The 57,281-nt window shown below is 60.1% G+C and carries 51 protein-coding genes and 1 pseudogene (2 of these 52 running past the window's edge); 30 read left to right on the top strand and 22 right to left on the bottom strand.

Features of this window, described 5'->3' with window-relative positions; all coding sequences use genetic code 11:
* Positions 1 to 651, bottom strand: partial view of a Wzz/FepE/Etk N-terminal domain-containing protein gene (locus tag FW800_RS08445; protein ID WP_103735219.1) — the start only. The gene continues 687 nt to the left of window position 1, outside the view; 651 of the gene's 1,338 nt are visible here — the first part of the coding sequence; it begins with the start codon at positions 649 to 651; the stop codon falls past the left edge of the window.
* A 338-nt stretch (positions 652 to 989) separates the two neighbouring features.
* Between FW800_RS08445 and FW800_RS08440 the strand changes: the two genes are divergently transcribed.
* Complete coding sequence (locus tag FW800_RS08440; RefSeq protein WP_032875090.1) at positions 990 to 1,376, top strand: TIGR03067 domain-containing protein; 387 nt, start codon at positions 990 to 992, stop codon at positions 1,374 to 1,376.
* A 139-nt stretch (positions 1,377 to 1,515) separates the two neighbouring features.
* On the opposite strand, the gene FW800_RS08435 is transcribed toward FW800_RS08440, so the two are convergent.
* Complete coding sequence (locus tag FW800_RS08435) at positions 1,516 to 2,328, bottom strand: class I SAM-dependent methyltransferase (RefSeq protein WP_446437413.1); 813 nt, start codon at positions 2,326 to 2,328, stop codon at positions 1,516 to 1,518.
* A gap of 154 nt (positions 2,329 to 2,482) precedes the next feature.
* Between FW800_RS08435 and FW800_RS08430 the strand changes: the two genes are divergently transcribed.
* Positions 2,483 to 3,718, top strand: a complete 1,236-nt coding sequence (locus FW800_RS08430; RefSeq protein ID WP_446437412.1) for an MFS transporter — start codon at positions 2,483 to 2,485, stop codon at positions 3,716 to 3,718.
* A gap of 44 nt (positions 3,719 to 3,762) precedes the next feature.
* Here the strand turns inward: FW800_RS08430 and FW800_RS08425 are convergent, their stop codons facing one another.
* On the bottom strand, positions 3,763 to 5,472 hold the full coding sequence (locus tag FW800_RS08425) for a polyurethane esterase (protein WP_446437411.1): 1,710 nt from the start codon (positions 5,470 to 5,472) through the stop codon (positions 3,763 to 3,765).
* A 341-nt stretch (positions 5,473 to 5,813) separates the two neighbouring features.
* On the opposite strand from FW800_RS08425, the gene FW800_RS08420 reads away from it, so the two are divergent.
* Together FW800_RS08420 and FW800_RS08415 are read left to right on the top strand one after the other, a co-directional pair.
* Positions 5,814 to 7,400: an ABC-F family ATPase gene (locus FW800_RS08420; protein ID WP_003191057.1), complete on the top strand. Its 1,587-nt coding sequence runs from the start codon at positions 5,814 to 5,816 to the stop codon at positions 7,398 to 7,400.
* Between the two features lie 178 nt (positions 7,401 to 7,578).
* Complete coding sequence (locus FW800_RS08415) at positions 7,579 to 8,751, top strand: MFS transporter (protein ID WP_446437410.1); 1,173 nt, start codon at positions 7,579 to 7,581, stop codon at positions 8,749 to 8,751.
* On the opposite strand, the gene FW800_RS08410 is transcribed toward FW800_RS08415, so the two are convergent.
* Both FW800_RS08410 and FW800_RS08405 read right to left on the bottom strand, forming a co-directional pair.
* On the bottom strand, positions 8,745 to 9,782 hold the full coding sequence (locus tag FW800_RS08410; protein ID WP_078821435.1) for an alpha/beta hydrolase family protein: 1,038 nt from the start codon (positions 9,780 to 9,782) through the stop codon (positions 8,745 to 8,747). The genes FW800_RS08415 and FW800_RS08410 overlap by 7 nt on opposite strands.
* 201 nt (positions 9,783 to 9,983) lie before the next feature.
* Positions 9,984 to 10,595 (bottom strand): FMN-dependent NADH-azoreductase, encoded by a 612-nt coding sequence (locus FW800_RS08405; RefSeq protein ID WP_194438360.1) that lies wholly within the window; start codon positions 10,593 to 10,595, stop codon positions 9,984 to 9,986.
* Between the two features lie 125 nt (positions 10,596 to 10,720).
* On the opposite strand from FW800_RS08405, the gene FW800_RS08400 reads away from it, so the two are divergent.
* Both FW800_RS08400 and FW800_RS08395 read left to right on the top strand, forming a co-directional pair.
* The gene (locus FW800_RS08400; RefSeq protein ID WP_032875659.1) at positions 10,721 to 11,629 is read left to right on the top strand and encodes a LysR substrate-binding domain-containing protein; all 909 of its coding nucleotides are present in this window, start codon (positions 10,721 to 10,723) and stop codon (positions 11,627 to 11,629) included.
* The gene (locus FW800_RS08395; protein ID WP_194438362.1) at positions 11,626 to 11,982 is read left to right on the top strand and encodes an MmcQ/YjbR family DNA-binding protein; all 357 of its coding nucleotides are present in this window, start codon (positions 11,626 to 11,628) and stop codon (positions 11,980 to 11,982) included. Before FW800_RS08400 ends, FW800_RS08395 begins: the two co-directional genes overlap by 4 nt.
* Here the strand turns inward: FW800_RS08395 and FW800_RS08390 are convergent.
* Positions 11,971 to 12,354: a DUF1294 domain-containing protein gene (locus FW800_RS08390; protein WP_103734265.1), complete on the bottom strand. Its 384-nt coding sequence runs from the start codon at positions 12,352 to 12,354 to the stop codon at positions 11,971 to 11,973. The genes FW800_RS08395 and FW800_RS08390 overlap by 12 nt on opposite strands.
* Positions 12,351 to 13,181, bottom strand: a complete 831-nt coding sequence (locus FW800_RS08385) for an undecaprenyl-diphosphate phosphatase (RefSeq protein ID WP_005788518.1) — start codon at positions 13,179 to 13,181, stop codon at positions 12,351 to 12,353. Before FW800_RS08385 ends, FW800_RS08390 begins: the two co-directional genes overlap by 4 nt.
* 227 nt (positions 13,182 to 13,408) lie before the next feature.
* Between FW800_RS08385 and FW800_RS08380 the strand changes: the two genes are divergently transcribed.
* From FW800_RS08380 to FW800_RS08370, 3 genes are all read left to right on the top strand, one after another.
* On the top strand, positions 13,409 to 15,043 hold the full coding sequence (locus FW800_RS08380; RefSeq protein WP_446437409.1) for a methyl-accepting chemotaxis protein: 1,635 nt from the start codon (positions 13,409 to 13,411) through the stop codon (positions 15,041 to 15,043).
* Between the two features lie 224 nt (positions 15,044 to 15,267).
* Positions 15,268 to 15,831 carry a nicotinamide riboside transporter PnuC gene (gene pnuC, locus FW800_RS08375; protein ID WP_005788520.1) on the top strand — a complete coding sequence of 188 codons (564 nt, stop codon included), beginning with the start codon at positions 15,268 to 15,270 and terminating at the stop codon, positions 15,829 to 15,831.
* On the top strand, positions 15,828 to 16,352 hold the full coding sequence (locus FW800_RS08370; protein WP_446437429.1) for an AAA family ATPase: 525 nt from the start codon (positions 15,828 to 15,830) through the stop codon (positions 16,350 to 16,352). Before pnuC ends, FW800_RS08370 begins: the two co-directional genes overlap by 4 nt.
* A gap of 120 nt (positions 16,353 to 16,472) precedes the next feature.
* Here the strand turns inward: FW800_RS08370 and ggt are convergent, their stop codons facing one another.
* Complete coding sequence (gene ggt, locus FW800_RS08365; protein WP_446437408.1) at positions 16,473 to 18,197, bottom strand: gamma-glutamyltransferase; 1,725 nt, start codon at positions 18,195 to 18,197, stop codon at positions 16,473 to 16,475.
* Positions 18,198 to 18,424: 227 nt separating this feature from the next.
* On the opposite strand from ggt, the gene FW800_RS08360 reads away from it, so the two are divergent.
* Positions 18,425 to 19,570 carry a MalY/PatB family protein gene (locus FW800_RS08360; RefSeq protein WP_446437407.1) on the top strand — a complete coding sequence of 382 codons (1,146 nt, stop codon included), beginning with the start codon at positions 18,425 to 18,427 and terminating at the stop codon, positions 19,568 to 19,570.
* A gap of 56 nt (positions 19,571 to 19,626) precedes the next feature.
* On the opposite strand, the gene FW800_RS08355 is transcribed toward FW800_RS08360, so the two are convergent.
* Positions 19,627 to 19,842, bottom strand: coding sequence for a TOBE domain-containing protein (locus tag FW800_RS08355; RefSeq protein WP_003173733.1), 216 nt, complete (start codon positions 19,840 to 19,842; stop codon positions 19,627 to 19,629).
* A 376-nt stretch (positions 19,843 to 20,218) separates the two neighbouring features.
* Here FW800_RS08355 and FW800_RS08350 point away from each other — a divergent pair, with 376 nt between their 5' ends.
* The gene (locus FW800_RS08350) at positions 20,219 to 21,469 is read left to right on the top strand and encodes a ribonucleotide-diphosphate reductase subunit beta (protein WP_216091303.1); all 1,251 of its coding nucleotides are present in this window, start codon (positions 20,219 to 20,221) and stop codon (positions 21,467 to 21,469) included.
* Positions 21,470 to 21,515: 46 nt separating this feature from the next.
* On the opposite strand, the gene FW800_RS08345 is transcribed toward FW800_RS08350, so the two are convergent.
* Positions 21,516 to 21,815 carry a putative quinol monooxygenase gene (locus tag FW800_RS08345; protein ID WP_032875681.1) on the bottom strand — a complete coding sequence of 100 codons (300 nt, stop codon included), beginning with the start codon at positions 21,813 to 21,815 and terminating at the stop codon, positions 21,516 to 21,518.
* Positions 21,816 to 22,000: 185 nt separating this feature from the next.
* On the opposite strand from FW800_RS08345, the gene FW800_RS08340 reads away from it, so the two are divergent.
* Complete coding sequence (locus FW800_RS08340) at positions 22,001 to 22,486, top strand: DUF1289 domain-containing protein (RefSeq protein ID WP_005788526.1); 486 nt, start codon at positions 22,001 to 22,003, stop codon at positions 22,484 to 22,486.
* A gap of 108 nt (positions 22,487 to 22,594) precedes the next feature.
* Here the strand turns inward: FW800_RS08340 and mdeB are convergent, their stop codons facing one another.
* Complete coding sequence (gene mdeB / locus FW800_RS08335; RefSeq protein WP_446437406.1) at positions 22,595 to 25,282, bottom strand: alpha-ketoglutarate dehydrogenase; 2,688 nt, start codon at positions 25,280 to 25,282, stop codon at positions 22,595 to 22,597.
* Positions 25,283 to 25,472: 190 nt separating this feature from the next.
* Between mdeB and FW800_RS08330 the strand changes: the two genes are divergently transcribed.
* From FW800_RS08330 to FW800_RS08320, 3 genes are all read left to right on the top strand, one after another.
* Entirely contained in the window at positions 25,473 to 26,393 is a 921-nt protein-coding gene (locus FW800_RS08330) for a class I SAM-dependent methyltransferase (RefSeq protein WP_446437405.1), read from the top strand.
* 148 nt (positions 26,394 to 26,541) lie between these two features.
* Positions 26,542 to 27,258 carry a phosphatidylcholine synthase gene (gene pcsA / locus FW800_RS08325; protein WP_005788529.1) on the top strand — a complete coding sequence of 239 codons (717 nt, stop codon included), beginning with the start codon at positions 26,542 to 26,544 and terminating at the stop codon, positions 27,256 to 27,258.
* Positions 27,259 to 27,375: 117 nt separating this feature from the next.
* Complete coding sequence (locus tag FW800_RS08320) at positions 27,376 to 28,155, top strand: TSUP family transporter (RefSeq protein ID WP_005788530.1); 780 nt, start codon at positions 27,376 to 27,378, stop codon at positions 28,153 to 28,155.
* On the opposite strand, the gene nudC is transcribed toward FW800_RS08320, so the two are convergent.
* Positions 28,123 to 28,956 (bottom strand): NAD(+) diphosphatase, encoded by an 834-nt coding sequence (gene nudC, locus FW800_RS08315; RefSeq protein ID WP_005788532.1) that lies wholly within the window; start codon positions 28,954 to 28,956, stop codon positions 28,123 to 28,125. The two genes, FW800_RS08320 and nudC, sit on opposite strands and share 33 nt — an antisense overlap.
* Before the next feature lie 5 nt (positions 28,957 to 28,961).
* On the bottom strand, positions 28,962 to 29,774 hold the full coding sequence (locus tag FW800_RS08310) for a crotonase/enoyl-CoA hydratase family protein (RefSeq protein ID WP_032875698.1): 813 nt from the start codon (positions 29,772 to 29,774) through the stop codon (positions 28,962 to 28,964).
* A 185-nt stretch (positions 29,775 to 29,959) separates the two neighbouring features.
* Between FW800_RS08310 and FW800_RS08305 the strand changes: the two genes are divergently transcribed.
* The 3 genes from FW800_RS08305 (at position 29,960) to FW800_RS08295 (ending at position 32,355) form a co-directional block, all read left to right on the top strand.
* Entirely contained in the window at positions 29,960 to 30,514 is a 555-nt protein-coding gene (locus tag FW800_RS08305; protein WP_446437404.1) for a UPF0149 family protein, read from the top strand.
* A 161-nt stretch (positions 30,515 to 30,675) separates the two neighbouring features.
* Complete coding sequence (locus FW800_RS08300; RefSeq protein WP_194438370.1) at positions 30,676 to 31,932, top strand: 3-phosphoshikimate 1-carboxyvinyltransferase; 1,257 nt, start codon at positions 30,676 to 30,678, stop codon at positions 31,930 to 31,932.
* Between the two features lie 33 nt (positions 31,933 to 31,965).
* Positions 31,966 to 32,355, top strand: coding sequence for a hypothetical protein (locus FW800_RS08295; RefSeq protein ID WP_005788540.1), 390 nt, complete (start codon positions 31,966 to 31,968; stop codon positions 32,353 to 32,355).
* Position 32,356: 1 nt separating this feature from the next.
* Here FW800_RS08295 and FW800_RS08290 read toward each other — a convergent pair whose 3' ends face one another.
* On the bottom strand, positions 32,357 to 32,956 hold the full coding sequence (locus FW800_RS08290; RefSeq protein ID WP_005788541.1) for an NAD(P)H-dependent oxidoreductase: 600 nt from the start codon (positions 32,954 to 32,956) through the stop codon (positions 32,357 to 32,359).
* Positions 32,957 to 33,028: 72 nt separating this feature from the next.
* Here FW800_RS08290 and FW800_RS08285 point away from each other — a divergent pair, with 72 nt between their 5' ends.
* On the top strand, positions 33,029 to 33,631 hold the full coding sequence (locus FW800_RS08285; protein WP_446437403.1) for a TetR/AcrR family transcriptional regulator: 603 nt from the start codon (positions 33,029 to 33,031) through the stop codon (positions 33,629 to 33,631).
* Here the strand turns inward: FW800_RS08285 and FW800_RS08280 are convergent.
* Positions 33,621 to 34,298, bottom strand: coding sequence for a GNAT family N-acetyltransferase (locus tag FW800_RS08280; RefSeq protein ID WP_446437402.1), 678 nt, complete (start codon positions 34,296 to 34,298; stop codon positions 33,621 to 33,623). The two genes, FW800_RS08285 and FW800_RS08280, sit on opposite strands and share 11 nt — an antisense overlap.
* A gap of 188 nt (positions 34,299 to 34,486) precedes the next feature.
* Here FW800_RS08280 and FW800_RS08275 point away from each other — a divergent pair, with 188 nt between their 5' ends.
* The 5 genes from FW800_RS08275 to FW800_RS08255 all read left to right on the top strand — a co-directional run bounded on the left by FW800_RS08275 (position 34,487) and on the right by FW800_RS08255 (position 41,120).
* Positions 34,487 to 35,197, top strand: a complete 711-nt coding sequence (locus tag FW800_RS08275) for a FadR/GntR family transcriptional regulator (protein WP_078821451.1) — start codon at positions 34,487 to 34,489, stop codon at positions 35,195 to 35,197.
* A 106-nt stretch (positions 35,198 to 35,303) separates the two neighbouring features.
* The gene (gene lhgO, locus FW800_RS08270; protein ID WP_446437401.1) at positions 35,304 to 36,497 is read left to right on the top strand and encodes an L-2-hydroxyglutarate oxidase; all 1,194 of its coding nucleotides are present in this window, start codon (positions 35,304 to 35,306) and stop codon (positions 36,495 to 36,497) included.
* A 56-nt stretch (positions 36,498 to 36,553) separates the two neighbouring features.
* Positions 36,554 to 37,879, top strand: a complete 1,326-nt coding sequence (locus FW800_RS08265; protein ID WP_032875721.1) for an MFS transporter — start codon at positions 36,554 to 36,556, stop codon at positions 37,877 to 37,879.
* 81 nt (positions 37,880 to 37,960) lie between these two features.
* Complete coding sequence (locus FW800_RS08260) at positions 37,961 to 38,812, top strand: CAP domain-containing protein (protein ID WP_005788547.1); 852 nt, start codon at positions 37,961 to 37,963, stop codon at positions 38,810 to 38,812.
* A gap of 103 nt (positions 38,813 to 38,915) precedes the next feature.
* The gene (locus tag FW800_RS08255; protein ID WP_446437400.1) at positions 38,916 to 41,120 is read left to right on the top strand and encodes a GAF domain-containing protein; all 2,205 of its coding nucleotides are present in this window, start codon (positions 38,916 to 38,918) and stop codon (positions 41,118 to 41,120) included.
* Between the two features lie 36 nt (positions 41,121 to 41,156).
* Here the strand turns inward: FW800_RS08255 and FW800_RS08250 are convergent.
* The 4 genes and pseudogenes from FW800_RS08250 to FW800_RS08235 all read right to left on the bottom strand — a co-directional run.
* A pseudogene (locus FW800_RS08250) lies at positions 41,157 to 41,864 on the bottom strand (GGDEF domain-containing protein); the annotation flags it as partial.
* A gap of 51 nt (positions 41,865 to 41,915) precedes the next feature.
* Positions 41,916 to 44,153, bottom strand: a complete 2,238-nt coding sequence (glgB, locus tag FW800_RS08245) for a 1,4-alpha-glucan branching protein GlgB (protein ID WP_446437399.1) — start codon at positions 44,151 to 44,153, stop codon at positions 41,916 to 41,918.
* On the bottom strand, positions 44,150 to 47,497 hold the full coding sequence (gene treS / locus FW800_RS08240) for a maltose alpha-D-glucosyltransferase (RefSeq protein ID WP_446437398.1): 3,348 nt from the start codon (positions 47,495 to 47,497) through the stop codon (positions 44,150 to 44,152). Before treS ends, glgB begins: the two co-directional genes overlap by 4 nt.
* Positions 47,498 to 47,646: 149 nt before the next feature.
* On the bottom strand, positions 47,647 to 49,635 hold the full coding sequence (locus FW800_RS08235; RefSeq protein WP_446437397.1) for an alpha-1,4-glucan--maltose-1-phosphate maltosyltransferase: 1,989 nt from the start codon (positions 49,633 to 49,635) through the stop codon (positions 47,647 to 47,649).
* Positions 49,636 to 49,839: 204 nt separating this feature from the next.
* On the opposite strand from FW800_RS08235, the gene FW800_RS08230 reads away from it, so the two are divergent.
* On the top strand, positions 49,840 to 49,998 hold the full coding sequence (locus tag FW800_RS08230) for a hypothetical protein (RefSeq protein WP_164699486.1): 159 nt from the start codon (positions 49,840 to 49,842) through the stop codon (positions 49,996 to 49,998).
* A 189-nt stretch (positions 49,999 to 50,187) separates the two neighbouring features.
* Complete coding sequence (locus FW800_RS08225) at positions 50,188 to 51,195, top strand: M10 family metallopeptidase C-terminal domain-containing protein (protein ID WP_446437396.1); 1,008 nt, start codon at positions 50,188 to 50,190, stop codon at positions 51,193 to 51,195.
* A 10-nt stretch (positions 51,196 to 51,205) separates the two neighbouring features.
* On the opposite strand, the gene FW800_RS08220 is transcribed toward FW800_RS08225, so the two are convergent.
* Complete coding sequence (locus tag FW800_RS08220) at positions 51,206 to 51,697, bottom strand: MgtC/SapB family protein (protein ID WP_005788557.1); 492 nt, start codon at positions 51,695 to 51,697, stop codon at positions 51,206 to 51,208.
* Between the two features lie 118 nt (positions 51,698 to 51,815).
* On the opposite strand from FW800_RS08220, the gene FW800_RS08215 reads away from it, so the two are divergent.
* From FW800_RS08215 to FW800_RS08200, 4 genes are all read left to right on the top strand, one after another.
* Positions 51,816 to 52,055, top strand: a complete 240-nt coding sequence (locus FW800_RS08215) for a DUF3203 family protein (RefSeq protein ID WP_005788559.1) — start codon at positions 51,816 to 51,818, stop codon at positions 52,053 to 52,055.
* A gap of 184 nt (positions 52,056 to 52,239) precedes the next feature.
* The gene (gene ccoG, locus FW800_RS08210; RefSeq protein WP_446437395.1) at positions 52,240 to 53,649 is read left to right on the top strand and encodes a cytochrome c oxidase accessory protein CcoG; all 1,410 of its coding nucleotides are present in this window, start codon (positions 52,240 to 52,242) and stop codon (positions 53,647 to 53,649) included.
* 533 nt (positions 53,650 to 54,182) lie between these two features.
* On the top strand, positions 54,183 to 55,592 hold the full coding sequence (gene mapR / locus FW800_RS08205; protein WP_005788562.1) for a GntR family transcriptional regulator MpaR: 1,410 nt from the start codon (positions 54,183 to 54,185) through the stop codon (positions 55,590 to 55,592).
* 77 nt (positions 55,593 to 55,669) lie between these two features.
* Positions 55,670 to 56,125: a hypothetical protein gene (locus tag FW800_RS08200; protein WP_032875740.1), complete on the top strand. Its 456-nt coding sequence runs from the start codon at positions 55,670 to 55,672 to the stop codon at positions 56,123 to 56,125.
* Between the two features lie 8 nt (positions 56,126 to 56,133).
* On the opposite strand, the gene FW800_RS08195 is transcribed toward FW800_RS08200, so the two are convergent.
* Together FW800_RS08195 and FW800_RS08190 are read right to left on the bottom strand one after the other, a co-directional pair.
* On the bottom strand, positions 56,134 to 56,880 hold the full coding sequence (locus tag FW800_RS08195; RefSeq protein ID WP_032875743.1) for an SDR family oxidoreductase: 747 nt from the start codon (positions 56,878 to 56,880) through the stop codon (positions 56,134 to 56,136).
* Positions 56,881 to 56,935: 55 nt separating this feature from the next.
* Positions 56,936 to 57,281: the end of a putative bifunctional diguanylate cyclase/phosphodiesterase gene (locus FW800_RS08190; protein WP_446437394.1), read on the bottom strand. It continues 1,751 nt past the right edge of the window; the window shows 346 of its 2,097 coding nt (coding positions 1,752–2,097); its start codon lies beyond the right edge, outside the window; it ends in the stop codon at positions 56,936 to 56,938.

The following is a 57,281-nucleotide window of genomic DNA, read 5'->3' as shown; positions in this document are numbered from 1 at the left end:
GAGCAACTTGGCGATCTTGGATTCCTTTTCCGTATCGTAGTTGTCACGGGCGGCGTCGATCTTGCCTTTGAGTTCGCTCAAGCGGTTATTGACGATCACCTTGAGGTCGGCGCCAACCTGCTGACGCTCGGCGGCGATGGCGTAGTCTACAAAGCCGTTGAGGATCGCGACACCATCAACGTCTGTCGGGTATTGCAGTTCCAAGCGAATATAGCTGCTCAGCGAGTCTGATTTCTTCGGGTCCGGCAAGATCAGGTTGACAGAGTTTCGATTGAACGCCTCAAAGCTTTGCTCAAGGCTCTGCCCCGGCTTCTTGAACGCCTTGAACAATTCCTCGTGTTCCTTGAAAAATCCCAAGCGCGCCTCGTAAGAGTCTAACTGTGCTCCCACTTTCATCAGGGCGTCAGCGGGAGGCAACTTATAGACTTCCGAACGGTTCAACGCATCCAGTTCATTGATTGCCGCAGGCCGCAGCACACTGCTGACTTCATAAGTCTTGGGTGCCAGGAACGCGTACCCTGCCCCTAATACGCCCACCAGAAGCGTACATCCGACTACCAGCTTTTTTTGTCGCCAGATGGCGTGAAACAATTCAAACAAGTCAATTTCATCAGACGCTACGGAGGGCGGGAGCGGGGAAGTGCGATTCAAAATAAGAACACCTTAAAATAATACTAAAAGGCCATCATTCTCAGAAGCCTGAATGGCTTCAAAAATCAGGGACAACGCCCTGGATACGCCGGACCGGTGGCGATGTGACCACTTAGCCAGCCGAAATATCCCACATTTCCAAGGATTATTTCGGTTTTATATCGAGGAGTAGTACAAATGGCGCAGCATTGTCGGACTTGCGCGCTTGCAAGCATAGTCAATAGAACATCAAAATGCTGTCAAATAGCTGTCTTCTAAAGAAAAAACTTATCCGCCTACATCGTGGTTGCGTACCTGATGCAACGGGGCGCTTCCCTGATCAGCAATAAGGAATTTGCATGCTGTCTGTTTCAACTCTCGATTTACGCGGCTTACAAGGCACCTGGGAGCAGACTGCCCTTGAAGACAGTGGCATCCTCAACCCCGCCGACGCCCACAGTGCGCCAGGGGCTATTACCACCATCACGGGCGATTGCTTCGAAGTGACCACCGTCAATGGTGATCAACTGCTGGCGGGCCGTTTTTTCCTGGATGCCAGTACCACGCCCAAAAGCATTACCTGGATTGACGCTATCGGCGATGACGCGGGCAAGCAGCTTCCCGCCAGTTACCGGCTCGACGGCGATGATTTCGTATTTATCGCAGCGGATGAAGGCATGCCCAGGCCCACCGTATTCAGCACCGGCCCTGGGCAAACCATGCGCACCTTCGTGCGGCGCTCGTGATCGGTGCGTTTATCCGATTTGATCACGGCATTTTCACACGTTCTTCACTTTCCGGCAGATAGGGTTACATATACCTACTCCAGTGAATCCCTTGGCCCGCCTCTCCTCGCGGGCTTTTTTTTGTGCGCTGTGAACTTGATCAGTCGTTACGTTTGGTCGCCGTCAGGGTAAAGCACAGGGGTAACTGCGCGACCTGATGCTCATATTGATCGTAAAGTTCTTCCCGGTTGGAATGCGGGTATTCCTGCAAGTGATCGATCTGAAGGTGTGCCGTGATTGCCCCGCTGACGACACTGCCCAGGGTGTGTACATACCAATAGGACGTCGGCCCGGCCTGCTCGCCCTGCCCTTCATAGACAATGGCCTCTTGCAAGACAAACGGCTCGCGCTGAAAGTAAGAACTGTCAGGCAACAGCGGGTTGGCGGCACGGGGGTCGAAAACCTCCAGGAATGGATGGGTTTCGTACACCACCAAAGTACCGCCTGGCTTCAGCACACTGGCAACATGCTTCATGAACAGCGCCACATCAGGCATCCAGCCCAGCACACCAATGGTCACCAAGGCGACATCGAACCGAGCATGTAACCGCTCGGGTAAATGGTGGATATCGGTCAATATGAATTCAGGGTTATGGGACGAGACTGCCGCCAGTTCCAGAGCCTGCTCGATAAACGCCCGGGATTGATCGACCCCCACCACCGAGCGCGCGCCCAAGCCATACAATGACAGGGACTCGCGCCCGTTGTTGCAGCACAACTGCACGACGTCTTTGCCCGCCACACCTACCTCATGCAGCAACGCGGTGATAGTGGGGTCAAGGCAGGAAAAGTCAGGTTCGGCCACCGAGGCCAGTAGCTCCCTCCAGGCCGCCGTGTCTTTGTGCAACCGGGCCGATTCGTCCCAAGCGTTTTTATTGCTGGCAATCGCCTCTTGCGCTGAGGGCATGTCCATTGCGTCTCCAGAAAGTCAATACAGCGGGCTTAGGAACATAAGCCAAATATCTGCCAGATAAAACCCGCAGCCCCAGCGAAACTTATGGCCAAGCCTACCGGTCATTAAGCCATCGCGTGTTCAGCCCTTGAACGCCGCTCTTGAAGGTCGCACTGTGGCCCATCATTCAGATCTGCGTACCACCCTTTCCCTGGACAGCCTGAACTTCTTCCTCGCGGATGTTCGCGACGGTCTCGGGCCGTACCTGGCGATCTACCTGCTGGCGGTCCATAAATGGGACCCGGCCAGTATCGGCGTAGTCATGACCCTGGCCGGTATCGCCGCCTTGATCACCCAGGGCCCGGCGGGTGCGCTGATCGACCGAACCCGCAGCAAGCGTGCAGTCATCGCGATTGCCGCGCTGCTGGTCACCGGCAGTTGCCTGATACTGCCCTTCGTCAGTTCATTTGGCTGGGTGGCGCTGACCCAGGCCGCCAGCGCCGTTGCCGCATCGGTATTCGCCCCGGCCATTTCTGCCATCTCCCTTGGTATTACCGGCCCCCGAGCTTTCACTCGGCGTACCGGGCGCAACGAAACCTTCAACCACGCCGGCAACGCCGTGGCCGCACTGCTGGCCGGGGGCCTGGCGTATCTGTATGGGCCTGTGGTGGTGTTTTACCTGATGGCGTTTATGGCAGTCGCCAGTGTCATTGCGGTCAGTTGTGTTTCTGGCAAGGCGATTGATCATGAGGTGGCCCGTGGCTTCGATCCCGCCCATCACAGCGACCATGAGCAGCCATCGGGCCTGACCGTCTTGCTGGCTAACCGCCCGTTGCTGCTGTTCGCCGTCTGCTGCGCGCTGTTTCACCTGGCCAATGCCGCGATGCTTCCACTGGTCAGCCAGAAGCTGGCGCAGATCAACCTGCAGATGGCCACGCCCCTGACCTCAGCCTGCATTGTCGCCGCACAGTTGGTCATGGTCCCGATCGCCTGGCTGGTCGGGCTCAAGGCAGATATCTGGGGGCGCAAGCCGCTGTTGCTGGCCGGCTTTCTGATCCTGCCGCTGCGTGGCGTGCTGTATACCCTGTCCAGCGATCCGTATTGGCTGGTGGCGGTGCAGATGCTTGACGGTATCGGCGCGGGTATTTTCGGCGCGTTGTTCCCGGTCATCGTCAAAGACCTGACCCAAGGCACCGGGCGTTTCAATGTAAGTCTGGGTGCCCTTTCCACTGTGTTCGGCCTCGGCGCGGCGCTAAGCAGCAGCCTGGCCGGCTTCGTGGTGCAACAGGCCGGCTATAACGCAGCCTTTCTGACCTTGGCGGGCGTGGCGGGCGTGGCGTTGCTGCTGTTGTGGCTGGCGATGCCGGAAACCCTGGCAAAACCCAGCCTGCAGGTGCCGGTAATGGGCTGAAGCAGAACACCCCAGTCATCCAAGGTGCTCTGCCCCGCCTGCGTTCAGGAAATAAAGATGCCTGCGCCATTCAACTGAGTCATGTTCACACCCATTAACATCACCGAGTTGTCACCAAAGGCCAGCACGGTGTTGTCCTCGAACGTCGAGGCATAAGAGCGGTAATCGTAATCCTGGCCCAGGCCAGCCATACCCATGAACACCAGCTTATCGCTGGCCTGGTAACCCTGGATCCGGTCGTTGCCGAAGATGCCGTCGAACAGGAAGGTATTACTGCCACCGCCTGCAACCATCAGGTCATTGCCGGTGCCGCCGACAAATACGTCATTACCCGGGCCTCCGATCAGGTGATCGTCGCCGCCCAAGCCGAACAGCCAATCACCCGTAGCATGAGCGGTGAGGACATTGTCATGCGCATCTCCGTTGGTAGAGGCCGCGTAGTGCGTCAGGTCGTTACCGGCCAGCAGGCCATCGCCGGTCACCTTATAAGTGATGTCATTGGAGCCCCAAGGGATTGAAGTCCACGGTATATAGGCCGTTTCTTTGCTGACCAATGCGCCGATATCCCGGGTCATACTGATACCGCCATAGGCGTCGTTGACATACAACGTGCCATCGCCGTCATTGGCAAAGCTGAAGGCGCCCAGTGGCTTTTGCAGTTCGAAGACGTTATTGCCCTGCCCCCCCAGCAGGATGTTGTAGCCGCCGTCATCGCGGAAACGATCATCACCTGCGCCCCCCTCCAGGAAGTCATTGCCCGCTCCGCCTTTGAGTAGGTCGTTGCCCTCGGTACCGAAGATGAAGGTATTGCCGGTGTGTTTTTCGGCGTAGCGGTTCAGGTCTTGCACCCAGGTGGTTTCACGCGTGGCCTCGCTGAGGCTGGAGACTACGATGGTCGAATCTTTGCTGGTCAGGTCGTAGAAATCCGAGGAGGCGATACGTTTCATGCCTTGGATGTAACCGTCCAGGGAGTGAGCCTTGGCGCCTTCCCAGTTGAGGGCATTGGGTAAATGCGCCCAGACCGAGGCGTAGTTATCGGTAAAGCTGACCAGGTTATTGGCCGCCGAATCCCAAACGCTATCGTTACCCCAGCGCAATGCCGACGTATTGATGCCTTCGCCATCAATGGCCTTGAACACCAGGTCATTCTCATAGCCGATATTCAAGATCCGAGTGTCACCCGAACGCTGTGTGGGGGAGGCAAAGGTGACATAGTTGGCATCCTCGAAGAAGCCGCCCCAATGATCATGGCTCAAGGTCGCCAAGCTGTTGGCCCCGAGTGCGCCGAGGCTATGGCCGGTGACCAGGATATCCTTGCCGGTCAAGCCCTGGCTCCTGGCGTAGCTGGCGACGTTCTCCAATAAACCACTGAACGCGAACTGAGCATAATGGGCGGCGTATCCGGGTACGGCGGCAGCAGCCAGATCGCTGGCGACGTCGCCCAATCCATCCCAGGACAAGCCAAAGGACGTCCCACGAAAGGCAACCCCCATGGCGATCAGCTTACCCACGCCATCGTACTGCCCCACAATCTTGACGTTGGCGGAGGGAGCCAATACCGTCTCGCCCCAAAAGGTGCCGTACTCGTCGACTTTCTGCGTCACCCCCAGTGCTTGCGCACCGATAGGCGCCCAACCGCCAGCGGTCAGCAGTTGGCCGCTGGCGTCATAAGCGTAATCGGACAAGGCCAAAGCGTCGTTCAACAGCGCCTTGGCCTTCTGGCCCTTCATGCTCTTGTAATCGAAAACCCCCATACCCATTGCCCCTTTTCAGATGACTTTTGATGTGGCCTCAGTGCCCATGGCCGGGACAGATTGGTGATGGACGGGAAAAGACTGTCAATCGTTACCTAAAAAATGAATACCTGCCCGCCGGCCCGAGCTTTGGTTTCAGCGCTTCGAATCACGCAAGGCGCGGAACATCGTCGTCGACTGCCATACAACTGTCGCCTCACATATGCGACAATGCGCGCCAAATTCCAACACACATCCCAAATTTTCCGCTCAGCGACCGGGTTTCGCGCCTTGATGTCGCTGTTGACGCATGCCTGAAGGCACCTGCCGTCACGCTCGCAACCCATTGATAGGTAAAGTAATTGATCTCCACAGCTAACATCACCATGCAGTTCGGCGCCAAGCCGCTCTTCGAGAACGTCTCGGTCAAGTTCGGCGCCGGCAACCGCTATGGTTTGATCGGGGCCAACGGTTGCGGCAAGTCGACCTTCATGAAAATCCTCGGTGGCGACCTCGACCCGTCCGGCGGCCAGGTCATGCTGGAGCCGAATGTGCGCCTGGGTAAACTGCGCCAGGACCAGTTCGCCTACGAAGAATTCACCGTGCTCGACACCGTGATCATGGGCCACGAGGAGCTGTGGAAGGTCAAGGCCGAGCGCGACCGTATCTACTCGCTGCCGGAAATGAGCGAAGAAGACGGCATGGCCGTGGCCGAGCTGGAAACCGAGTTCGCCGAAATGGACGGCTACACCGCCGAATCCCGCGCCGGTGAGTTGTTGCTGGGCCTGGGGATTCCCCTGGAGCAGCATTTCGGCCCGATGAGCGAAGTGTCCCCAGGCTGGAAACTGCGTGTATTGCTGGCTCAGGCGCTGTTCTCGGACCCTGAAGTGCTGTTGCTCGACGAACCGACCAACCACCTGGACATCAATACCATCCGCTGGCTGGAAAACATCCTCACCCAGCGCTCCAGCCTGATGATCATCATCTCTCACGACCGTCACTTCCTGAACAGCGTGTGCACCCACATGGCTGACCTGGACTACGGCGAGCTGCGCCTGTTCCCGGGCAACTACGACGAGTACATGACCGTGGCGACGCAGTCCCGCGAGCAGTTGCTGTCGGACAACGCCAAGAAGAAAGCGCAGATCTCCGAACTGCAATCCTTCGTCAGCCGCTTCTCGGCCAACGCCTCCAAAGCCAAGCAGGCCACGTCCCGTGCCAAGGCGATCGACAAGATCCAACTGGCCGAAGTCAAGCCGTCGAGTCGTGTGAGCCCGTTCATCCGTTTCGAGCAAAACAAAAAGCTGCACCGCCAGGCGGTCATGGTCGAAAAGATGGCCAAAGGCTTTGACGGCAAGCCGCTGTTCAAGGACTTCAGCTTCCAGGTTGAAGCTGGCGAGCGCGTGGCAATCATCGGCCCTAACGGTATCGGCAAGACCACCCTGCTGCGCACCCTGGTCAACGAACTGACCCCGGATGCCGGCAGCATCAAGTGGACCGACGCCGCCGAACTGGGCTACTACGCCCAGGACCACGCCCACGACTTCGAAGACGACGTGAGCCTGTTCGACTGGATGGGCCAGTGGACCCAAGGCGAACAAATGATCCGTGGCACTCTGGGCCGCATGTTGTTCTCCAACGACGAAATCCAGAAGTCGGTCAAAGTGATCTCCGGTGGTGAGCAAGGCCGCATGTTGTTCGGCAAGCTGATCCTGCAAAAGCCGAACGTGCTGATCATGGACGAACCGACCAACCACTTGGACATGGAATCCATCGAGGCGCTGAACCTGGCACTGGAAAACTACCCGGGCACGCTGATCTTCGTCAGCCACGACCGCGAGTTCGTATCGTCTTTGGCCACCCGCATCATCGAGTTGAGCCCAAGCGGCGTGATCGACTTCAGCGGCACCTATGACGACTACCTGCGTAGCCAGGGTGTGGTGTTCTAAGAACGCCCTCAGCTTCCAGGGCAGTCAGATCCAAATGTGGGAGGGGGCTTGCTCCCGATAGCAGTGTTTCAGTCAATAGATCTGTTGGCTGACACTCCGCTATCGGGAGCAAGCCCCCTCCCACATTGGTTAGAGCAGTGGCATCATGGCCGTACCGCCCGCCAGCGATCGAGTACCCATGCCTGCCGCCCCCTCCTCCCTGTCGATCACCCTGCAGATCGTCTCCATCGTGTTCTACACCTTCATAGCCTTTATCTGCATCGGCCTGCCGATTGCGGTGATTCCAGGCTATGTGCACGAACAACTGGGTTTCAGCGCAGTTATCGCCGGGGTCACCATCGGTTCGCAATACCTGGCCACGTTACTCAGCCGCCCAATGGCCGGGCGGATGTCGGACAACGTCGGCACCAAGCGTGCGATCGTGCTGGGCCTGGCCGGCATCCTGATCAGCGGCGTGCTGACCTTTATCGCCACCCTGGTGGACAGCCTGCCAGCCTTGAGCCTGGGCATTCTGATCGTCGGTCGCCTGTTGCTGGGCGTGGCCCAGGGCCTGATTGGCGTGGGCACCATCAGTTGGTGCATGGGCGCGGTGGGGACTGAACACACGGCCCGCTCGATCTCCTGGAATGGCATCGCCTCCTACGGTGCCATTGCCGTTGGTGCGCCGGTCGGCGTGGTGATGGTGGCGGAATATGGCTATACCAGCCTGGGAATTGCCCTGTCGGTGCTGGCGGGGTTGGGGCTGGTGCTGATCCGCAATAAACCGTCGGTGCCGGTGGTGCGCGGTGAGCGGCTGCCGTTCTGGGCAGTGTTCGGGCGAATCGCACCGTTCGGCACCAGCCTGTGCCTGGCGTCGATTGGCTACGGCACGCTGACGACCTTCATTACCCTGTACTACCTCAATCGTGGCTGGAGCGGCGCGGCGTATTGCCTGACGGTATTTGGCGCGTGTTTTATTCTCTCGCGCCTGATGTTCATTTCTGCCATCAGCCGGTTTGGCGGGTTTACCGCCGCCATCGCCTGCATGAGCATCGAAATCCTGGGCCTGACGCTGCTGTGGCTGGCGCCGTCCACCGGCGTCGCCTTGATCGGTGCCGGGCTGACCGGCTTTGGCCTGTCGCTGGTGTACCCGGCGCTGGGGGTTGAAGCCATCAAGCAAGTGCCGGACAGCAGCCGAGGTGCGGGGCTGAGTGCCTATGCGGTGTTTTTCGACCTGGCGCTGGCGATTGCCGGGCCGTTGATGGGGGCCGTGGCGTTGAACCTCGGCTACGGCTGGATCTTCTTCTGTGCCGCGTTGCTGTCGGTCAGCGCACTCGCCCTGACCGTACTGCTCAGGCGCCGCGCCTACTGATCAGCGGTCTGCAGGCCGGCACGCGTCGCCTCACCGAGGGTCCGGCTGAAAAAGCGCCCGGCCTCGGAGACCATATCGCGGTGAATACCTTCGCGGTCGACGCCATCGGCATCGGTGCAGATGCCTGGCATTGTCGCCAGTTGATCGCTGTCGCATGGCGCCATGAATACAAAGTGCCCTGCTCCGGCCAACAGCTTGAAGTCCGGTGGCTCTGGGAGCTTACGCGCCAGGGCGGCAGCGTTTTTGTCCACCGCCACCAACTGGTCGCCGTCGCCACTGTAGAGCAACACCGGCACGTGCACATCGGCCAGAGTGTGGCGGCCGAACATCAGGCTCAGTGGCGCCATCAGCATCAAGGCATGGATGCGTGGGTCGGCTTGGGGCTGCAAGTCGTCGCGGTCGACCACCAACTCGCCCTTGGTGGTGCAGGCATCACGGTCCTCGGGGCGTTGTTGGCAGTAACGGCGCAGGCGCTCGAAATCCGGCTTGGCGCCCGCCAGGATCAGCGCGGTTTCGCCACCGGCTGAATAACCGATGACACCAATCTGATCGACATCCACAAAGGGCGACAGCATGGGATCAGCCAGGGTCGCGGTGATCGCCTGGGAGATCTGGATCGGCCGGCCATACAGATTACTCACAGTGCCCAGGCGGCTGTGGTCCTTATAGTTGTCGCCGGGGTGCAGGACCGCCACCACCACAAATCCCTTGCGCGCCAGTGACGTGGCCAGATCATGCAAGGCCAGGGGCGTGCCGGTATTGCCATGGGACAGCATCAGCATGGGAAAACGGCCGATGGCAACCTTGGCGTCTTCACCGGCCGCGACCTGATAGGCGCCCAGTGGCGTGGTGCGTTCGGTGTCAGTGGAAGGGTAAAACGCAATGGCCTTCATCGGCTGCGAATCCAGCGGGTCGAGCACGCTCATGCGATGAAACCCCACACTCCAATGCGGGTGCGGTGCCGGTGCAGCGTGCACTGAAAGCAGGCCGCCAAACAGGGACAGAATCAAAACAGCACCAAGACGCATCATGGGGATGTCCACCTTTGCTGCGTAAGAACCGGCATGTCGAATAAAAGTCCAGGTATCGGATCCCTATCTGCATAACCTCTGCATAACCTGGGCCACAAACGAAAAAACTCCGTACTCCGCTCGCGTTCAGGCGATCAGAATACAGAGTTTAGGCGCCCGGCTTCAGAATGAAACCGGGCAACGGCTTAATTTACACAAGCCTTACGCCGCGGCGAACAACTGCTGGTTGATCCGCACGTTGGCGTCGCTCAACGCTTTGCTGCGCGCTTCATCACCGTAGGCCAGCCCTTCAGCGCGGACGATTTCAATATTGGTGATGCCGAGAAAACCGAACAGCAGTTTCAAGTAGCCTTCATGGGCAGCGCCAGATGCCTGATCCGCGTGCAAGCCACCGGCCGTGGACACGATAATCACCTTCTTGTTACCGCACAGGCCTTCAGGGCCGGCTTCGGTGTAGCGGAAGGTCTGGCCGGCAACCGCGATGCGATCAATCCAGGCTTTCAACTGGGTGGGAATAGTGAAGTTGTACATCGGTGCGCCTACCACTATGGCATCGGCGGCGAGGAATTCAGCCAGCGACGATGCACTCAGTTCCGCCTCGTGCTTTTGCGCGGCATCGCGCAGTTCGGCCGCAGTGCCCAGTGCACCCAGGGTAGCGCCGGAGAAGTGGTTGATGCCTTCGCTGGCCAGGTCACGGTAAGTCACTTGCACACCCGGTTCAGCCGCTTGCCATGCCTTGACCACACCGGCACTGAGTTGGCGGGAAGCCGAGTTGTCGCCGAGGATGCTGGAATCGATATGCAATAGTTTCATGGTGGATCTCCGAGGTGGGATCGACAGGGGCGATCAGATGGTGGTGATGCTACGCATGAAACCAATAGTCGATAAGCCATCTGAAATGCGATAGTTTGTCCTACTGACAGGACAATAGGCCGACCATGCAAGACCTCAACGATCTCTACTATTTCGCCAAAGTCGTCGAAGCCGGCGGTTTCGCCGCGGCGGGCCGGCTGCTGGGGATTCCCAAGTCCAGGCTGTCACGGCGCATTGCCGAGCTTGAAGAGCGCCTGGGAGCGCGCCTGCTGCAACGCACTACCCGACAACTGACCCTGACTGCCGTGGGCGAACGTTACCTGCGCCATTGCCAGGCCATGTTGCTGGAAGCGGAGATGGCCGACGAGGCGGTGGCCAGCATGTCCAGCGAGCCGCGTGGACGCCTGCGGGTCACGTGCCCGGTGGGTCTGGCCCAGCAGATCCTGCCGGAACTGGTGGCTGGCTTTCTTGCGGCGCACCCGTTGGTGCAACTGGACATGACCCTGGTCAATCGCCGCGTCGATCTGGTCGCCGAAGGCATTGATGTGGCCCTGCGTGTGCGCGAACTGGGTGATGAAGACCCGCTGCTGGTGACCAAGCGCCTGCGCCAGGCCCAGACAGTGCTGGTCGCCAGCCCGGCATTGATGCGCGAGCGGCAGGTCCTCGCCCTTGAAGACCTCAAGCAACTGCCCATACTCGGCGCACTAGAAGCCGACCGCATGGTGCACCAGCGGATTATCGACCCCCAGGGCAACCTTCACGATCTGGTGATGGAGGCCCGCCTGGGCATCGATGACTTCATCGTGCGCAAGGCCAGCGCCATCATGGGCCTGGGCTTTACGGTGCTGCCGATGATGTATTGCGAAGAGGAACTGGCCAGCGGCCGCCTGGTGCAATTGCTGCCGCAATGGTCATTGCCGGGCGGCTGGTTGCAAGCCGTATACCCGCATCGGCGTGGCGTGCTGCCGGCGATCCGCGCGTGGATCGACTACCTGGAAGAAGGCTTCAAAGGCTGTGGAGATCGATTGCTATGAGCATGACCGAAGCACAAGTGGCCGCGTTCTGCCTGACCCTGCCCGGTGCGCGGGAAGATTATAAATGGGGCGGCGTGCGGGTGTTCTCGATTGCCGGCAACAAGATGTTCGCCCTGCAGAACCTGCGCGGCGACTCGCTGGCGTTCAAGGTCGACAAGGAACTGTTCCTGGGCCACGTCGACCGCCCCGGCATCCACCCCGCACCGTATCTGGCGCGGGCGCAGTGGATCATCATGAATACGCCCTACCCGCTGGGCGCCGATGAGCTGCGTGGCTTGTTGCAGCGCTCTCACCAACTGGTGGTCAGCAAACTGCCCAAGCGCACGCAGATCGGCTTGTTGCTAGAGGATTGAAAGCAGCGTACCGCCCAGGAACAGCTGGTCCAGCCAAAACACCTGATGCAGCAACACAATCACCCAGAACAGCACCTGGTAAGACACCTTGCGCGTCTTGTGCCGGAACACCTGCTGGGCAATCAGCGCACCCGGCCAACCGCCTGCCAGCTCGACAGCGTGCAGAATGTTTTCCGGGATGCGCCGGCCCTCGGTCTGCGCCTTGCGCTTGTCGCTCCAGTACAGGAAGAACGCCACCACACTGACCACGCCATACGCCGCCAGCGGGATCACCGTCTCGCCGCGATACCACAGCACCGCTGAACCCAACAGTGGCGCGGCGCATAACAACACAAAGATCAGCGCCTTCAGGCGTGGATGCTGGATGCTCATGGCTTGACCGCAGTCCAGTCGATCCAGCCGAATTGCCAGGTCGCCAGGATGACCAGGCCGAAGGCAATCCGGTACCAGGCAAAGACCGCGTAGCTGTGGCTGGCGATGAACTTGAGCAAGCCCTTGACCGCGATCATGGCGAAAATGAACGAGGTGACAAAACCTATGGCGAATACCGGGAAGTCCGCCGGCTGGAACAGGTCGCGGTACTTGTAGCCCGAGTAAACCGCTGCCCCGACCATGGTCGGCATGGCTAGGAAGAACGAAAACTCGGTGGCCGTCTTGCGCGACAGGCCGAACAACAGGCCGCCGATGATCGTCGCACCGGAACGCGAAGTGCCCGGAATCATTGCCAGGCACTGGGCCAGGCCGACCTTGAGGGCGTCTTTCCAGGTAATGTCATCCACCGTTTCAGCACGCACCGCATGTTGGCGCTGTTCGGCCCACAACATGATCACCCCACCGACCACCAGGGCACTGGCGACGGTGATCGGGTTGAACAGGTAATGCTTGATCAGGTCGGCAAAAATCACCCCGAGTACCACCGCCGGCAATACGGCGATGATCAGGTTGACCGTGAAACGCCGGGCCTTGGGCTGGGTCGGCAGGCCGATGACCACATCGAGGATCTTGCGGCGAAACTCCCAGACCACCGCCAGGATCGCGCCCAGCTGGATAATGATATTGAAAGCTTCGAAACGCTCGCCGCCGAAATTGATCAGGTCGGCGACGATGATCTGGTGCCCGGTGCTGGAGATCGGCAGGAACTCCGTCAGCCCCTCGACGATGCCGAGAATCAATGCCTGTATGGCGGTCCAAAAATCCATGCTCTCTCCAAAGGTCATGCGCGTGGCATGCCTCTTAGTCTTTTTTAAAGTTCACTGACGACGAGCGCACTCAAGCGCCCGCGGTTGATTCTCAACGCCGGTCTGCAAAAATTCCGTGAAAAATCAGGCAGTACTCAGGTTTTTCGATTCCGGGCCGAAAGCCTATCAGACACGCCGGAAATCTCGAAGCAGCACCACAATTATAAAGAGCATGGAGTGACAGGACGATGAACAGTTTGCGCAGCATGTCGATCAGCCGCCGCCTTTGGCTGATCCTGATAGTCGCCGTGTTGATGCTGCTGGCCTTGGGGCTGCTGATGCTGAACCAGATCCACGGCGACCTCTACCAGGCCAAGCGCCAGCAGACCCAGCACGTGGTGCAAACCGCTAGCGGCGTGCTCGGGTATTACCAGAACCTGGAGAAAACCGGGGTACTGACCCGTGACGCCGCGCAGCAGCAAGCCCTGAGCGCGGTGCGTGGCCTGCGCTACGACCACGATGACTACTTCTGGATCAACGACCTCACCCCCGTGATGATCATGCACGCGGCCAACCCCAAGCTCGATGGCCAGAACCTCTCGGCGATTCGTGACCCGGATGGTTTCGCCGTGTTCAATGAGTTCGTGATTATGGCCAAGGCCAAGGGCGCCGGGATCGTCAACTATCGCTGGCCGAAACCGGGCGCCGACGCACCGGTGGAGAAAACCTCCTATATCCAGCTGTTCGAACCCTGGGGCTGGATTATCGGCTCCGGCGTGTACGTCGATGATGTGCAGGCCGAGTTCAAGACCCAGGTATGGAAAGCCTCGGCAATCGGCCTGGGCATTGCGCTGATGATGGCCGTGCTGGTGGTGCTGATCGCCCGCAGTATCGTGCAGCCATTGCAGGCGGCAGTGAACGCGATGGGCAATATTGCCAGCGGTGAAAGCGACCTGACCCGCAGTCTCGACACCCATGGCAGCGACGAGCTTACCCAGCTGGCCCGCCACTTCAATGGCTTCACCGCCAAGTTGCGCCAGGTGGTCGGCCAATTGCAGGTATGCGCGAACGCTTTGGGCCAGTCATCCACCGAGTTGGGCCACAACGCCAGCCAGGCCCACGACCGCAGCCAGCAGCAGTCGCAGCAGATGGAACTGGTGGCCACCGCCATCAACGAAGTCACTTACGGCGTGCAGGACGTGGCCAAGAATGCCGAGCACGCGGCCAGCGAAATGCGCGATGCCCAAGCCCAGGCGCAACAGGGCCAAGTGAATATCGACGGCAGCTTGCAGCAGATCGATCAGCTCTCCTCCACCATCAACCAGGCTGTGGAGGTGATCCGCACGCTCTCCAGCGAAAGCACGCAGATCGGCGGAGTACTGGAAGTGATCCGTTCCATTGCCGATCAGACCAACTTGCTCGCCCTCAACGCCGCCATCGAAGCTGCCCGCGCCGGGGAGCAAGGCCGTGGCTTTGCGGTGGTTGCCGATGAAGTGCGCTTGCTGGCCCAGCGCACGCAGAAATCCACCGCCGAAATCCAGGTGATGATCGAGCGCCTGCAGGGCCACTCGGAAGCGGCGGTCAAGGTCATCAGCGACAGCCACAGTGCCTCGCAACTGACCATCGAACAGGCCGGCCAGGCCGGAGCCAGCCTCACCGCCATCGGCCAGGCACTGCACAACCTCAACGGGTTGAATGCTTCGATTGCCAGCGCCACCCTGCAACAAGCCCATGTGGTGGAAGACATCAACCAGAACGTCACCCAGGCGGCCGGGCTGTCCCACAGCACGGCGCTGGCGGCGGAACAATCGAGCGTGGCGAGTGCGCAATTGCGGGGCTTGAGTGAACAGCTTGATGGGTTGCTGCGCCAATTCCGAATCTAGCGCCGGGTAAATTGTGGGAGGGGCGGTGCGACGATTCGACTTGCTCCCGATTACGGTGGGTCAGGTGCAAATGAGCTGACTGATCCACCTATATCGGGAGCAAGTCGAATCGTCGCACCGCCCCTCCCACATTTTTGTACGATGTATGCCCATTGCACGCAAGTTTGAAGATCGCTGACCTCTGGGTACAATCACCGCCCTCTCCCACTTCCCAAGGATCCGCCATGTCCGGGCTTGAACTGTTCGCCGCCGCCCTGGGGGTGATCGCTGTCTGGCTGACGGTCAAACAAAACCCTTGGTGCTGGCCCATCGGCCTGGTGATGGTGCTGCTCTACACCTGGGTGTTTTTCGAGGTCAAGCTCTACTCCGACATGCTGCTGCAAGTGGTCTACGCCGCGTTGCAGGTGTATGGCTGGTGGCAATGGACCCGTGCCGGCGAAGTCAAACAGGGCCGTCAGGTCACCAGCCTGCGAGCGCCTGCGATCATGGTCAGCCTGGCCGTAGGCGCCGTCGGCAGCCTGTTGCTCGGCGCCGCCATGGCCCACTGGACCGACGCCGCCCAACCCTGGCTCGACGCCGCCCTCACCGGTTTCAGCCTGGTGGCGCAGATGTGGATGGCGCAAAAGCGCGTGCAGTGCTGGGCGCTGTGGATTGTCGTTGACGTGATTTTTGTCGGCCTGTTTCTCTACAAAGGCCTCTATCTCACTGCGGCGCTCTATGCACTGTTTACCGTGATTGCCGTACAAGGCTGGCGCGAATGGCGCGCCGACCCGGCGTTGCACTCATGAAGGTGGTGGTATTGGCAGGCCCCGAATCCAGCGGCAAAAGCTGGTTGGCGGCGCAACTGCACGCGCACTTCGGCGGGGTGATGGTGGGTGAATACGTGCGGCATTTCATCGATCACCATCAGCGTGACACGACCCTGGCGGATATCCCCGCCATCGCCCATGGCCAATTAGCCTGGGAAGACAGCGCCCGCGCCCGGCACCCTGCGCTGTTGATCCTCGACACCCACCTGCTGACCAACAGGCTATGGAGCCAGACCCTGTTTGGCGATTACCCCGGTTGGCTTGATGACGAACTGCTGGCCCGGCAGTACGACCTGCACCTGCTGCTCTCCCCCGAGGACGTGGAATGGAGCGCCGATGGCCAGCGCTGCCAGCCGGAACTGGCCGACCGCCGGGCGTTTTTCCAGGCCAGCCTGGAGTGGATGCAACAGCATCAACAGCCGGTGGTGGTGATTCGTGGGGATTGGGAGCAGCGTCGCCAGGCGGCATTTTCCGCAGTAGAGCAGTTGCTCAAGCGCTGACACACTTCCCCTGTGGGAGCGGGCTTGCCCGCGAATGCTATGTATCAGCTAGCACATGCATAGACTGACCCACCGCTTTCGCGGGCAAGCCCGCTCCCACATTTTTTACCGTACCAGGCTTTAGTAACCCAACGACAAGCCCGTGTTGCGCCGCGGATCGTTCGCCCCATAGAAACGATTGTTACCCACTGGCTTGCCACCCAGGGAAGGCGCGCCTACCAGGATCGCCGCCAAGTGGTTGGCATCTTGAGGGCCTGCAAACTTATGGCCCCAGCTTTCGAGGATCTTCTGGGTATCCGGGCTGACCGCAAAGGTCTCAAGGTTAGTGGTCTCGGGCATCCATTGCTGATGGAAGCGTGGTGCGTCGACCGCTTCCTGGATATTCATCTTGTAGTCGATCACATTCAGGATGGTCAGCAAGGTGGCGGTGATGATGCGGCTGCCACCTGGCGTGCCGACCACCATGACCGCCTTGCCGTCCTTGGTGACGATGGTCGGGCTCATCGACGACAGCGGCGCCTTGCCCGGTGCAATAGCGTTGGCCTCGCCCTGCACCAGCCCGTACATGTTCGGCACGCCGACCTTGACGGTGAAGTCGTCCATTTCATCGTTGAGGATCACCCCGGTCTTGCTCGCCATCACCCCGGCACCAAACCAATCGTTGAGGGTGTAGGTCACCGAGACCGCGTTGCCCCATTTGTCGACGATCGAATAGTGAGTGGTGTTGTTGCCTTCGTGGGGTGACACACCTGGCTTGATCGCCTGGGAATCACCGGCCTTTTGCGGCTCGATGGCGGCGCGCAGCTTGGTGGCGTAGTTCTTGTCCAGCAGATGCTCGATCGGGTTCTTCACGAAGTCCGGATCGCCGAGGTAGCTGTTGCGGTCCACGTAGGCATGGCGCATCGCTTCGATCTGGTAGTGCAGGCCCTGGGCCGAGTGATAACCGAGGTCGGCCATCGGGTAGCCTTCGAGGATGTTCATGATCTGGCAGATCACCACGCCGCCCGAACTGGGTGGCGGCGCCGAGACCACATGATAACCACGGTAATCGCACTCGATGGGCGCCAGTTCGCGGGTCTTGTACTTGTCGAGGTCGGCCTGGGTGATGATGCCCTTGCCGGTCTGGCTGGAATCCACCAAGGCCTTGGCCACCCAACCTTTATAGAAACCGTCGGTGCCCTTGGCGGAGATTTCCTTGAGGGTTCTGGCCAGGTCTTTTTGCACCAATTTCTGGCCCACCTGCAGCGGTTGGCCGTTGTGCAGGAAGATCCCGCGCAAATCCTGATCTTTCTCGAATTCGCCAGTGGCGGTGTGCAACAGGTCGATATCGCCCTGCTCCAGCTCAAAGCCGTTTTCCGCCAGTTTGATCGCCGGGGCAATCACTTGGGCGCGCTTGAGAGTGCCGTATTTGCTCAGGGCCAGTTCCATGCCGGAAACGGTACCCGGTACGCCGACCGCCAAATGGCCTTTGGCGCTGAGGCCCTCGACCACGTTGCCGGCCTTGTCCAGATACATGTCGGCGGTGGCCGCCAACGGGGCCTTTTCGCGGAAGTCGAGGAAGGTCTTGCGTCCGTCCGCCAGTTGCACGGTCATGAAACCGCCGCCACCGAGGTTACCCGCCGCCGGGTACACCACCGCCAGCGCGTAGCCCACGGCAACGGCTGCATCCACTGCGTTGCCGCCGGCCTTGAGCACATCCACGCCAACATGGGTGGCCAGGTGCTGGGCCGTCACCACCATGCCATTTTCACCGGCTACCGGGGCCTGGGAAGCGGCGTGAACACCGCTGACTGTCAACACGAGCGCAGTGGCGATCAAAGTGCGGTGCAAAGGTTGGTATTTCATCCATGGCTACTCTATTTATTGAGATGCGCCAAAATAGCCGCTCCCAAATCTAATCCCCAGTGCAATGGCGTTTTTATTACAGAACTTGTCGGTCATGGAACGGACGCGTAACGAAACAGCGAATAAACCGAATGTGGGAGGGGGCTAGCTCTCTCCCACATTTGTACCGTCAATGGCGCTAGAATCAGCGCCACTTTTTCGCCGCCGCTTTGATACGAGCCTTTTTCATGAGCTTTGATTTCGACACGCTCCACCCACGCCACGGTACCGGCAGTACCAAGTGGAGCCGTTACCCGCAAGACGTTCTGCCGATGTGGATCGCCGATATGGACATCGCCGCGCCGCCCGCTGTATTGCAAGCCCTGCACACGCGCCTCGACCAACAGATTCTTGGCTACAGCATGGCCGGCCCGGATGTGCGCGAGGCCATCATCGCGGACCTGTGGGCCAAGTACGCCTGGCGCGTACAACCTGAAGAACTGCTATTTCTGCCTGGCGTCGAGCCTGGTTTCAACATGGCCTTGCACGCCTTCGTCAAACCCGGCCAAGCGGTAGTGCTGCAAACCCCCAACTACCGGCCGATTCGCCTGGCACCCGGCAACTGGAACCTGCCGCGCATCGAAATGCCGTTCGAGTTGATCAACGGCGAATACGTCACGCCAATGCCTGCGATGCGCCAGGCATTAAGCGGTGCCGGTGCGCTGCTGCTGAGTAACCCGCACAATCCCATCGGCAAAGTATTCCCCCGCGAAGAACTGCAGGCTGTGGCCGACGCCTGCCTTGACAGCGGCGCGCTGATCATCAGCGACGAGATTCATGCCGAGTTGTGCTTCGATGGTCGCCGGCATATCCCCACTGCCAGCCTCAGCCCCGAGATTGCCCAGCGCACCATCACCCTGATGTCGGCGAGCAAGGCGTATAACGTGGCGGGTTTGAAGACCTGCTTCGCCGTGGTGCAAAACGCCGAGCTGCGCGAGCGCTTCAATAACGCACGCTGCGGCATGGTCGACAGCATCAGCCCCCTGGGCCTGGAAGCCACTCGCGCGGCCTACAGCCAATGCGGCGACTGGCTCGCTGCGCTGTTGCAGTACCTGCAGGCCAACCGTGATTACCTGCTCGATGCGCTAAAGACCCGCCTGCCCGGTGTAGTGATGCACGCACCACAAGGTACCTTCCTGGCGTGGCTCGATTGCAGCGCATTGGGCCTGGAAGACCCGCAACGGTTCTTTCTGGAACAGGCCAGGGTCGGCCTGAGTGCCGGGATTGAATTTGGCGATGACAGCCAACAGTTCGTGCGCCTGAACTTCGGTTGCCCACGGGCGATGCTCGAGGAAGGTATACAGCGCATGGAACGTGCCTTGCGCCAGCGCTGACTTGCCCAGCGAAACATTCGTGGGAGGGGTAAGCAATCCCCACCCACGTTATCCATTCACAACTTGGCGATGGACACTTCCGTCGACTTCACAAAGGCAATCACTTCGCTGCCCACCTTCAATTCCAGGTCACGTACCGAGCGCGTGGTAATCACCGAAGTAACAATGCCGGACGCCGTCTGCACGTCGATTTCCGACACGACTTCCCCCAGCAGAATTTCCTTGATTACGCCTTTGAACTGGTTGCGCACGTTGATCGCTTTGATGGTCATGTCGGCTTTCCTTTTGGCTGTTGGGTCAATCCGCACGAATGCGCAGGCCCCCAAAATGCGCCTCACGAGAAAACATTAAAAGGAATAAATAACTATTTATCCATTCCATAATGATATATGAGAGAAATATCCTTCGGCGCCCATCTGCCCGGCGCCGCACGCTCGACAGCGACGTATGACCGCATATCTTGTGCGTTGACCAACCTTGTTACACACCATATAGTGTGCCCACAAACAGAACAGACCACTACATAGTGTGCAGAATCGGTATTCACCGACCACACTCAGCGCAGTATTTCAATGCCTGGTAGCCTGCAAATCGCACATTTTTGGACGGGTTGAACACCGTCAGAACGGATCAGAAGGGAGTATTTCAATGCTGAGTTGGGATGAAGTCGACAACGAAGACACCGGTGCAGCGGTGATCAAAGGCGCCAACGCCGGCCACGCCACCGAAGCCAACATGGACCGCCTCGACGGTGCCGGCGCCGCTGCCGCCATCGAAGCCCGCGCCGTCACCGCCAGTGATTCGGCCGCCATCGTACGCGCCAAGGCCGCCCTGGACAAACTCGACGTCGCCGAAGGCCTCGCCGAGCTGGAAGGCTCCGCCGCCCGCGTCGCCGTTGACGAAAAACGCATGATCAACTGCCGCGCCGACCTCAACCAACTCGTGCCCTTCAAGTACGACTGGGCCTGGCAGAAATACCTCGACGGCTGCGCCAACCACTGGATGCCGCAAGAGGTCAACATGACCGCCGACATCGCCCTGTGGAAAAACCCCGAAGGCCTGACCGACGACGAACGCCGCATCGTCATGCGCAACCTCGGATTCTTCTCCACCGCCGACTCCCTGGTTGCCAACAACCTGGTGCTGGCCGTGTACCGCCTGATCACCAACCCGGAGTGCCGCCAGTACATCCTGCGCCAGGCCTTCGAAGAAGCGATCCACACCCACGCCTACCAGTACTGCATCGAATCGCTGGCCATGGATGAAGGCGAGATCTTCAACATGTACCACGAGATTCCATCGGTCGCCAAAAAGGCAGCCTGGGGCCTCAAGTACACCCGTTCGATCTCCGATCCGAAGTTCGAAACCGGCACCGTCGAAACCGACAAAGAACTGCTGCGCAACCTGGTCGCCTACTACTGCGTACTGGAAGGCATCTTCTTCTACTGCGGTTTCACCCAGATTCTGTCCATGGGCCGCCGCAACAAAATGACCGGCGTGGCCGAACAGTTCCAGTACATCCTGCGCGATGAGTCGATGCACCTGAACTTCGGTATCGATGTGATCAACCAGATCAAAATCGAAAACCCGCACTTGTGGGATGCCGAGATGAAGGAAGAAGCGACCCAGATGATTCTGCAAGGGACCCAGCTGGAGATCGAGTACGCTCGCGACACCATGCCTCGCGGCGTGCTGGGCATGAACGCGGCGATGATGGAGGATTACCTCAAGTTCATCGCCAACCGTCGCCTGTCGCAGATTGGCTTGAAGGAAGAGTACCCAGGCACCACCAACCCGTTCCCTTGGATGAGCGAGATCATGGACTTGAAGAAAGAGAAAAACTTCTTCGAAACCCGTGTGATCGAGTATCAAACAGGTGGTGCGCTGAGCTGGGACTGACGTAACCCTGTAGGAGCGAGCAAGCTCGCTCCTACAGTCAACGGCTTCAGTTAGACACCTGCTCCAGGAAAATCAACTGCAACGGCTCGCTGAGCAAAGCATCCGCCGTGGCGGCAAAGTGCTGGAAGTACGGCGTGGCAAAATGCTCATCCAGTGCTGCCTGGCTCTTGAACGCCTCGCGCATATAGAACGTGCCGGGTTCATCGCGTCGCTCGAACAACACGTAATCCAGATTGCCAGGTTCGGCCCGCGTCGGTTCGATCAGGCTCAGCAAGCCAGTCTTGAGCGCGTGTTCTTGGCCAGGTTTGGCCTTGAGTACGGCGAGGGATACCAGAGGTTTGGGCATGGCGATGTCTCTTTGAGTGGGTGGGTTGGAACAGCCGGCAACAGCGGTGAACATCACGGCATACAGCCAGGGTTTGATCGATGTTCTCATGGGTGTCGCTCGCAATGGATTGAAGCCATCGTTGCCCATTTGGCGACGCAGAAACACCGACTAAACACGCTTACACTTTCTTCAAAGGCTTGAAAATGCCGCACTCCATCAAGACCCCTTGCGTCGGCCTGTGCTCCACCGTCTACGGTGACCTGGTCTGTCGGGGCTGCAAGCGCTATCACCACGAGGTGATCCAGTGGAATGGCTATAACGCCGAGGAAAAACAGGCGGTATGGCTGCGTCTGGAACAGCTACTGGTGCAGGTGATGGCCAGCAAGCTGGAAGTGTTCGACCCACACTGCCTGCGACAGCAGTTGGAGGCCCGCAAGATTCGCTTTATGCCGCACCAGTCGCCGTATTGCTGGGCATACCAGCTGATCGCGCGGGGTGCACGGGTGATTTCCAGGCTGGATGCCTATGGGTTGGCATTGCTGCCGGAGTTTCGCGAGCGCCACCTGGCGGATTTGCGCGATGCGATAGATCGGGAATTCTTTCTGCTTTCAGAGGCGCATTACGAGCGCTATATCGCCCCTGGATTCCTCAAGGATGCCTTCGGGCCAGCCCTGATCGCCACACTCTAAGCAACACCAGCAATCAACTGTGGGAGGGGGCTTGCTCCCGATGGCGGTGTATCAGTCAGCTCAATCAGCTACTGACACACCGCTATCGGGAGCAAGCCCCTCCCACAATCAGCAGGTCCAGGGCGCATCCCGTTCTGGCTGCAACCCGTAGAGATGAATCGCCCGCTGACACACAGCCGGCGCCAAACTCCCCTGCTCCACCAAGGCCGTCAACGCTGCCAGCACAATATGGTGCCGATCCACCTCAAAGAAATCACGCAACGCCGCCCGTGTATCACTGCGCCCAAACCCATCAGTGCCGAGCACGGTGTAGCCCGAATCCACGTACGAGCCAATCATCTGCGGCACTGCCCGCACATAGTCGGACATGGCAATCACCGGCGCGCCTTTGGGCAAACAGTCATCCAAATGACTGACACGCTTGATGCCCTGCGGATGCAGGCGATTCCAGCGCTCCACCTCTCTCGCTTCCCGCGCCAGTTCACTGAAGCTGGTGACGCTGTACACCGCGCTTTGCACCTGCCAGTCATCCATCAGCAACTGCGCCGCCGCCAGGGCCTCACGCACCAGCGTGCCGGAGCCGAGCAGGCGCACCTGCGCGTCCTGCGCGTCCTGCGTACCCTGCAAGCGATACATGCCCTTGATGATCGCGCCTTCCACGCCTTCCGGCAGGCTGGGTTGCGCGTAGTTTTCGTTCATCAGCGTCACGTAGTAGAACTCGTCGACATCCTGCTCCAGCATCCGACGCATACCGTGGTCGAGGATCACCGCAAACTCACCGGCGAACGCCGGATCGTAGGCGCGGCAATTGGGCACGGCGGCGGCAGCAAGGTGGCTGCTGCCGTCCTGATGCTGCAAACCTTCGCCGCCCAGGGTGGTGCGGCCGGCCGTGGCGCCGAGCAGGAAGCCCCGGGCACGCTGGTCGGCAGCCGCCCAGATCAGGTCGCCCACGCGCTGAAAACCGAACATCGAGTAATAGATATAGAAGGGCAACATGCGCAGGCCATGCACCGAGTAACTGGTCGCGGCGGCCACCCAGGAACTGATGGCGCTGGCTTCGCTGATGCCTTCTTCCAGGATCTGCCCGTCGGTGGCTTCGCGGTAACTGAGGATCGAGCCGATGTCTTCCGGCTCATAGTGCTGGCCGACACTGGAGTAGATGCCAATCTGCTTGAACAGGTTGGCCATGCCGAACGTACGCGCCTCGTCGGCAACGATGGGTACGATGCGCGGCCCCAATTGTCCGTCTTTGAGCAAGTGGGTGAGCATACGGACGAAGGCCATGGTGGTAGACATTTCCTTGCCTTCAGCGGCCGTGGCGAAACCCGCATAACCGCTCATGGACGGCACGCTGACCCGCGCTGCGAGCTGGCTGCGGCTGGGCACGTAACCGCCCAGGGCCTTGCGGCGCTGGTGCAGGTAGCGTAACTCCAGGCTGTCATCGGCCGGCTTGAAAAAACTCAAGGACTCGACCTGCTCATCCGACAGCGGCAATTGGAAGCGATTGCGAAAGGCAATCAGCGCCTGGCGATCAAGCTTCTTCTGTTGGTGAGTGGTCATCTTGCCCTGCCCGGCTTCGCCCATGCCAAAGCCCTTTTTGGTCTGGGCCAGGATCACCGTGGGTTTGCCCTTGGTCCGACGGGCAGCGTGGTAAGCGGCGTGGATCTTGACCATGTCATGGCCGCCACGCTTGAGGCGGTCGATCTGCTCATCGCTCAGGCTCTCGACCAGCTTGGCCAGGGCTTCACTCTGGCCAAAAAAATGCTCGCGGTTATAGGCGCCATCCTTGGCGGCGAAGGTCTGGAACTGGCCATCCACGGTCTGCGAAAGGGTTCGGACCAATGAGCCGTCGGCGTCCTTGGCGAGCAACGCATCCCAGTCCGAGCCCCACACCAGTTTGATCACATTCCAACCGGCGCCGCTGAACAATGCCTCCAACTCGTCGATGATGCGTCCATTACCGCGTACCGGGCCGTCGAGGCGTTGCAGGTTGCAGTTGACGACCCAGGTCAGGTTATCCAGGCCCTCGCGGGCGGCCAGGGTCAGGGCTGACATGCTTTCCGGTTCGTCCATTTCGCCGTCGCCGAACACGCCCCACACATGGCGGTCCGAGGTGTCCTGCAAGCTGCGGTGCTGCAGGTAACGCATAAAGCGCGCCTGGAAAATCGAGCTGATGGGGCCAATGCCCATGGAACCGGTGGGGAACTGCCAGAAGTCGGGCATCAACCATGGATGGGGATAGCTGAACAGCCCGCGAGCGCCCTCCTTCGGCCCACCGATTTCTTGGCGGTAGTGGGCCAGATCCTGTTCTGTCAGGCGCCCTTCAAGGTAGGCACGGGCATAAATACCGGGCGCCGAATGGGGCTGGTAGAACACCAGGTCACCGCCGGATTGCTCGCTGCGGGCGCGGAAAAAGTGGTTGAAGCCCACTTCGAACAAATCCGCGGCGCTGGCGTAACTGGCGATATGCCCGCCCAATTCGCCATACGCCTGATTGGCGCGCACCACCATGGCCAGGGCATTCCAGCGCACCAGCGAGGCGAGGCGCTCTTCGGTGGCCAGGTCGCCGGGAAAAGCCGGCTGCTGCTCGACGCTGATGCTGTTGATATACGGTGTGCCGTGGCGGGGTTTCCAGTCGATGCCCGGCGCACCGCCTTCGCGGGCCAGCAGGTCGAGAATTTCGCGGGCCCGGGCGGGGCCGGCATTGGCCACCAGCGAGGCCAGGGCATCACGCCACTCATCCAGCTCCTGCTGATCCTGCGCCGTGTGATTGACTGCGTGGGCGAAACCGTTCATGGGCACCTCCGGACTTTTTTCCAGTTTATGTCGGTGCTGAAGGATTTTTTGCCTGTTATGAGGCGCGCCCAACAGAATTTTGAGCATGAATCACTGTAGATCGGCTTTATTCCAGCACGTTGTGCTCATGCACCCGCAAACCCGGCAATTGTGTTTAAAATGCCGCCCGCCCGATGACTGACGCACAACGATGAACCCAGACGCACTCGCTACCCTTCACGCCCACTTGCTGACCGCCCTGGCTGACGCACCGGTGGAAACCCGGCGCCTGTTCCATGGCCGTGGCCGTTGCTGGCCGGGCCTGGAACAACTGACGGTGGACTGGCTGCAAGGGGTGGTGCTGGTGGCGCTGTTCAAGGAAACCGAGCACCTGCAAGCCCTCAAGCAGACGCTGCTGAACATCGACTGGGCGAGCTTTGGCGCGCGCACAGTGGCGCTGCAACACCGCTACCTGCCGCAAAGCACCACCGAGTGGTTAGTGGGTGAGGCCATCGATGAGCTGACCATCACCGAGGGCGGCCTGCGGTACCTGATCGACCTGGGTAAAAAGCAGAACAGCGGGCTATTTCTCGACATGCGCTACGGGCGCAACTGGGTGCGCGAACAGGCCCAAGGCCAGCGCGTGCTGAATTTGTTTGCCTATACCTGCGGTTTTTCGGTGGCCGCCATCGAAGGCGGCGCCGACCATGTGGTGAACCTGGACATGGCCCGTGGCGCCCTCAGTCGTGGCCGCGACAACCATCGCCTGAACGGGCATGACCTGGGCAAAGTCACCTTCCTGGGCCACGACTTGTTCAAGTCCTGGGCCAAGGTCACCCACAGCGGCCCTTACGATCTGGTGATCATCGACCCGCCGTCATTCCAGAAAGGCAGCTTCCTGCTGACCAAGGACTACCAGCGCGTGCTGCGCCGCCTGCCGGACTTGCTCACCGCCCAAGGTACGGTGCTGGCGTGCATGAATGACCCGGCCTTCGGCGAAGATTTCCTGATCGACGGTGTAACCCGCGAAGCACCGGGCCTGCGCTTTGTGCAGCGCCTGGACAACCCGCCGGAATTCCCCGACGTCGATCCGCAAAGTGGGCTGAAGGCCCTGGTGTTCCGTCAGGGTTGATGCCGAATCGTCCTACGCTTGCTACGCTTACGCAGACACCGGGCGGTGAACCTTATCCCCCTCTTCCCGGTCGATACCTGCATTCCCCGGCCAGACTCGACGGCGCTACGTTGTCGGCTGCCCCGTTTGACCTTTTGGAGAACCGCCCGTGATATCGACCCTGCATGTAGCCAGACTCAAAGCCTGGGGCGCCCACGGCTTTACTGCCACCGGAGTGGTACTGGCCTTCCTGGCCACCCTGGCGCTGCTGGAAAACTCCCCCAAGGCGTGCCTGCTGTGGCTGGGCCTGGCGCTGGTGGTGGATGGCGTCGATGGCTCGCTGGCACGACGGGTGAATGTCAGCACGGTATTGCCCAGCTTTGACGGCTCGGTCCTGGACCTGGTGATCGATTACCTCACCTATGTGTTCATCCCCGCACTGTTTATCTACCGCTATATCGACCTGCCGGAATTTACCCACCTGTTTACGGTGTCGGTGATTCTGGTGTCTTCGCTGTTCTGCTTTTGCAATGTGAACATGAAGAGCAAGGACAACTACTTCGTCGGCTTCCCCGCCGCCTGGAACGTGGTCGCCCTGTGCGTGTACATCATCCAGCCTGACGCCTGGGTCACCTTGCTGACCGTGATCGGCCTGGCCCTGCTGACCGTGACACCGATGAAGTTTTTGCACCCATTCCGGGTCAAGCGCTTCATGCCGATCAATATTGCGGTGACTACGATCTGGTTACTGTGCAGCTTTTTGATGGTGGTGGACTATCCCAACACCAACCCGTGGACGTTCGGATTGTGGTCGCTGATGTCGGCGTATTTCCTGGGCATTTGCATCTGGCGTACGGCGCTGGAGTGGCTGGGAACCCACAAATAGCCAAGCAGACGGATTTAAAAATGTGGGAGGGGCTTGCTCCCACATTTGGTTCTGCGTGCATTCGGCAGGTAAGATGGCGGCCTTCGCATAGCGCACCTCCAACAATAAGCCCTGCCCATGCCCTTCGAACTCAGCGTTGACCTCACCACCCTGGCCATCCTGGCCGTCGTTGCCTTTATCGCCGGTTTTATCGACGCCATCGCCGGCGGCGGCGGGCTGCTGACCACACCGGCCCTGCTCACAGCCGGTATGCCGCCTCACCTGGTACTGGGCACCAACAAACTCAGCTCCACCTTCGGCTCGGCCACCGCCAGTTTCACCTTTTACCGGCGCAAGCTGTTCCACCCGCGCCAATGGGTGCACGCCATCGTCGGTACATTGATCGGCGCGCTGACCGGTGCGGTGGTCGCCCACTACCTGCCCGCCGAAACCCTGAACAAGATGCTGCCGGTGATCGTCTTTGCCTGCGGGGTGTACCTGTTGTTCGGCGGTACGCCAAAGGCGCCGGTGGATGCCGAAGCACCGATCAAGAAGAAATGGCAGGCCACCCAGGGCTTTGGCCTGGGCTTCTACGACGGCGTGGCCGGGCCTGGCACCGGTGCATTCTGGACCGTCAGCACGATGCTGCTGCACCCCATCGACCTGGTGAAGGCCAGCGGCGTCGCGCGCAGCATGAACTTCGTCAGCAACGCGGCGGCGCTGACGGTGTTTATCATCAATGGCTCGGTAGACTGGATCGTCGGGCTGGCGATGGGCGTGTCAGTGATGTGTGGCGCGTTCTTTGGCGCACGCAGCGCAATCAGCGGCGGCGCCAAATTCATTCGCCCGGTGTTTATCACCGTGGTGCTGGGCCTGACCGTACGCCTAGCCTGGCAGCACTGGTTCAGCGTGGCCTAAGCGGCGGGCCACGTAGAGGTCGATCAGGTAACGCGCAATCGAACGTGACGCCGGCAACGGCGGCAGTTCGTGGATGTTGAACCACTGCGCATCCTCGATCTCGTCGGCCTGGGGCACGATGTCGCCACCGGCGTACTCGGCGTGGAAACCCAGCATCATCGAATGGGGGAACGGCCAGCACTGGCTGCCCATGTACTGGATATTCTTCACTTCTATCTGCACTTCCTCGCGCACTTCGCGGATCAGGCAGTCTTCGGCCGATTCGCCGGGTTCGGCAAAGCCGGCCAAGGTGCTGTAGACCCCTGTGACGAAACGTGGCGAGCGCGCCAGCAGGATCTCGTCGCCACGGGTCACCAGCACGATCATGCTCGGCGAAATCCGTGGGTAGCTGCGCAGGTCGCAAGGCGCGCAGTACATCGCCCGCTCCCGCGGGACCTGAACCATGGCCTGGCCGCAACTGCCGCAGAAACGATGCTCCCGCGCCCAGGTGCCGATCTGGGCGGCGTAGCCCAGCACTCTGTAGAGAGTGTGATCGCCCTGTAGCATGAAACCGCGCAGCCCCTGCCAACTGCACCCTGGCACATCGGCAGCACTGTCGAGTTCCAGCAAGTACACCGGTTCACCATCGAGGTGGCCGATGCCGTGTTCAGCGAACACCGGCAGGTCCTGACGCTTAAGCCACTCCCGAGGGAACAGAGGGCCATTGGCGTCATGCAAAAAGCCCTCACGGCTGCGGGCGACGGCCCAGCCGCCGACGGCGTCGTTATCCAGCAGCGTTGTGGTAATCCAGCCTGGGGTCATATCAGTCAATCCACGAATTCGGGTTTCTGCTTGCTCATATGGGCCGCAATGGCCACGCGCAAGTCGTTGGATTGCAACATAGCCGAGTTCCAGGTGGCAACGTATTCCAGGCCGTCATTGACTGTGTGGTCACGCATGTAGCTGATCATGGCTTTGGTGCCGGTCACGGCGATTGGCGACTTGGCGGCGATTTCATGGGCGATTTCCATAACGCCGGCCAGCAGGCTGTCCTGATCGGCATACACGCGATTGACCAGGCCGATGCTGCGCGCTTCTTCAGCACCGAACTGGCGACCGGTGTAAGCCAACTCACGCAACATGCCGTCGCCGATGATGCGCGGCAGGCGTTGCAAAGTGCCTACGTCAGCGGCCATGCCAATGTCGATTTCCTTGATCGAGAACTGCGCGCCCTCGGCCGCGTAGCGCATGTCGCAGGCGCTGATCAGGTCAATGGCCCCGCCAATGCAGTAGCCCTGGATCGCGGCGAGTACCGGCTTGCGGCAATGGTCGACCGCATTGAACGAGGCTTGCAGCTCGAGGATCTTGCGCCGTAACAGGCGCGCATTACGCCCCACGTCCTTGCTGAACTCATTGGCTATCGAGGCCAGCATCATCAGGTCGATACCCGAAGAGAAATGCTTGCCCGCACCACTGAGCACCACGGCGCGCACGGCATCGGTGTCGTCGATCCATTGGAAGATGTCGATGATTTCGGTCCAGAACGCCGCATTCATGGCGTTGATCTTTTCCGGGCGATTGATCTGCACATGGGCAACGTTGCCGCTCAGTTCGACGACGAAGGCTTGGTATTCGGACATGGCAGTGATCCCTGACTGGCGATTGAGAAAGGCCAGACTATATCAAGGGTGCGCCACGGCGCATCGGCCAAAAGCGGGACTGGCCACGGTGAGGGAAAAGACGCTGGATAAAACCCGGTGCACACGCCATCCTTTGCGCTTTAAGCCGCCCCTGTCAGCGGCGCTCGACGTTTTAAGGATATGCCATGCACGCCCAACCCCTCGCTCCCGCCGATTTCGACTTCATTGACGCCACCTTGCTCAAATACGGTGAAGAGCACTCGGTGCTGAACATGGCCGAACTCGACGGTTATTTCACCGCCCTGGTTTCCAGCCCGGCCAAGGTGGACGTGGCCGAGTGGTTCCCGGCGATCTGGGGTGGGCAAAACCCTGAATGGGACAACATGGACGAGGCCCAGGATTTTCTCGAACTGTGTGTACGCCATATGAATACCCTGGCTGCTCGATTGGCCACCGACTCCCAGGCATTCAAAGCCCGTTTCGATGAAACCGAACATCAAGACCAGGCAGTGACGCTGGCTGAAGAATGGTGTTTTGGTTATGTGCGGGGTGTGACGATCGGCAACTGGCCGCCATTGCCCGCCGAACAAGCCGGGCAACTGGAAAAAATCACCGCGTGCGCCGAGCAGGACAATTTCGAACTTCCGGCGGACCTGGATATAAACGCCCATCAACAGCAGGTCAGCGAAATCGAACCGGCTGCGCGGGTGCTGCATGACTTCTGGTTGAGCCAGCGTTAAGCCGGGCTTGCTGGCCCCGTCCCACATTTGAATCGGAGCACATTCCAGAAAATTCACGCAGATCACTTGCTCACTCGACAAGCATGGCGTGTTTGCCTGATTATTCGGGTCCGCACGTCGGCCACTCCACGCCACCTCGCCTTGACCAGGAGCCTTGTACCTTGAGTTCGCAAAAAACCGTGACCGTTACACCGCCCAACTTTCCTCTCAATGGCAAGGTCGCGCCCCCCGGCTCCAAATCCATCACCAACCGCGCCCTGTTGCTGGCGGCATTGGCCAAGGGCACCAGCCGTTTGAGCGGTGCGTTGAAAAGCGATGACACTCGCCACATGTCGGTCGCCCTGCGTCAGATGGGTGTGAGTATCGATGAGCCAGACGACACCACGTTTGTCGTCACCAGCCAAGGCTCGCTGCAATTGCCTGCCCAACCACTGTTCCTCGGTAACGCCGGGACTGCCATGCGCTTTCTCACCGCCGCCGTGGCCACCGTGCAAGGCAGCGTGGTGCTGGACGGCGATGAATACATGCAAAAGCGCCCGATTGGCCCGCTGCTGACCGCCCTCGGCCAAAACGGAATTCAGGTCGACAGCCCCACTGGCTGCCCGCCCGTGACCGTGCATGGCACAGGCAAGGTACAAGCCAGGCGCTTTGAGATCGATGGCGGCTTGTCCAGCCAGTATGTATCGGCCCTGCTGATGCTCGCGGCCTGTGGTGAGGCGCCGATTGAAGTGGCGTTGACCGGCAAAGACATCGGCGCCCGTGGCTACGTGGACCTGACCCTGGATTGCATGCGCGCCTTTGGCGCCCAGGTTGAAGCCGTGGACGACACCACCTGGCGCGTAGCCCCGACCGGCTACACCGCCCGGGATTACCTGATCGAACCCGACGCCTCGGCCGCTACCTACCTGTGGGCCGCCGAAGTGCTGACCGCTGGCCGTATCGACATCGGTGTCGCGGCCCAGGATTTCACCCAGCCGGACGCCCAGGCCCAGGCGGTGATCGCCCAGTTCCCGAACATGCAAGCCACGGTGGTCGGTTCGCAAATGCAGGACGCAATCCCGACCCTGGCCGTGCTCGCCGCTTTCAACAACACCCCGGTGCGTTTTACTGAACTGGCGAACCTGCGCGTCAAGGAATGTGACCGTGTACAGGCACTGCACGACGGCCTCAATGAGATCCGCCCAGGCCTGGCGAGCATTGAGGGCGACGACCTGCTGGTGGCGAGCGACCCAGCCCTGGCCGGCACCGCGTGCACGGCGCTGATCGACACCCACGCCGACCACCGCATCGCTATGTGCTTTGCCCTGGCCGGGCTGAAAGTTTCGGGGATTCGCATCCAGGACCCGGACTGCGTGGCCAAGACCTACCCTGAGTACTGGAAAGCCTTGGGCAGCCTGGGCGTTCAATTGACCTACTGACACGCCGATCGTGAAACTTCGCCGGGAGCGTCAATGACCATTCGCCAACCCTGCCCTCCCGGCGCCTGTGTGTGCGAGCGTGAACAACTGCTGGAGGCGCCCGGCGCGGACCTGCGCATCCTCCAGTTGACGCGACAGCAGGAAAAAATCCTGCTCGAACGCCTTGAAAACCTCAAGAGTCTGCAAGACCTTGAACACATGCAGCAGCGGATGTACGAGCAACTGGGCATCCGCGTGCACATTGCGCCTGGGCATACCGAGGTCAAGAGTATGCGCGGGATCCAGATCGTTATCGACGAGTTGCCGGGCATGTGCCGCAAGACTCGTCAATCGATCCCGGCGTCGATCCGCCGCGGCCTGGAAAAACGCCCCGAGATTGCCTACCGCTTGCTCGATGCCCACGACCTGTTTCGCGACACCTGAATCACCCCGCGACTGTCTCGCGCTGGAACATCCCCTGCCCCACAGCTTTGGCCGTGTGCAAATGCGCCTGGGCGCCCCCGCTCTCCGAATCCAGCAGCAGCTTGGACGTCAGCACCTGCGCCCCGCAGTAATCAAAGATGCCGTAATCGATCTGGGTGTGCATGGCCTTGGCATAGCCGTGCCGATCGAAAGCGCTGTCATCCGCGCCCCCGAGGGCCAGCAGGTGCACCTGCAAGTGGCGCAGTTTTTTCACGACGGGTGTGTCGGGGCCATAATCAATCGCCCAGCCGTTGACGAACACGCGGTCGACCCAGCCTTTGAGCAACGCCGGCATCGACCACCAGTAGATCGGGAAAGCCACCACCAGCGCGTCGGCGCGCTCGATACGCGCCTGTTCGGCCAGCACATCGGCCGGCGGAGTTGCATGAGCGCGGTGCACCTGATGGTCGGCGGCGGTGTAGCGTGGATCGAACCCTTCGGCGGCAAGGTCGGCGATTTCGAAGGTGTGGCCGGCGGCGGTCAAACCGGCGCCTACCTGAGCCGCTACGCTATGGGTGAGCGATTTCCGGTCGTGATGAGCAACTACGATCAAGGCGTGCATGACTTTAACTCCTGACAGGATTAAGCTACGTTTAGTAAGTTACGCCCCTTAAGTTACTTTTGGTATATAAACATGTCAAGCAGTGAATCCCCTGCCCCACGTCGGCGCTTGTCCCGTGAAGATCGCCAGCGCCAATTACTCGATGTGGCGTGGCAATTGGTGCGCGAGGAAGGCACCGACGCCCTTACCCTGGGCCGCCTGGCGGAGCTGGCAGGTGTGACCAAGCCGGTGGTCTACGACCACTTCACCACGCGTGCGGGATTGCTGGCTGCTTTGTATGCCGATTTCGATGCGCGCCAGGACCAGGTCTTTACCGAGGCCATCGACACCAGTAAGGCGACGCTAGAGGACCGGGCATGGGTGATCGCGTCGGCGTATGTCGATTGCGTGCTGTTGCAGGGCCGGGAAATCCCCGGAGTGATTGCCGCGCTGAGCGGCTCGCCGGAGCTGGCGGTACTCAAGCGCGAATATGAGGCGATCTTCCTGGAAAAGTGCTCCAACGCACTGTCACCGTTCGCCTCGGGCGGCGGTGTTTCCAAGGCCGGCTTGCGCGCTATGCTCGGTGCGGCGGAAGCCCTGTCTCATGCGGCAGCCACTGGCGAGATCAGCCGTGAGGAGGCCCAGCAGGAATTGCTGGCGACCATCCTGGGGATGGTCCAGCGGGTCAAATCGTAGGAAACCGCTGCTGGATGTACAGCTGCACCTTGCGCGTCAACTGATCCAGATGCCGGTCACGCTGTTTTTCAGCGTCGACCATGGCGCGTTTGCCGTGCTTTTGCAGCAGGTAGGTATGAATCTGGCGCACTTCCAGCGAACGATAGATCGCTGCCACATCCAACACCCCCATCAAGCCATCGGTGCCGTAGTCCCGGGTGTTCATCAGCACTTGGGTGCCACGTGCGCCGCGCACCTGAAACCCCATGGCCTCGAATACCGGGACCTTCTCCACCGCACAGGCCAGTTCGGCGTGGGGATAGCGCGCCAGCACATCGCCTAGCATTTGCTTCGCCACGCCCTGGCGACGAAAGCCGGCCTGCACCGCCATAAAGGCAATGCCGCAGGCTTGAGGGTCGTCCTTGACCGGCAGATACAGGCAAAAACCGACAACGGTTTCGTCCTGCATCGCCACGACCAGCTCGACGGCGATGCCCTTCTCGCCATTCAACGCCTCAAGGTACAAGTGCACCTCAAACCCGATGGCGTACTGGTAGATGTTGTAGAGCAAGTTACTTGGCGCCAGCGCGACACTGCTGATGTCGGTGAGGTTGTCCACCACCATCTGCAGGATCTGGCTATTGACCGATTCGGGGCACGGCGTGGTGTAGCGGGTAAGGCTGAACATGCAAATTCCTGGAGTTTCGCGTCAAGGCAGCGGCGATTGTACCTGTTGCAGGCCGCTCATGGCCCGCACAGTGAACGCAGGTAACGGGCCTTGCCGCCTATCTTGCTGCACTGATCGTGTTGGACACATATTGACAAGCTAAATTCGTAACGACTATTGTCTGACAACCTGATTACCAAGGTTTCATCATGCTTGAGCTCCAGCGCCCCGACTCGCTTGTCGTACGGGTTGTCAGCGCCATTCGCGCAGAAATCGAATCCGGCCAACTGGCTCCGGAGTCGCGCCTGCCTACCGAACAGCAATTGGCTGAACAGCTCAACGTCAGCCGCTCTGTGGTGCGCGAGGCCATTGCCCAGCTCAAGGCCGACGGTGTTCTCACCGCCCGCCGGGGGTTGGGGTCGTTCATTTCGCAGACCCCGGCCGGCACGGTGTTCCGTTTCCCGCAGCAAAATGGGCGACGGCCTGACCTGGCGCAGATGTTCGAAGTGCGCCTGTGGATCGAAACCCAAGCCGCCTCGATTGCCGCCCAGCGCCGTGACGCCGCCGACCTGCAACGCATGGAAAGCGCCTTGCAGGCCATGCAGGACCATCGCGACGACTTTGAAGCCGCAGCCCTGGCCGATGTGGAATTCCACCGCGCCATTGCCGACGCCAGCAAGAATGACTACTTCGTGGCCTTCCATGACTTCCTCAGAAGCCAGCTGGCGAGCGCACGCAAGACCGCCTGGGAAAACTCTGCCTCGCGCTTCGCCACCGGCTCGGCCGATGCGACCCAGGAACACCAGCAGCTCTATCAGGCCATCGCCGACGGTGATGCCCAACGCGCCGCTGCCAGTGCAGAGGCCCATCTGCGTGCATCCGCACGGCGCTTGCAACTGGAACTGCCTCCCATCAACTGATCGACTTTTTAAAGCGTGTCCCCGGACACGCCATTTTTTTAACAAAAACATTAGTCTGACAACCTGATAAGCAGACCAAAATGTCTAACCTTAGGTACTCCCAGCAATGATTCACGACTTTTGCATTATCGGCGGCGGCATCGTCGGCCTCGCCACTGCCATGGAACTGCTCAAGCGCCAACCCGGCGCATCACTGGTGATCCTGGAAAAGGAGCCGGTGCTGGCCAAGCACCAGACCGGCCACAACAGCGGCGTGATCCACGCCGGCATTTACTACGCCCCCGGCAGCCTCAAGGCCGACCTGTGCAAGCGCGGTGCCGAAGCCACCAAGCAGTTCTGCCGCGAACACGGGATCAAGTTCGAGGTGTGCGGCAAGCTGCTGGTGGCCTCCAGCGCCCTGGAAATGCAACGCATGGAAGCCCTGCACGCCCGCGCCCAGCTCAACGGTATGCAGGTCGAGCGCCTGGATGCCGAGCAACTGCGCGAGCGTGAACCAAACATCGTCGGCCTGGGCGGCTTGTTTCTCGATGCCACCGGCATTGTCGATTACCGCCAGGTGTGCGAGACCATGGCCCAGGTGATTCGCCGCAACGACGGGCAGATCTGCCTGGAACGCACGGTCACTGCGATCCACGAAGACACCGATAAAGTCACGGTCCATACCCAGGGCGAAACCTGGCAGGCGCGGCACCTGGTGGTGTGCGCCGGTTTGCAATCGGACCGCCTGGCTCGCCTGGCCGGGATCAGTATCGACCATCAGATCATCCCGTTTCGCGGCGAGTACTTCCGCTTGCCGGCGGCAAAGAACAACATCGTCAACCACCTGATCTACCCGATCCCCGACCCGCAGTTGCCGTTTCTCGGCGTGCACCTGACACGCATGATCGACGGCAGTGTCACCGTCGGCCCGAATGCCGTGCTGGGCCTGGGCCGCGAGAACTACCGCAAGTTCTCGGTGAACTGGCGCGATGTGGCGCAATACGCCAGCTTCCCGGGTTTCTGGAAAACCCTCTGGCAGAACCTCGGCTCCGGCACCACCGAGATGAAAAACTCTTTGTTCAAGTCCGGCTACCTGGAGCAGTGCCGCAAGTACTGCCCTTCTCTGACCCTCGACGACTTGCTGCCCTACGAGGCCGGTATCCGTGCCCAGGCAGTCATGCGCGACGGCAGCCTGGTACACGATTTCCTGTTCGCCCAAACCCCGCGAATGCTCCACGTGTGCAACGCACCTTCACCGGCCGCCACCTCGGCCATGCCCATCGGCGCGATGATCGCCGACCGTCTGTTCCAGCCTCAGTAATACCCGTACTGCCCGTTCACCCAAAAATAACTACAAAGACCAGAAGGAAATCCAGCATGTCGGCATCCGCCTCCATCCCCGGCACCGAAACGCCCGAACAAACCCGCAAGCGCCTGCGCAAAGTGGCCGCCGCCACCATCTTTGGCTCGATGCTGGAGTGGTACGACTTTTACCTGTACGCCACCATGGCGGCCATTGTGTTTTCGAAGATCTTCTTCGATAACAGCGACCCGAAAACGGCCACGCTGATGGCCTTTTCCACCTTTGCCATCGGCTTTATCGCCCGCCCTTTCGGCGGCATTCTGTTCGGCTACCTGGGTGACAAGTTCGGACGCAAGCAGGTGCTGGTGCTGACCTTCTGCCTGATGGGCGTGTGCACCACGCTGATCGGCCTGATCCCCAGCTATGCCTCCATTGGTATCTGGGCGCCGATCCTGCTGGTGTTCATCCGCATCATCCAGGGGCTGGGCGCGGGTGCTGAACTGTCGGGCGCCGCGGTAACTTCCTACGAACACGCCTCCCATGGCAAGCGCGGCAGCCAAGGTGCCTGGCCGGCACTGGGGCTGAACCTGGGCCTGTTGCTGTCCTCACTGACCATTTACCTGCTGACCATCAACGGTAACGAGTTCTTGCTGGCCGGCGGTTGGCGCATCCCGTTTATCTGCAGCATCGTGCTGGTGGGCGTGGGTCTGTGGGTGCGTAACAGCATTCCGGAAACCCCGCAGTTCGAGGAACTGAGCAAGGAAAAAGCCAAGGCCAAGCCGTCGCCCCTTAAAGCGTTGTTCAAGAACGACCTCAAGGGCCTCGCCGTGGTGTTCTTTGTCGCGATTGGCTACAACGCCCTGAGCTATATCTTCAAGACCTTCTCCCTGGCGTACCTGACCCAATTCAAAGGTGTGGATGTACACGTCACCTCCCTGTCGGTGACCATCGCCAGCCTGGTGGCCATCGTGGCCGTGCCTTGCTTTGGCTGGCTGTGCGACAAGTGGAGCAGCAAGATTGTGTTGATGCTCGGCGGTCTGTGCTCGCTGCTGTTCGCCTACCCGTTCCTGGCCCTGCTCAACAGTGGTGAAAGCCTGATGATCTATCTGGCCATCGGTGTGGGCACCGGTATCCTTGCGCCGATGATGTTTGCGCCCCAGGGCTCGTTCCTGAGCCGGCAATTCCCGACCCAGACGCGCTCATCGGGCTTCGGCACCGGACGCGAAATCGGCACCGCGATTGCCGGTGGCCTGGCACCGCTGGGCGCGCTGTCGATGGTGGCGGCCTCGGCCACTCATTCCACCGATGGCGTGGTGGTTATCCTCGCGATTTCCGCCCTGCTGGTGGTGGTGTTCGCCCTCTGCGATCAGGGTGCAAAACACTCGACATTCAAGAACTGAAGAAAAAAGTTCGGACCAACGGGTGCATGGATGCACCTGGATCGCGCATCATGGGCACTTTCAAGCTCAAGGGTAACGTCCATGCGCGTTCTGTCATTGATGATGGGTCTTACGACGCTGGCCGCCACTACGGTGTTCTGCGCCAGCGCGATGGCGAATGAAGAAAGTCAGTTAGTCCAACAGATCAACCAATACCGCAGCCAGGTGCAACGCTGCGGTGACCAGGGTTCCCAGGAACTGCCACCGCTGACCAGCGACACACGGCTGGTGCTGCCGGCCTCCAATGTCGGCGACTTGCAGCAGTCGCTGGCGCGGGCTGCGTACCCTATGGTCAACGTGCAGGCCATCAGCCTGTCCGGGCCCAAGGATGCCGACGCCGCCATGAAAGCAGTGCGCGAAAGCTTCTGCCGGGTCGTACTGGACCCGCAATATGTCGACATCGGCGTCAGCAACAGCGGCCAGGATTGGCGCATCGTGCTGGCCCGCCCACTGCTGACCAGTGGCCTGGGCGACTGGCAGACCGAAGGCAAGCAACTGCTGAACCTGGTCAACGCCGCGCGCGCCGAACCACACCAATGCGGCACCCAGGCGTTCAGCGCGACCACGCCGCTGTCGTGGAACGACACCCTGGCCAGCGCGGCCAACAGCCACACGCGCAACATGGCCAACGGCAACTTCTTCGACCACCTGGACCACGACGGTCGTACTCCCGGTGACCGCGCCGAACTGGCCGGGTATATCGCGAAGAACATCGGCGAAAATATCGCCGCCGGCCTCGATACCCCTCGCAAGGTCGTGGACGGTTGGCTCGCCAGCCCCGGCCATTGCGCCAACCTGATGAACCCGCAATTTCGCGAATTGGGCGCGGCCTACGCGATGGACCCCAAGAGCGATGCGGGTATCTATTGGACAGGTGTATTCGCCGCTCAATAACCTGGATATTCGCGCTGAACTGGGAGCAGTCATTCAGGTCTGTTGCTTGGCAACCTGAGGTTTCAGGCAATAGTCGAACCGCGGTAGATAAGGTGTTGACCCCATGATGAATTGGCTGCAAGGCAGCAGCGACATGGCCGAGCGGGTCCGCCAGCATGATTGGGCCAGTACGCCCCTCGGCCCGCTGGAGCAGTGGTCCGATGTATTGAAGACCACCGTCGCGCTGTGCTTCGCTTCCAGGTTTCCCCAGGCCATTGTTTGGGGGCCTGAGTTGATTACGCTCTACAACGATGCATTCCGGCCGATTCTGGGCAACAAGCCGGAGGCACTGGGCCGCCCTTTCAGCGAGGTGTGGCACGAGGCCTGGAGCGAGATAAGCCCCATCGCCAGCGCGGCGTTCGACGGTCATGCCACCTATATTGAAAACTTCCCGCTGATGCTCAAGCGCAATGGTGCGCCGGAACAGGCGTATTTCACTTTTTGCTACAGCCCTATCCGCGACTCTCGAGGCAACGTGGTGGGCATGCTCGATACGGTGACCGAGACCACCTCCACCGTATTCCTCGCCCGTCGCCTGGCGGTGCTGGATGCCATCGGCAACGCCGTGGCCAGCGCCACCGACGCCGAAGCCATCATGACATCGACCACCCAACTGCTGGCGCAACACCTGCAAGTGTCGATTTGCGCCTATGCCGATATGGATGAGGATGAAGATGGCTTCACTATCCGTGGCGACTGGGCGGCGCAGGGCTCACCCAGCATCATCGGCCACTACAGCCTGGCGGCGTTCGGCGAACGCGCGGTGAGGGCTCTGCGTGCCGGTCAGCCCCTGGTGATCCGCGATAACCTGATCGAACTGCCCGCCGATGAGTCGGCAACCTTCCAGGCGCTGGGCGTCACGGCTACCATCTGCGTGCCGCTGATCAAGGATGGACGTCTCACGGCGCTGATGGCCGTGCATGACAAACAGCCCCGCTACTGGTCGCCCTACGATCTGGCGTTGTTGGGTGAAGTGACCGAACGGTCCTGGGCGCACATCGAGCGCGTGCGCGCCGATGCCGCCGTACGCGAGGGTTTGGCGGCCTACACCGAACTCAACGCCACACTGGAGCAGCGCGTGGAAGAACGCACCCTCGCGCTGGCCCAGGCCGAGGCCGCGCTGCGCCAGTCACAGAAGCTTGAAGCCATCGGCCAACTGACCGGCGGCGTCGCCCATGACTTCAACAACCTGCTGACCATCATTCGCTCGTCCGTGGACTTCCTGCGCCAACCGAACTTGTCGCAAGAGCGTCGCCAGCGCTACATGAGCGTCGTCTCCGACACCGTGGAGCGGGCCAGTAAACTCACCAGCCAATTGCTTGCCTTCGCCCGTCGCCAGCCGTTGAACCCGCAGGTATTGGATGTCAGCCAGCGGGTACGCAACATCGGCGAGATGCTTGAAAGTGTCACCGGCGCCCGCATTCATGTACAGGTGCAGTTGCCCGATCAGCCGTGCTACGCACGCATTGACTCCAGCCAGCTCGAAACCGCGCTGCTCAACATCGCACTCAATGCTCGCGACGCAATGGACGGCCAGGGCACCCTGACCCTCAAGGTCGCCACACAGCAAGCGCTGCCGCGCATCCGCGGTGACGCCGAGTCGCGCCTGCCGTACATCAGCATCTCTCTGACCGACACCGGCACCGGTATTGCCGGCGACACCATCGACCGTATCTTCGAGCCGTTCTTCACCACCAAGGCCGTTGGCAAAGGCACCGGGCTTGGCCTGTCGCAAGTCTTCGGCTTTGCCAAACAGTCGGGCGGCAACATCGATGTGGCAAGTACCCTCGGCCAGGGCACTGTGTTCACCTTGTATTTGCCCCAAGTGGAAGGCGAACCCGCCCCGCAGCAGGACGAACAGGAGCAACTTGTACCGCCGCAGGAGGCTGCCCAACGGCATGTTCTGATCGTAGAAGACAACCTGGAAGTGGGACGTTTCGCCAGCCAGATCCTCAAGGACCTGGGCTACAAGACCACTTGGGCGACCAATGCCGAGCAGGCACTGGCCCTCGCTGGCAACGACGCCCGAGCCTTCGACGCGATTTTTTCGGATGTGGTCATGCCGGGGATGACCGGCGTTGCGATGGCCAGACTGCTGCGTGAGCGGCGTCTGGACCTGCCGGTGGTACTTGTCTCAGGCTACAGCGAAGAGCTGGCGGACAGCGGTTATGAGGGGTTTGAGTTCCTCGCCAATCCCTACTCCGCCGAACAGGTCGCCAGGGCGTTGGTGAGGGCGATGTCCAAGGATCAGACCGCTACGGCCACCTGATCAAGACCTTGAGCCTTAGCGGTGCAGGTCTTCAAACCCGTCGCGCTCATCGGTTTGGGCCGCGCGGGTTGAAAGACGGTGTGTACGCTCCATTTGCCGAGTCAGGCGGAAGGCTTTTTCCAGCGCATCGGACAGTTTGCAGGTGGCCGTCACCACAAAAGATGAAAACACCAGCACCGCCAGGGCCACACCCACTTGCATCGGCGCCGGCTGGAACAACAGCCACAGCGTACAGGGCAACAGCACCAACGCCATCGAACTCAAGGTCATGTAGCGAAAGGCCGAGTAGCAGGACACCGCACTGACTGACATTCCTACGGTAAAGAGCATCACCAGTACCTGGGACACACGGTCATCGACCGGCATCACCGCCAGCGCTCCACCTCCCCAGATGCCAGCCGACAACATCAGCGTGATCCAGTAACGCCGCTCCCAACGCTTTGGGGTGCGCTCGCTGTCAGGGCAGCGAAACCACTGCACGAACATGTGCAGGCGCAGCAGTGACGAGCAACCCAGCAGCACCAGCCATACCAGAATGATTCGATGATCGAAGCGATCCCAGCACAGCCAGCAGAGCATGGCGGCCCCCAGATAACTACCGAAGACGGCCGAGAACGACTGGCGAAACAGTTGGTGCAACCGGTCGGTTCGCACTTGCTGCTCGATGATGGGGTCCTGATCTTGCCCATGCCCAAGGCTGTTCATGCAATGCGCCTGTGTCGATTGCGACGGCAAAGGCGCCATTGTGGCACCCTGCCAGTATCGGGAACAACTGCATCCGCCAATCCAGCGCCCTTACAGCTCCTGCGGACGCAGAATCAACACGCCCAGCGGCGGCAGGTTCAACGACAGCGACACCGGTTGCCCATGACGCGGCTCATCCTGGGTGAACACCTCTCCCCCATTGCCAAAGTTGGAACCGGCGTAAGTGTCCGCATCACTGTTGATCACCTCACTCCAACGCCCGCCGAACGGCACCCCAACCGCATAGCCTTCACGCGGCACCGGGGTGAAGTTAGCAACCACCAGCACCGGCCGGCCGTCCTTGCTCCAGCGCAGCCAGGCGTAAACACTATTGATCGCATCATCGCCAATCAGCCACTGGAAGCCTTGGGGCGCATCATCCTGTTCATGCAGCGCCGGCTCCTCGCGGTACAGGCGGTTCAAATCGCCCACCAGCTTCTGCACACCACGGTGCTCAGGGTATTGCAGCAGATACCAGTCCAGTTGCTGGTCGTGGTTCCATTCGCGCCACTGGCCAAATTCGCAGCCCATGAACAACAGTTTCTTGCCCGGGTGCATCCACATGAAACTCAGATAGGCGCGCAGATTGGCAAACTTCTGCCAGCGATCTCCCGGCATCTTGTCGATCAGCGAGTGCTTGCCGTGCACCACTTCGTCGTGTGAGATCGGCAAGATAAACCGCTCGGACCAGGCATATACCAGGCCGAAGCTCAGCTCGTTGTGATGATGGGCACGGTAGACCGGGTCTTGCTGGATGTAGTGCAGCGAGTCATGCATCCAGCCCATGTTCCACTTGTAATTGAACCCCAGGCCACCTTGTTGGGTAGGCTGGCTGACCCCCGGCCACGCCGTCGATTCCTCGGCGATCACCAGCGCGCCGGGCGCTTCAAGGGCGACCACGTCGTTCAAATGCCGCAGAAAATCGATGGCTTCCAAGTTCTCGCGCCCGCCATGGCGGTTGGGCACCCACTCGCCGGCCTTGCGCGAATAATCGCGGTACAACATCGAAGCCACCGCATCCACCCGTAGCCCATCCACATGAAAATGCTTGAGCCAGTGCAGGGCCGAGGCCAGCATGAAGCCGTGCACTTCCGTACGGCCCAGGTTGTAGATCAGCGTGTCCCAGTCCTGGTGAAAGCCCTCCAGCGGGTTGGCATACTCGTACAGCGCCGTGCCGTCGAACTGCGCCAGGCCGTGGGTATCGGTGGGGAAATGCGCCGGCACCCAATCGAGAATCACGCCGATATCCGCCTGGTGACAGGCATTGACGAACCAGGCGAAATCCTCGGGCGATCCAAAGCGTGCACTCGGGGCGAATTGCGACAAAGCCTGATAGCCCCAGGAACCACCAAAGGGATGCTCCATGATCGGCATCAGCTCGATATGGGTGAAGCCCAGTTGCTGCACGTAGGGGATCAAGCGCTCCGCCAGTTCACGCCAGCCGTATTGGCGGGCAACCTCGCCGGCCTCGTCCAGCTCGCACTGCCAGGAGCCCACGTGCAGCTCGTAGATCGACAACGGCGCCGTGGATTTCTGCTTGTCACCCCGGGCTTGCATCCACTCATGGTCTTGCCAGTCCACCTGCAACGGTGCGGCGACCTTGGAGGCCGTGTCGGGCGGCAGTTGGGTGGCCAGCGCCACCGGGTCGGCCTTGAGCGGCAGGATCCCATGGGCCCCGAGGATTTCGTATTTGTAGGCAGCGCCCGGCTGCAAACGCGGGATAAAAATCTCCCACACACCGGAGGGGTGACGCAGGCGCATCGGATGGCGGCGACCGTCCCAGATATTGAAATCGCCAACTACCGAAACCCGCCGCGCATTCGGTGCCCACACCGCAAAGCGCACACCTTGCACGCCATCGACACTGGTCACCTGGGCCCCCAGGCAACTGCCCAGGTCGCGGTGATTGCCTTCGGCAAACAGGTAAAGGTCCATTTCCCCCAACAGCAATTGACTGAAGCTGTAGGGGTCTTCGGTAATCTGTTCGCCGCCCGCCCACTGGATTTTCAGCAGGTACGGCTGGCGCGTGCTGAACTGCCCGACAAACAAGCCAGGCACCTGGGTTGCCTCGAGGCTGCCCAGCACTTCACCGCCATCCCGGCTGAGTACCTGAACGCTGAGCGCCTCTGGCAGAAAGGCGCGAATAAACTGCCCGCCCTGCTCGTCGTCATGCGGGCCCAGGATCGAGAACGGATCCGGGTGTTCGGCGCGTACCAGCGCTTCGACGTCGTTGGACGCCGGCAATGCAGTCAACTTGGGCTGCAGCGGTTCTTTATGTGTAAAACTCATGACGTCTCCCCACCGCGTACAGGTTTCGATATAGGTGTAAGCCCGCTCAGCAAACCATGCAGCCCTTGCAAGGGCACCGGCAACCAGGTCGGGCGATTTTCCGCTTCGTAGGCCACTTCGTACGCAGCCTTTTCCAGGCTGAACAACGTCAGCGCTGCGTCCTGGCCGTTGGCATCCTGCCAGTCATGCGCCAGTGTAGACGTCGCCGTCTGATAAGCCTGAGTAAATGCCTGGCGGGCTTCACTCAGATAGCGATCGGTGACGCGCTTGCGCGCAGTGTTGGCTTGCGGTGTCTGATCCACTGCTTGCACATTCAGGGCCATGGCCGCCGCGTAGTCAAAGGAGCGCAGCACTCCGCTCACATCTTTATAGGGGCTGTGCTTGCCGCGCCGCTCACGCAACGGCCGCGCAGGTTCGCCTTCAAAGTCGATCAGGTACGCGTCGCCCTTGACCACCAGCACCTGGCCCAGGTGCAAGTCACCGTGGACACGAATCCGCAGCCCGCCGACCGTGGCCTTCGCCAACGCCTGGACATGCCCGGCGATGGCTTTTTTGTGTACCAGTAACTCACTGACCAACGCCTGGTCAGCGGGGTTCAACTGGCTTTGATGAAGCTTGAGCAATTGCAGCGCACGCTCGATCTGCGCGCCGACATCCTTGGCCCAGGCCTGAGTATCCTTGGCGGTAGTGATTTGCGGTTTGAAGTCCTTGTCATCCGTTGGCGCACCCAGCACACCATGCATTTCCCCCAGGCGCTGGCCGAGCGCGGCGGCGAAATCCGCCAGTTCGCCAAGGGCGTTGTAGTGCTGCTCCTGTTCAGAAATGGCCTCGGCCAACTCGTCGCGGATCGCCCGTTCCAGGTTGTTCTGGGTCCAGCTCCAGGCATCGCCCTGGTTGCTCAGGTAGCCCTGGGCAATCATCAGCAGGTTGTCCTGCCCCTGCGCGTCGCGGCGGCTCATAAAGCCCAGCAAAGGCGAGATATTCGGGTAGCCGGCGGCGGTCAGGTAGGCGCTCATTTCCAGCTCCGGGTGTACCCCGGCGCTGACTTTGCGAATCAGCTTGAGCACCAGGCTTTCGCCCACCACCACCGAACTGTTGGACTGCTCGGCAGACAAGTAACGCACCGGCGATTCGTGAGTCAGTTGCAGCCCGGCCAGGTGTCCGGTCGCCTCAAACCGCAGATCGCCCTCACTGGAGTTGAGCACGGTCCCTGCCTGCATGGCCTGGATGACTTCACGGATGAAAGGCTCAAGGCTGAAGGCATCGGTCACCAACCCTACCTGGCGAGTACGTCGCACCCGGGCCAGGGCCAATTGCTGGGGCAAGGCGCTGCTCACCTGATCTTCGCCGAGAAAGCCCAACGGCAGTTGATAACGGCTGACCTGACCGCCGCTGCTGACCTCGACTTCACTGAGCAATACCGGGTGCTGTGGGTCGCCAAAACGTACGCCGTAAGCGATGCGCACGCTGTCGATCGCCGTGTCTTTGCCGGCAAACCAGCGACGTTTGGGCAACCAGGCTGGCAATGAGGTTTGTTCCAGGCTGGTGCGGCAAGGCTCTTCGAGTAATTCTTCCATGCGTTTTTTCAGTACCAGAGTGGTGAAGTCGGGCATGCTCTGCGCCGGTTCCACATGCCAGCTTGGCATCTGGTTTTCCGTCGCCAGCACAAACCAATAAAAGCCATAGGGCGCCAGGGTCAGCAGGAAATTCAGCTGGCCAATCGGTGGAAAGGCATTACCGCCGAGCATCTCCACCGGCACCATGCCGGCGAAGGCAGACAAGTCCAACTCCGCCGCCTGGGCGCTGCGCGACACATTGGCCACGCACAGGATGATTTCGGTGTGGCCGTCTTCCCCCGTGTATTCACGGGTGTAAGCCAGGATGCGCCGATTGGTCGGCGAGAGCATTTTCAGGCTGCCACGGCCAAAGGCCTTGGACTGCTTGCGCACCGCGAGCATGCGCCGGGTCCAGTTCAGCAACGAATGCGGGTCCTGGGCCTGGGTCTCGACGTTTACCGATTGATAACCGTATTGCGGGTCCATGATCGGCGGCAACACCAGGCTGGCCGGGTTGGCACGGGAGAAGCCGCCATTGCGGTCGATAGACCACTGCATCGGCGTACGCACACCGTCGCGGTCGCCCAGGTAGATGTTGTCACCCATGCCGATCTCATCGCCGTAATACAAAGTCGGTGTGCCCGGCATCGACAACAACAGGCTGTTGAGCAACTCGACACGGCGACGATCACGCTCCATCAGCGGCGCCAGGCGTCGACGAATACCCAGGTTGATTCGGGCGCGGCGGTCTGCGGCGTAGTAGTTCCACAGGTAGTCTCGTTCTTTGTCGGTGACCATCTCCAGGGTCAGCTCATCATGGTTGCGCAGGAAGATCGCCCATTGGCAATTGGCGGGAATCTCCGGGGTCTGGCGCAGAATATCGGTGATGGGAAAGCGGTCTTCCTGGGCCAGCGCCATATACATGCGCGGCATCAGCGGGAAGTGAAAGGCCATATGGCATTCATCGCCGTCATCGCCTTTGCGCTCACCGAAATACAGCTGCGTGTCTTCGGGCCATTGGTTAGCTTCGGCCAGCAGCATTCGGTCGGGATAATGGGCATCGATTTCGGCACGAATCTGCTTGAGGACGTCGTGGGTTTCAGCCAGGTTTTCGTTGTTGGTGCCGTCGCGTTCGATCAGGTAGGGGATGGCGTCCAGACGCAGGCCGTCAATGCCCAGGTCCAGCCAATAGCGCATCACCGACAGTACGGCCTTCATGACTTGCGGGTTATCGAAGTTGAGGTCGGGCTGGTGGGAGTAGAAGCGGTGCCAGAAGTACTGGCCGGCGACCGGGTCCCAGGTCCAGTTGGATTTTTCGGTATCGAGAAAAATGATGCGCGTGCCGTCGTACTTCTGGTCATCGTCCGACCACACGTAGAAGTCCCGCGCGGCCGAACCCGGCTTGGCCTTGCGCGCACGCTGGAACCAGGGGTGCTGGTCGGAGGTGTGGTTGATCACCAGCTCGGTAATTACCCGCAGCCCGCGTTTATGCGCCTCGGCGATGAAGCGTTTGGCATCGGCCATGGTCCCGTAGTCGCTGTGCACGCCACGGTATTCGGCAATATCGTAGCCGTCATCGCGACGTGGCGAGGGGTAGAACGGCAATAGCCAGATGGTGTTCACGCCAAGGTCGGCAATATAGTCGAGCTTGGCAATCAGCCCGGGGAAGTCACCGATGCCATCATTGTTGGAGTCAAAGTAGGATTTGACGTGAACCTGGTAAATCACCGCATCCTTGTACCAGAGCGGGTCTTTGATGAAGGTGGCTGTCTTGGGTTTCTTCGCCATTGGAAACTCCTGAAGCAAATTTTTTAGACGACATGCTTTCCCTGTGGGAGGGGGCTTGCTCCCGATAGCGGCGTGACAGTCAATAAGCTTATTGCCCGATAGAGCGCTATCGGGAGCAAGCCCCCTCCCACACTGGCCCTGCGCAAGGCTCAGGAAGCGGTGATGCGCCAGATTCCAAAGGGCATCTGCGGTTCAAGCCGTGTCCATTGGATCTTGCCGTACCAGGTCCAACGGTGGCCGTTCATCAAGTCTTCACCCTGGGTCTGGGCGTCATCCGGCAGCCCCAGTTCCCACAGCGGTAGTTCAAAATGGGCTTCCTGAGCGTTAAAGGGATCGAGGTTGACTGCCACCAGAATGAAGTTGCTGCCATCTTCGCTGCGCTTGCCGAAATACAGGATGTTGTCGTTCCAGGCGTTGTAGAGCTTGAGCCCCAGGTGTGTGTGCAGGGCCGGGTTCTGCCGACGGATACGGTTGAGTTGGGCGATCTCGGCAATGATGTTGCCGGGGGCGGTGAAGTCCCGCGGGCGGATTTCGTACTTCTCCGAATCCAGGTATTCCTCCTTGCCCGGCACTGGCGCGGCTTCGCACAGTTCAAAGCCTGAATACATGCCCCACAGGCCCGAGCCCATGGTCGCCAGCGCGGCACGGATCAAGAAGCCAGGGCGCCCGGACTGGTGCAAAAAGCCTGGGTTGATATCAGGTGTATTGACGAAGAAGTTCGGCCGGTAGCATTCGCGCCACGGCGACTGGTTCAATTGCGTCAGGTACTCGCTCAACTCGGCCTTGGTATTGCGCCAGGTGAAGTAGGTGTAGCTCTGGGAATAGCCGACCTTGCCCAGGCGCGCCATCATCGCCGGAGTCGTAAAGGCCTCGGCGAGGAAGATCACCTCAGGGTATCTGGACCTGACATCACTGATCAGCCATTGCCAGAATGGCAGCGGCTTGGTGTGGGGATTATCGACGCGAAAGGTCTTCACGCCCTCTTCCACCCAACCCACCACAATATCGCGCAGCTCTGTCCATAAGCCCGGAATCGCATCCGCTGCATAAAAATCGACGTTAACGATGTCCTGGTACTTTTTCGGCGGGTTCTCTGCGTATTTAATCGTGCCATCGGGGCGCCAGTTGAACCAGCCAGGGTGCTGTTCAAGCCACGGATGGTCCTGGGAGCATTGGATGGCAAAGTCCAGCGCAATTTCCAGGCCGTGGTCGGCTGCGGCTTTGACCAGGCGACGGAAATCCTCACGACTGCCCAGTTGCGGGTGAATCGCCTCGTGCCCGCCCTCCTCGCTGCCGATGGCATAGGGGCTGCCCGGATCATCGGGGCCGGCGGTGAGTGAGTTGTTCTTACCCTTGCGATGGCTGCGGCCGATGGGATGGATCGGCGGGAAGTACAGCACGTCAAAGCCCATGTCGTGGATCATCGACAAGCGCGAGTGCACGTCATTGAATGTGCCGTGGCGGGCCGGATCGTCGGTGATCGAGCGGGGAAACAGCTCATACCAACTGGCGAACTGCGCCGCCTCACGCTCTACGTCAATCGGGTAGGCGGGGCTGATGCTCAGATAAGCACGATGATCGGCCTGGGTCATCAAGTGTGCACTGTCTTCGTGCAGGAACAACGCCACCTGCTCGGTTTCCAGCAGGCCCGACAATTCGTGGTGCAGCAACATCAAGCGGTCGCGCAATTCGTTGTCACTGCGCTCGGCGGCCTGCAACACCAGGCTACGGCCCTCCTGCAATTCAAGGCTGACCGGTACCCCGGCCTCGTGTTTCTTGCGCAGTTCATAGCAGAAGCTGGCGAAGGTATCGATCCATGCCTCGATGCAGTATTCATGCGGACCGAGGTGGGCGACGGTGAACGCGCCCTCCCAGCCATTGTTACCGACATCGGTCATGACCACGCTGTGCCAGCTTTCATCCTTCAGCGCGTGCCAGCGGATCAGCACCGCCAGTTTGTCGTGGCCATCGGCGAACACCTTACTGGTGACATTGACGCGCTGGCCGACCACGGCCTTGACGGCAAATTCCCCTTTGTCGATCACCGGCATGGTGCTTTCGATAGCGATCCTGGGTAACAACAGCGCTTGCGACAACGGCAGTGCGCAGCCCTCTGGAGCCAGTATTTCAGCAGTCATCGAGCATCTTCCCCTTACGCCCCGTGGACGCTCTTTGCTTGATCCGAATTCAAGTACGGCGACGCTCTCCCTGAGCAGAGCCGTTTAAAGTCCGAGCCTGGGCGCGCGGCAAAAGTTCAGGTGGATATGTCGCCGCCGGGCGGGGAATCAATTCCCCAAGGCAATGGTCCACCCATAGAGCCAAGCACAAAGGAGGCCACACTGATGAACATCCCAATACCCCCTGAGCCCGAAGATCCGAATATCGATGCCCCGCCCTTGCCGCCTTCGGAGCCGACGCCGGCGCCAAAGCAGGAACCCCCTGAAGATGAGCCACCCGCAGCGCAAGAACCGCCCACGACCACGCCGCCGGTCATCGTCTGAGTCACAATGATGGAGGTTCGCTCGGGAGGGGCCAGGCTGTTCTTCAGCTCGAGCGAGCCGCAAAAAAATCGAACTCTCCTACAGACACTGGGAACAAGCCTGAATGCTCGCGTGACTGCAGGTTTATATATTTACCTCGCACTCAACCCATCTTCCGATGGGAAGTTCTGATCCTATCGCGAGGACACCATGTCGACTATCAACCCTCAGCACTTTTCCCGCACGCAGCCATCGCCACCTGGACACTCCAGCGGCGCCCACGCTCAGGGCCGGCCCACACAGCAGCAGGTGGACGCGTTGCTCAACGCTGGCCCGAACTGGTCCGTTACGCCCAAGGCACCGGACCGTGCACAGCAATCGCCTGACACGCGTTCCAATCAGACCTCTCCTGAGCAACACGCAGACGCGACGAAACGCGTGAGCGATACTCATACACTATTGACCCCGGAAACAATCAACGCGCTACAGGGCAATCCGGACTCTGCCCAATCTCGTGCGATCAAGTCCGAACTCGAATGGATTTTTCAGCCAGAAAACAGGCGCGCAGCGTTACGTGGGCCCGACGCCAAAGCGAACCGCAAAAAATTTGAAGAGATGAGCGTCGTGCTCAATGCCGGTGCCAGGAACCTGAACTCAGCCAAGCACAAAACAACAGAAGAGGTAATGAATAAATTCGCCTTTAAAAATATCGAGGCCCTGCTCGGGGCATTTGACGGCGACGCCTCGAGCTCTTTTGGCCGTCTCGATAACTCACTCGCAGAGTTAGCCAAAATCAAACAACACTATTCCAGGATGGACTCGACCTATAAAACCTTAAGCAATACCTGCGATTCGCTGGCCAAGGAAAAGCTCGACGCGTCACAAGCAGATGCCACGCCACCGCCATCGGCCTCCGACACTGGCCACGACAGCTCTGCAACCTACAGCTTCCGCTCTGCCAGTGAATCCACACTCGAGTCTCCTCAAGAGATCCGGAATTTCAAATCCCAAGACAAACTGAACCTGACCGGCATTCAGAAACAGTTGAACACCCCACTGCGATGGGTTGAGCGCACCCCAGAGTCGATCGGGGAGATACAGATTCAATATTCGCCCAATAACAATGTCAGCGTGGTAGTCATTGCTGATGCTCCAGGCAAGCCACCCTTTGTACTGAAGGTGTTTGGTGAGGTGCGCCAAAGCAACATCGTGACCTGATGGCTGGGTATCACTTTTCCACTAACTTGACGATTCTCGGCATGATGCTGAACACCGCCAGGGCCAGCAACGTACTGAGTACCGCCGTCGATTCACGCCCCATGCCCGCCGCCACCCCGATGGCGGCGGTCATCCACAACCCGGCAGCCGTGGTCAGGCCCTTCACATGCTGGCCCTCTTCATCTTCCTTGCCCTTGAGGATAGTGCCGGCGCCAAGGAAGCCGATGCCCGCAATCACCCCTTGAACCACCCGGCTCATGGCGTCTGCCTGGTTGCCGGACATCTGCGGCACCAGCACGAACAGCGCCGCGCCAAGCGCCACCAGCATATGAGTGCGCACGCCCGCCGCCTTGCCCTTGTGTTCACGCTCAAAACCCAGGATGCCACCCAGGATCGCAGCGATCAGCAGGCGCACAGTCACTTGAGTGAGTTGCCGGGCATCGGCGATGTCGGCGAACTCGGCTTGCAGGGTTTGCCACACTTGTTGCCACCAGACGTCCATGGATGCGCTCCTTTTATTATGAGTAAAGAATAGACCGCACAGACCGCCAGTCAGTTGCCCGGAACCCGTGCGCATGGCAGTCGCCTAACGCTGCACAGTTCACAAAACGGAGATCGTCATGACCGTACGCATCGAAAATCATCTGTGCTACTTCACGCTCGACGAAAACGGCCAGGAACAAAGCCTGCCCGCCACCCGGGTGACCATCCTTACCGATCACGACAAAGCCATGTCTTATCTGGAGTTGGCGGGTTCTCGCATCTACATCACCGAAGCCGAGGCGGACGCCCTGACGGTTGAAGGCGCCACCGATGGCCGTCAGCATGTGAAGGCCGACGAACCGGGTTCGGTGATTTAATTGATCTGCGTCAGTCCCTGCAATCGATCGCTGCACCTTATTGACGCTGGGGTGCAGCACATTGACGCAGATGGGTACATCCAGCCCATCTGATCCGCTTTATATCGCCATACCTGAGTCTGTTATGCAAACAGCCTGTCGCCCATAGTGCATTGGCCTGATGGAGGCTGATGAGCGAACGACCATGAGCGAACGAATCCCAACCGTGGAAACCTTTGAGCCCATACACCCAAAGAAGGTGAAGGCCAAATCCAGCGATAACCTGATCCATACCCGCAGCTTTACCGGCCTGTTCCGCACCTTGCGTGTCAGTGGAGCGGCTTTGCTGTTCCTGGCCTTTTTCGGCACCGTATGGCTGAACTGGGGTGGGCGCCAGGCCGTGCTGTGGGACCTGGCGCACAGCAAGTTCCACATTTTCGGCGCCACCTTCTGGCCGCAGGACTTTATCCTGCTCTCGGCGCTGCTGATCATCTGTGCCTTCGGCCTGTTTGCGATCACGGTGTTTGCCGGCCGCGTCTGGTGCGGTTATACCTGCCCGCAAAGCTCGTTCACGTGGCTGTTCATGTGGTGTGAAAAGATCACCGAGGGCGAGCGCAACCAGCGTATCAAGCTGCAGGCGGCCCCGTGGAGCCTGAACAAACTCGCGCGACGCTCAGCCAAACATACGCTGTGGCTGGGCATCAGCGTGCTGACCGGGCTGACCTTTGTCGGCTACTTCACGCCCATCCGCCCTCTCGCCGTCGAACTGCTGACCTGGCAAATCGGCGGGGTGAGCCTGTTCTGGGTGCTGTTTTTCACGGGCGCTACCTACATCAATGCCGGCTGGTTACGCGAAGCGGTGTGCATGCATATGTGCCCGTATGCGCGATTCCAAAGCGTAATGTTTGATAAAGACACCCTGACCATTTCCTACGATACCGCCCGCGGCGAACGCCGTGGCCCGCGCAAACGCGAAGTGCAGCCAGCCGATGCAGGGCTCGGTGATTGCATTGATTGCCAGCTGTGCGTGCAGGTTTGCCCTACCGGCATCGATATCCGCGACGGCCTGCAAATGGAATGTATCGGCTGTGCGGCCTGCATTGATGCCTGCGACTCGATCATGGACAAAATGGGCTATGCCCGGGGTTTGGTGAGCTACACCAGTGAACACCAACTGCAGGGTGGCAAGACTCATCTGCTCAGGCCACGCCTGATCGGCTACAGTGCCGTACTGCTGGTAATGATTGCCGCGTTGGTGGTGGCCTTGATTGAACGGCCGATGGTGTCGCTGGATGTCACCAAGGACCGCGGCATGTTTCGCGAAAACAGCCAGGGTTTGATCGAGAACATCTACAGCCTCAAGGTCATCAACAAGACCCAGCAACGCCAGGACTACCGGGTGGAACTGGTGGATGCCGACGGGTTCCAGTTGCAAGGCAAGACCCGGATCAGCCTGGCGCCCGGAGAAATCGTCGATATACCGGTGTCAGTGGCACTGCTGGCCGAGAAGCCGGCGAGCAGCTCGCAGAGCCTGCGCTTCAAGGTGACAGATGTGGATGAGCCCTGGATCTACAGCGCCGCAGACAGTCGCTTCGTCGCGCCGTTGAACCGCTGACAATCCGCCAATGTGGGAGGGGGCTTGCTCCCGATAGCGGTGGGTCAGAACAGTTTTGGTTACTGACCCCCCCTCATCGGGACATAGGTATCTACACAATTTTTTAGGTTGTAGAAGCCGACGGTAACTACGATGCGAAGCGAGCCGCTCTTGATCTTGATCTGTTTTTGATCTTAAGCGCCCCGTCAAACCACGCTGGCCGGAATTCGACAGGGATTCTGGGCCGGCATTCCGGCTTTTCGAAAGTGACCCGCTGTAAGAGCGGAACCATAAGTGGCCGTTACCGCAGCAATGGATATGTACTCGGTATAACTGTGTCGGCTGCCTGGCCGCCTTCGCGAGCAAGCCCGCTCCCACATTTGGATCTCGGAGCATCAGATAGATATGCGCTGGCTGACTGGTCGTCACGGGAGCAAGCTCCCTCGCCACAGGTACAGCGCCGTACCAAAAATGTGTAGATACCTATGCTAATCGTGGGCAAGCTCCCACACACACTTACCCGGCGTACAGACTGAAAACTGTTTAAGGCTGCCATGAAACGCTACGAAAAATTCGCCGATGACATCGCAGAACTGATCCGCTCCGGCGTCCTTGGCCCAGGTCAGCGCGTACCGTCGGTGCGCTATGCCAGCCAGACCTACGGCGTCAGCCCGTCTACCGTGTTCCAAGCGTATTACTTGCTGGAACGCCGTGGCCTGATTCGCGCGCGGCCGCGTTCGGGCTACTTCGTCAACACCCATGCGCCGAGCCCGTTTTCCGAGCCAGTGGTGAGCGAGCAGGTGCATGAGTCCACCCATGTGGACGTCAGTGAATTGGTGTTTTCGGTACTCGACTCCATCAAAGACCCTAATACAGTGCCCTTCGGCTCGGCCTTCCCCAGCCCGATGCTGTTCCCGTTGCCGCGCCTGGCCCGCTCCCTGGCCAGCGCCAGCCGCGAAATGGATCCGCGCCTGGTGGTCACCGACATGTCGCCGGGCAACCCGCAACTGCGCCGACAGATTGCCCTGCGCTACATGGTCGGCGGCCTGATGCTGCCCATGGAGGAGCTGCTGATTACCAACGGTGCCCTCGAAGCGCTGAACCTGTGCCTGCAAGCCGTGACTGAACCGGGCGACCTGGTTGCGATCGAGGCACCGGCGTTCTACGCCTGCCTGCAAGTGCTGGAGCGCCTGAAACTCAAGGCCGTGGAAATCCCGGTGCACCCGCGCGATGGTATTGACCTGAACGCCTTGGCACAAAGTCTTGAGCGCTACCCAATCAAGGCCTGCTGGACCATGACCAGCTTCCAGAACCCCATGGGCGCCACCCTGCCCGAAGCAAAAAAACAGGCTCTGGTAGAGCTGTTGCGCAGCCATCAGGTGCCGTTGATCGAGGATGATGTCTACGCCGAGCTGTACTACGGGCAACACGCGCCAAAACCGGCCAAGGCGTTTGATACCGAAGGGCTGGTGATGCACTGCGGTTCCTTTGCCAAGAGCCTGGCACCGGGCTACCGCGTCGGTTGGGTCGCGGCCGGGCGCTTTGCGCAGAAGGTCGAGCGCCTGAAACTGATGACCTCGCTGTGCCCGTCGATGCCGGCCCAGGCGGCGATTGCCGACTACCTGCAACACGGCGGTTATGACCGGCATCTGCGCAAATTGCGCTATGCCCTGGAAGAACAGCAAAGCGCCATGCTGGCGGCCATCGCCCGCTACTTCCCGGCCCAGACACGGGTCAGCCAGCCGGCGGGCGGTTATTTTCTGTGGTTGGAATTGCCGGAGCAAACCGACTCGCTGAAATTGTTCCAGATGGCCCTGGCCCAAGGCATCAGCATCGCACCGGGGCCGATTTTTTCAGCGACCCAGCGCTTCAGAAACTGCATACGCTTGAACTATGGCAGCCCATGGAACGAAGCCTCGGAAAAGGCCATGGAGACATTGGGGCGGATAGTGCGGTCTTTTTAACGGCGCGAAACGCAGCCCGTGGAACTTTGTGCCATCAGGAACCACCTAGCTATGCCTATCCTCATGTCGAGATCGTCATGCGCATCAACCCTCTTGCGGCATCGACCGCCTATCGGCTTGGCGAAGGTCGCCCTGAAAATAACTGGCTTATTGCGCCGACTGCGCCCGAAGAACCTCCCGTCGGTGACCGTCGTACCACCCGGCAGATCATCAACGCCAATCCTGCGCTCAAGCACCTGTTCAAGCGCCGCGATAGCTACCCGGTGACAGACTTGCTCAAGCGCCGACTGGGGGACTGGACATTCGCCAACCCTGATGCCAAGGCCAGGGCCCACGCGGCCTATAACCTGGCGAGGGTGATTAACGTCCTCGACAATGTGAATGATCGCCGCGTCGGTAACAGCGAACGACACGACGGCAAGATCAATGGCTTTCACAACGCCGGCTATTCCACCCGAAAGAACTCAGAAGCCCGTCTACTTGTAGCATTCGCGGAAAACGGCTACGACGTGCTGCAAAACCTCGGGCAGTAAGCTGCTTTTCAGCGTCCGCCCCCTAGGTCTAAAAAGGTGCCGGTGGCGTATGAAGCCTTGTCCGACAGCAACCAGATAATCGCCTCAGCCACTTCATCCGGACGCCCGCCACGCGCCATGGGGATACCGGACTCCAACTTGCTGACGCGGTCCGGGTCGCCGCTCAGGGCGTGGAAATCGGTAAAGATATAACCAGGGCGTACCGCGTTGACTCGAATGCCTTCACCTGCGACTTCTTTGGACAGACCGAGGGTGAAGGTATCCAGAGCGCCCTTGGACGCAGCGTAGTCCACATACTCACCTGGCGACCCCAGCCGCGCCGCTACCGACGACACGTTGACGATACTGCCACCCTGCCCGCCATGCCGAGGCGACATACGCAGCACCGCGTGCTTGGCGCACAGGATCGGGCCCAGCACGTTGGTCTTCATGATCTTCAGGATACGAAACTCGGACATCTCGTCGACCCGCGACTTTTGCCCCACAGTACCGGCGTTGTTGACCAGCGCCGTGACACGCCCCAATTCGGCATCCACGCGATTGAACAGCGCTATCACTTCATCTTCGATGCTGACATCAGCGCGCACTGCAATGGCCTGGGCGCCGAGGCCGCGCACTTGTTCAAGCACGGCATGGGCAGCCTTCTCGTCCGACTGATAGTTAATGCAGATGCGATAACCTTCGCGAGCAGCCAGCAAGGCCGTCTCGGCGCCAATCCCGCGGCTGCCTCCGGTGATGATGACGACTTTGTCCATGGCTACGGTCTCCTGATTCAACCTTGATGGTTAGGGTTGGATCCAAGAATACCCGTCACTGATGGCTTTTGTCAGGCGCTGGCGCATCTTCGCCGGCGAGGATGTTTGCCATGAAACTGTCGGCCGGCAATGGACGCCCCAACAAATAGCCTTGCAAGGAATCACACCCCAGGCGGGTAAGGAAATTTTGCTGCGCATCGGTTTCCACGCCTTCGGCAACGATCCGCAAGTCCAGGGCCTGGCCGAGGGCGACAATGGCCGAGACGATGGCGGCGTCGTCGCTGTCATGCTCCAGGTCGCGTACAAAGCCGCGGTCGATCTTCAACTCGTTGGCCGGCAGGCGCTTGAGGTACATCAGGCTGGAGTAACCGGTGCCAAAGTCATCGATGGACAGGTCCACA

The sequence above is a fragment of the Pseudomonas sp. 910_23 genome, from assembly GCF_052850795.1.
The sequence above is the reverse complement of the archived record's forward strand: the minus strand, read 5'-3'. Positions and strand labels throughout refer to the sequence as shown.

Coding starts and splice junctions, on each gene's coding strand:
- FW800_RS08380 (WP_446437409.1), top strand. CDS start 13,409: ATGAACAGTTTGCGCAGCATGTCGATCAGCCGCCGCCTTTGGCTGATC.
- FW800_RS08260 (WP_005788547.1), top strand. CDS start 37,961: ATGCGCGTTCTGTCATTGATGATGGGTCTTACGACGCTGGCCGCCACT.
- FW800_RS08290 (WP_005788541.1), bottom strand. CDS start 32,956: ATGCACGCCTTGATCGTAGTTGCTCATCACGACCGGAAATCGCTCACC.
- FW800_RS08265 (WP_032875721.1), top strand. CDS start 36,554: ATGTCGGCATCCGCCTCCATCCCCGGCACCGAAACGCCCGAACAAACC.
- FW800_RS08350 (WP_216091303.1), top strand. CDS start 20,219: ATGCTGAGTTGGGATGAAGTCGACAACGAAGACACCGGTGCAGCGGTG.
- FW800_RS08280 (WP_446437402.1), bottom strand. CDS start 34,298: ATGTTCAGCCTTACCCGCTACACCACGCCGTGCCCCGAATCGGTCAAT.
- FW800_RS08360 (WP_446437407.1), top strand. CDS start 18,425: ATGAGCTTTGATTTCGACACGCTCCACCCACGCCACGGTACCGGCAGT.
- FW800_RS08195 (WP_032875743.1), bottom strand. CDS start 56,880: ATGGACAAAGTCGTCATCATCACCGGAGGCAGCCGCGGGATTGGCGCC.
- FW800_RS08220 (WP_005788557.1), bottom strand. CDS start 51,697: ATGGACGTCTGGTGGCAACAAGTGTGGCAAACCCTGCAAGCCGAGTTC.
- FW800_RS08225 (WP_446437396.1), top strand. CDS start 50,188: ATGTCGACTATCAACCCTCAGCACTTTTCCCGCACGCAGCCATCGCCA.
- FW800_RS08340 (WP_005788526.1), top strand. CDS start 22,001: ATGCCGCACTCCATCAAGACCCCTTGCGTCGGCCTGTGCTCCACCGTC.
- FW800_RS08345 (WP_032875681.1), bottom strand. CDS start 21,815: ATGCCCAAACCTCTGGTATCCCTCGCCGTACTCAAGGCCAAACCTGGC.
- FW800_RS08425 (WP_446437411.1), bottom strand. CDS start 5,472: ATGGGGGTTTTCGATTACAAGAGCATGAAGGGCCAGAAGGCCAAGGCG.
- FW800_RS08330 (WP_446437405.1), top strand. CDS start 25,473: ATGAACCCAGACGCACTCGCTACCCTTCACGCCCACTTGCTGACCGCC.
- FW800_RS08410 (WP_078821435.1), bottom strand. CDS start 9,782: ATGATGCGTCTTGGTGCTGTTTTGATTCTGTCCCTGTTTGGCGGCCTG.
- FW800_RS08275 (WP_078821451.1), top strand. CDS start 34,487: ATGCTTGAGCTCCAGCGCCCCGACTCGCTTGTCGTACGGGTTGTCAGC.
- FW800_RS08440 (WP_032875090.1), top strand. CDS start 990: ATGCTGTCTGTTTCAACTCTCGATTTACGCGGCTTACAAGGCACCTGG.
- FW800_RS08415 (WP_446437410.1), top strand. CDS start 7,579: ATGCCTGCCGCCCCCTCCTCCCTGTCGATCACCCTGCAGATCGTCTCC.
- FW800_RS08295 (WP_005788540.1), top strand. CDS start 31,966: ATGACCATTCGCCAACCCTGCCCTCCCGGCGCCTGTGTGTGCGAGCGT.
- FW800_RS08200 (WP_032875740.1), top strand. CDS start 55,670: ATGCGCATCAACCCTCTTGCGGCATCGACCGCCTATCGGCTTGGCGAA.
- mdeB (WP_446437406.1), bottom strand. CDS start 25,282: ATGAACGGTTTCGCCCACGCAGTCAATCACACGGCGCAGGATCAGCAG.
- treS (WP_446437398.1), bottom strand. CDS start 47,497: ATGGCGAAGAAACCCAAGACAGCCACCTTCATCAAAGACCCGCTCTGG.
- FW800_RS08285 (WP_446437403.1), top strand. CDS start 33,029: ATGTCAAGCAGTGAATCCCCTGCCCCACGTCGGCGCTTGTCCCGTGAA.
- FW800_RS08235 (WP_446437397.1), bottom strand. CDS start 49,635: ATGACTGCTGAAATACTGGCTCCAGAGGGCTGCGCACTGCCGTTGTCG.
- nudC (WP_005788532.1), bottom strand. CDS start 28,956: ATGACCCCAGGCTGGATTACCACAACGCTGCTGGATAACGACGCCGTC.
- ccoG (WP_446437395.1), top strand. CDS start 52,240: ATGAGCGAACGAATCCCAACCGTGGAAACCTTTGAGCCCATACACCCA.
- FW800_RS08405 (WP_194438360.1), bottom strand. CDS start 10,595: ATGAAACTATTGCATATCGATTCCAGCATCCTCGGCGACAACTCGGCT.
- glgB (WP_446437399.1), bottom strand. CDS start 44,153: ATGAGTTTTACACATAAAGAACCGCTGCAGCCCAAGTTGACTGCATTG.
- lhgO (WP_446437401.1), top strand. CDS start 35,304: ATGATTCACGACTTTTGCATTATCGGCGGCGGCATCGTCGGCCTCGCC.
- FW800_RS08400 (WP_032875659.1), top strand. CDS start 10,721: ATGCAAGACCTCAACGATCTCTACTATTTCGCCAAAGTCGTCGAAGCC.
- FW800_RS08385 (WP_005788518.1), bottom strand. CDS start 13,181: ATGGATTTTTGGACCGCCATACAGGCATTGATTCTCGGCATCGTCGAG.
- FW800_RS08355 (WP_003173733.1), bottom strand. CDS start 19,842: ATGACCATCAAAGCGATCAACGTGCGCAACCAGTTCAAAGGCGTAATC.
- FW800_RS08305 (WP_446437404.1), top strand. CDS start 29,960: ATGCACGCCCAACCCCTCGCTCCCGCCGATTTCGACTTCATTGACGCC.
- FW800_RS08395 (WP_194438362.1), top strand. CDS start 11,626: ATGAGCATGACCGAAGCACAAGTGGCCGCGTTCTGCCTGACCCTGCCC.
- FW800_RS08435 (WP_446437413.1), bottom strand. CDS start 2,328: ATGGACATGCCCTCAGCGCAAGAGGCGATTGCCAGCAATAAAAACGCT.
- FW800_RS08370 (WP_446437429.1), top strand. CDS start 15,828: ATGAAGGTGGTGGTATTGGCAGGCCCCGAATCCAGCGGCAAAAGCTGG.
- pnuC (WP_005788520.1), top strand. CDS start 15,268: ATGTCCGGGCTTGAACTGTTCGCCGCCGCCCTGGGGGTGATCGCTGTC.
- FW800_RS08310 (WP_032875698.1), bottom strand. CDS start 29,774: ATGTCCGAATACCAAGCCTTCGTCGTCGAACTGAGCGGCAACGTTGCC.
- FW800_RS08255 (WP_446437400.1), top strand. CDS start 38,916: ATGATGAATTGGCTGCAAGGCAGCAGCGACATGGCCGAGCGGGTCCGC.
- mapR (WP_005788562.1), top strand. CDS start 54,183: ATGAAACGCTACGAAAAATTCGCCGATGACATCGCAGAACTGATCCGC.
- FW800_RS08390 (WP_103734265.1), bottom strand. CDS start 12,354: ATGAGCATCCAGCATCCACGCCTGAAGGCGCTGATCTTTGTGTTGTTA.
- ggt (WP_446437408.1), bottom strand. CDS start 18,197: ATGAAATACCAACCTTTGCACCGCACTTTGATCGCCACTGCGCTCGTG.
- FW800_RS08230 (WP_164699486.1), top strand. CDS start 49,840: ATGAACATCCCAATACCCCCTGAGCCCGAAGATCCGAATATCGATGCC.
- FW800_RS08320 (WP_005788530.1), top strand. CDS start 27,376: ATGCCCTTCGAACTCAGCGTTGACCTCACCACCCTGGCCATCCTGGCC.
- FW800_RS08215 (WP_005788559.1), top strand. CDS start 51,816: ATGACCGTACGCATCGAAAATCATCTGTGCTACTTCACGCTCGACGAA.